This window comes from uncultured Rothia sp. (assembly GCF_963507905.1).
Taxonomy (GTDB): Bacteria; Actinomycetota; Actinomycetes; order Actinomycetales; family Micrococcaceae; genus Rothia.
Map to the genome: position 1 here is coordinate 288,358 of NZ_CAUOUU010000002.1, position 56,019 is coordinate 344,376.

Genomic DNA, 56,019 nt, shown 5'->3' on the forward strand with positions numbered 1-56,019 from the left:
CCTGGCGGTGGTAGGTTCACGCCTGCCACCGCCTCGCCGGGAGCACCGCCCCCAACCTCACCAACCCAGGCCGAGATCATCGACCGAGACCCCAACCGAAAGAGAGAACCTTCGTGGGAAAGTTCCTGACCGCCGTCATCTGCATCGCCCTGGTCGCCCTGTGCATCTACGGCATGTGGCACGGATGGCGCTCGCGCCTGGCACGCCAGGCGAACATGTTCGGCTCCCTCAAGGAAGTTCCCGAATGCTACGAGGGCATGACCGCTGACGCCGCTTTCGAGGGCGAGTACGTCAGCACCACGATCTTCGGTAACTGGCTGGACCGCGTGGGTTTCGATTCGCTCGGCTTCAAGAGCAAGTCCACCCTGCTGATTTACCCGGACAGCATCATCTTCACCCGTAACGGCGCGAAGGACCTGTGGATCCCGGCGAAGAAGCTCGCAATCATCACCACCGACCGTGGTATGGCGGGCAAGGTTGTGGAGAAGAACGGCCTGGTCGTGATTGGTTGGACCCTGGACGGTCACCGCGTGCAGACCGGCTTCCGCACCCGCTACGCCGAGGACAAGCAGGCGGTACTGCAGGAGCTGCGCCGCATCGCCCCGAACGCGGTGGATGCGCCCGAGAAGTGGGCGGCAGAACCGGAAGCCTAAATCCCGGCGCAATATCGCGGTGCAATATCACTGCGCACCCACACCCAAGATTTTGCCTGAGGTCAGGCGAACACCCGCCGAAGGCACCATAGACTACCCCGGAACCTGCACGGTAGAGGCCGTACAGGAAGCGGGGGAGAACACCAGAGAAAAGGAAGAAGAGCATGACTGACATGACACGATCCGGCGCCCTGCGTACGGACCGCGCGCTGCTCGTCCTGGAGGACGGCACCGTCTACCGCGGCTACGGCTACGGCGCAACCGGCGCGTCCCTGGGCGAGGCGGTTTTCTCGACCGGCATGACCGGCTACCAGGAAACCCTGACCGACCCCTCCTACGCGGGTCAGATTGTGGTTCAGACCGCTCCGCATATTGGCAACACCGGCGTGAATAAGACCGACGCTGAGTCTCGCAAGATTTGGGTTGCTGGCTACGTGGTTCGCGACGCTGCACGCGTGGCATCTAACTGGCGTTCCGAGCGCACCCTCGACGAAGAGCTCATCGAGCAGGGCATCATCGGTATTCAGGGTATTGACACTCGCGCCCTGACCCGCCGCCTGCGTTCGAGCGGTTCGATGCGTGCGGGCGTGTTCTCCGGTGAGCACGCAGAACGTCCCGAGGCTGAACTGCTGGAGGAGGTGCGCGCCTCCGAGCCGATGGCTGGCCGTAAGCTCGCTGACTCCGTTTCGGTTGACACCGCCTACACTGTTGAGCCGCACCAGTTCAACTGGTTCGCACCCCCGGTCGCGACCATTGTCGCCCTGGACCTGGGCATTAAGTCGATGACCCCGCAGCGTTTCGCTGAGCGTGGCGTGCGCGTGCACGTGCTGCCCGCAAGCGCAACCCTCGAGGACATCTACTCCCACAACCCCGACGGCGTGTTCTTCTCCAACGGTCCGGGTGACCCGGCAACCGCTGACGAGCAGGTTGAGCTGCTGCAGGGCGTGCTGCGTAAGGGCACCCCGTTCTTCGGCATCTGCTTCGGTAACCAGCTGCTTGGCCGCGCCCTGGGCTTCGGCACCTACAAGCTGCCCTTCGGTCACCGCGGCATCAACCAGCCGGTCATGGACAAGACCACCGGCAAGGTTGAGATCACCGCGCAGAACCACGGCTTCGCTGTGGACGCGCCGATTGGTGACTACGTGACCGCACCGAACGCCGAGTTCGGTCAGGTTATGGTCTCCCACGTGGGTCTGAACGACAACGTGGTTGAGGGCCTGACCTGTAAGGACATCCCCGCGTTCTCCGTGCAGTACCACCCCGAGGCTGCTGCGGGCCCGCACGATTCCGCCTACCTCTTTGACCGTTTCATCGACCTGATGGTCGCAACCAAGACTGCAAAGGAAGCATAAATGCCTCGTCGTACTGACCTTAATAGCGTCCTCGTCATCGGTTCCGGCCCCATCGTCATCGGTCAGGCTGCGGAATTCGACTACTCCGGTACTCAGGCGCTGCGCGTGCTGAAGGAGGAGGGCGTGCGCGTCATCCTCGTGAACTCGAACCCGGCAACCATCATGACCGACCCCGAGTTCGCGGACGCCACCTACATTGAACCCATCACCCCCGAGGTGATTGAGAAGATCATCGAGAAGGAAAAGCCGGACGCAATCCTGCCGACCCTGGGCGGTCAGACCGCACTGAACGCGGCTATCTCCCTGGATGAGCGCGGCGTGCTCGCCAAGTACAATGTTGAGCTCATCGGCGCGAACATTGAGGCGATTAACCTCGGTGAGGACCGTGAAGCATTCAAGGGCGTGGTGGAGCGCGCCGGCGGCGAGTCTGCACGCTCGGTGATTGTTCACTCCATGCCGGAGGCGCTGGAAGCCGCTAAGGAGCTGGGCTACCCGATGGTGGTCCGCCCCTCCTTCACCATGGGTGGTCTTGGCTCGGGTATGGCGTACAACGAGGAAGACCTCTACCGTATTGCCGGTGCCGGTATTCAGTACTCACCGACCAGCGAGGTCCTGCTGGAGGAGTCCATCCTCGGCTGGAAGGAATACGAGCTGGAGATGATGCGTGACACCAACGACAACGTCGTGGTCGTCTGCTCCATCGAAAACTTCGACCCCGTGGGCGTGCACACCGGTGACTCCATCACCGTGGCACCCGCACTGACCCTGACCGACCGTGAGTTCCAGAAGCTGCGCGACATCGCGATCAACGTGATTCGTGAGGTTGGCGTGGACACCGGTGGTTGTAACATCCAGTTCGCGATTGACCCGAAGACCGGCCGCATCATCGTCATTGAGATGAACCCGCGCGTGTCTCGTTCTTCGGCGCTCGCGTCGAAGGCTACCGGCTTCCCGATTGCGAAGATTGCGACCAAGCTGTCCCTGGGTTACACCCTGGATGAGATCCCGAACGATATCACCCAGAAGACCCCGGCGTCCTTCGAGCCGACCCTCGACTACGTGGTTGTGAAGGTTCCGCGCTTCGCGTTTGAGAAGTTCCCGGCTGCTGACCCGACCCTGACCACCACCATGAAGAGTGTTGGCGAGGCTATGGCTCTGGGCCGTAACTTCACTGAGGCTCTGCAGAAGGCGATGCGTTCGCTGGAGCAGAAGGGTGCGTCCTTCTCGTTCAAGCCGCTGTCGCTGTCTGAGGCTGAGCTGGCTGAGCTGATTGAGAAGACTAAGGTTCCGACCACTCAGCGTATTTACCAGGTTCAGCAGGCTCTGCTGGCTGGTGCTACCGTGGAGCAGCTGCACGAGGCGACCAAGATTGACCCGTGGTTCCTGGATCAGCTGGTGCTGCTGAATGAGGTTGCCGGCGTGGTTCACGCTAAGCGCGACCACCTGGACCCGGAGACCTTGAAGCTGGCTAAGCGTCACGGTTTCTCGGACGCTCAGATTGCTGAGATTATCGGCTCTTCTGAGGATGTTGTGCGCGGTGTTCGCCACGCTCTGGGTATCCGCCCGGTCTTCAAGACTGTTGACACCTGTGCAGCCGAGTTTGAGGCGTTCACTCCGTACCACTACTCCTCCTACGACCTGGAGGATGAGGTTGCGCACCACGAGAAGCCCTCAATCATGATTCTGGGTTCGGGCCCGAACCGCATTGGCCAGGGTATTGAATTTGACTACTCATGCGTGCACGCTTCGCTGGTGCTGCGTTCGCTCGGTTACGAGACCGTCATGGTCAACTGCAACCCTGAGACTGTTTCGACTGACTACGATATTTCGACTCGCCTGTACTTCGAGCCGCTCACCCTTGAGGATGTGCTTGAGATTGTTGAGTCGGAGCGTCGTACCGGCGGTCTGATGGGCGTGTTCGTTCAGCTGGGCGGTCAGACTCCGCTGAAGCTGGCTCGCGCTCTGAAGGATGCGGGCGTGCCGATTCTCGGCACCACCCCCGAGGCTATTGACCTGGCTGAGGACCGCGGCGAGTTCGCTCGCGTGCTGGAGGAGGGCGGCCTGATTTCGCCCAAGAACGGTACCGCGTTCACTTTCGAGGGTGCTAAGCGCATCGCTGACGAGATTGGTTACCCGGTTCTGGTTCGCCCCTCGTACGTGCTGGGCGGCCGCGGCATGGAAATCGTCTACGACGAGGCTAACCTGGCTCGCTACCTGGAGAACGCTACCGAGGTTTCGCCCTCGCAGCCGGCTCTGATTGACAAGTTCCTTGAGGACGCTATCGAGATTGACGTTGACGCCCTGTTCGACGGTGAGGAGCTGTACCTGGGCGGCGTCATGGAGCACATTGAGGAAGCCGGTATTCACTCGGGTGACTCTTCTTGTACTCTGCCTCCGATTACTCTCGGCCCGGACATCATCGCGAAGGTGAAGGACGCTACCGAGAAGATTGCTCGCGGCACCGGCGTGCGCGGCCTGATTAACATTCAGTTCGCGTACGTGTCTGAGAACCTGTACGTGATTGAGGCTAACCCGCGTGCGTCCCGTACCGTTCCGTTCGTGTCGAAGGCTACCGGCGTGCAGATGGCTAAGGCTGCTGTGCTGATTGGTCTGGGTAAGACCATTGCTGAGCTGAAGGCTGAGGGCTACCTGCCGTCGAAGATGGATGGTGCGTCCCTGCCGCAGGAGACCGCGATTGCTGTGAAGGCTGCGGTTCTGCCGTTCGCTCGTTTCCGCACTCCCGAGGGTGTTGTGGTGGATTCGCTGCTGAGCCCGGAGATGCGTTCGACCGGTGAGGTCATGGGTCTGGATAAGCACTATGACACCGCGTTCGCGAAGGCTCAGGCTGGTGCTGGTTCGCCGCTGCCGACTTCCGGTAAGGTGTTCATTTCGGTGGCTAACCACGATAAGCGTAACGTCATTATTTACGCGAAGATGCTGGAGTCGCTGGGCTTTGAGATCGTTTCGACCGGTGGTACCGCTGAGATTCTGCGCCGTAACGGCCTGAACTCGGTGATTGTGGCGTCGAAGTTCGCTGAGGCGAATGGCGACCACTCGATTGTGGATATGGTCCGCAACGGTGACATTGACCTGATTCTGAACACCCCTGCCGGTGGTGCTGCTCGTAGCGATGGTTACGAGATTCGTGCCGCTGCGGTTTCGGTGGGCTGCCCGGTCATGACCACCATTTCTGAGTTCGCTGCGGCTGTTCAGGCGATTAATGCTCTGCGTGAGCACAGCTGGGACATCATGAGCCTGCAGGAGCACGACGTTCAGCTGGCTGCCGCTGTGGATGCTCGTTCCGAGGGTGGCGAGGCGTAATGTCCGCTGCTTTTGGTGATCGTCTGGCGAAGGCGATGGCGGAGCGCGGCCCGCTGTGTGTGGGTATTGACCCGCATCCGAACCTGCTGGAGCAGTGGGGTCTTGAGGATTCCGCTGCCGGTCTGGCTGCTTTTACTGAGGCGGTCTATGAGGGTTGCGCCCCGTTTGCGGCGGCGTTGAAGCCTCAGGTGGCGCTGTTTGAGCGTCACGGTTCGGCTGGTCTTGCTGTGCTGGAGGCGCTGTTTGCCCGCGCTGCCGCTGATGGTGTGCTGATTGTTGCTGACGCTAAGCGCGGCGATATCGGTTCGACCATGAAGGCATACGCGGATGCGTGGCTCGGCTCTTCGTCGCCGCTGGGTACCGATTCGGTGACTTTGAGCCCGTACCTGGGTTTTGAGTCGCTGCGTCCGGCGCTGGATTTGGCGAATGAGAATGACCGCGGCACTTTCGTGCTGGCGTTGACTTCGAACCCCGAGGGTAAGAGCGTTCAGCACGTGGGCGCGTCGGAGTCCGGTCATTCCGGCGAGTCCGAGGGCGCTGTGGCTAAGCGTATTATCGCTGCGGCTACCGCTGAGAACGCTTCCCGCCAGTGGGAGCAGATGGGTCCGTGCGGCCTGGTGGTTGGCGCGACTGTTGGTCAGGCGCTGGTTGATTTGGGTATTGACCTGAGCGTGTTCAACGGCCCGATTCTGTCGCCGGGTTATGGTGCGCAGGGCGCTTCGGCGGCTGATCTGTACCGCGTGTTTGCTGGCGTTGAGTCGCAGGTGCTGGTGAATTCCAGCCGTGGCGTGCTGGCTGCTGGCCCGTCGGTTGAGGGTTTGGCGAAGGCTGCGCAGGCGGCTCGTGATGACCTGTTGGCGGCTCGCGGCGCATAGTTCGCGTGTTGCGTGAGGGGCGTGTGCTCCGGGTGGATTCTGTTGAGAGTCTGCTCGGGGTGCGCGCCCTTTTTGCGTGTATTGTGGGGGCTGAGGTGCTCAGCGTGATGCGAGTTTGCTCACCTCTGTAGTCGGGGAGTGCGCCTGCTCTATGAGATGCGTGCATGGCTCCACTTTTGATAGGGCGAATACTCCGCTATGCTATAGGGGTACTCCCTGATATTTACGTGCTGACGTGCGTAGACGCATTGTTGGTGTGAGGGTGAGTGCCGCGGGTAGAACGGGGGTTCTCGTGCTATCCGTGTTACATTAGTTGATAAGTAAAATTCTATAACTCGCAGAAATGGGGGACCCAACCATGCCGCTGACTCCGCTAACTGAGGATGCGCGCGCCTCCGCCCGCGAGAAGGCAGTACTTGCCCGAGCACACCGCCAGGAAATTAAGCGTGCACTGAGTGACCGTGAACTTTCCGTACGTCAGGTGCTCGACATGGTCGATTCCGACCCTGCACTGGCTAAAATGCCGGTGGGGCAGATGTTGCGCGCACTTCCGGGCATTGGTGCCGTTCGAGCTGAACGCATCATTGAAGAACTTCATATTGCACCGACTCGCCGCCTTGGCGGCCTGGGTGTACACCAGCGTCGCAAGATGGTGGAGTACTTCAACCGTAATTCGCGGTATTTGAACCGTGCACGTCGTAAGACTGCTGGTCAGTCTTCCGAGTCTTCTCAGTCCTAATACCTCGTGCCTTCAGCCGATGAAGGCGCAGTAAGGAAGCTATGTCTCAGCCGACTCTCACCGTACTGGCTGGCCCCACTGCTGTTGGCAAGGGTACGGTGTGCCAGTACATTCGTGAGAACTACCCGAACGTGTGGTTCTCTGTTTCCGCTACTACTCGTGATCCTCGCCCCGATGAGGTTGACGGTACTCACTACTATTTCGTTTCGATGGAAGAGTTTGACCAGATGATTGCTGACGGTCAGATGCTTGAGTACGCTGTGGTGCACGGTAAGAACAAGTACGGTACTCCGCGCGCTAAGGTCCAGGAGGCTCTGGACGCTGGCCGCCCGGTGATCCTTGAGATTGACCTGCAGGGCGCTCGCCAGATTCGTGAGACCATGCCTGATGCCCGCCTGATTTTCTTGGCTCCTCCGAGCTGGGATGAGCTGGTGTCGCGTCTGGTGGGTCGAGGCACCGAGAGTGAGCAGGAGCAGGCTCGTCGCCTTGAAACCGCGAAGGTTGAGCTGGCTGCTGAGAAGGAATTTGACGTCACGGTCGTCAACGACTCTGTTGAGCGTGCGGCGAAGGAAATTGCTGAGCTGATTGGCGCCGCCTAATCTGCATGCTTTGCGTTTGCGGTGGGGCTAGAGTTTCTTCCGACCTGTAGTTCTGCCGTGAGGCGTTGTGAAGGGTGGGGGTTTCGAAGAGTTTTCTTCGGAGCCCCCACCTTTTTGTCCGGGCTGACATCTTTTGTCCGGGCTGGTACGTGCGTTTTAGCCGTTGAGAGGGTAGAATAGTTCTTTAGTTTTGACCGTGCCCTCAGTGTGCCCGGTTTGCGCCATAGCGCGAACGGTGTGCGGGGGCGTTCGGTACGTACATTCCATCAAGCTATTTGGAGTTTTTAGTGGCAAACGAAAACAAGGAACACGAGGACTACAACTTCGTTGACGGTGTCGCTCCCGAGGGCATCGTGAGCCCCAGCGCTGACGCGCTGATTGAGAAGGCGGAGTCCAAGTACGGCCTGGTGATTTTCGGTGCCCGCCGTGCACGCCAGATTAACGCGTACTACGCTAACCTGCAGGACAATACTGCTGCGCACGTTGGCCCGCTGGTTGACGCTGAGTCGAACGAGAAGTCCCTGTCGGTGGCAATGCGTGAAATCATTGCTGACCGTGTTGTGGCGGAGCACCGCCCGGGCGCAAAGTTCGACGAGGACGGCTACCCGGTTCCCGAGGATCTGTCCGCTGTGATTGATTTCAGCGCGGCTGAGTTCCCCGGCGCTATCGAGGAGGAGTACATCCCCGCAGGTAGCGAAGAGGTTATCGCTATCGAAGAGGTTATCCTCGACGAGTCCGCTGAGTAATCTGCTTCTACAAGGATTCTTTGACGTACCATGCGCATTATCGTTGGTATTGGAGGGGGCATTGCTGCGTACAAGGCGGCGATGCTCCTTCGTCTTTTTGCGAAGAATGGCGACGAGGTAATCGCCATGCCCACCCCGAACGCGACGAAGTTCGTGGGTGTTCCCACCCTGGAGGCGCTGAGCGGCAACCCCGTCTCAACGGACGTGTTTGACCGCGTGCCGGAGGTGAACCACGTGCGTCAGGCTGAGCAGGCTGACGCTGTGGTGATTGCCCCGGCGACCGCTGATTTGCTGGCTCGTTTGGCGGCTGGTCGTGCGGATGATCTGCTGTCCTCCACGGTGTTGACGACGCACGCCCCGGTGATTTTGGCGCCCGCGATGCATACCCAGATGTGGGAGCATCCGGCGACTCAGGCGAACGTGCAGACTCTGCGTTCGTGGGGTTACCACGTGATTGAGCCCGCGATTGGGCGTTTGACGGGCCCGGATTCTGGTCCGGGTCGCATGCCTGAGCCGGAGGATATTTTCGCGGTGGCGCTGGATGTGATTGCGCGCTTCCCGAAGGGTCAGGTGCACCCGGTGTACACGCCCGGTTACGCGCCGACTGAGCCCCTGTACACGGGCACGGAGCAGGAGCGTCTGGCGGCGGCACGTGCGGCGACGCTGACCTCGGCGCTGCTGGGTCAGAATGAGCCTGGTCAGGTTGAACCCAGCCAGGCTGATTCGGGTCGGGCAACTGGCGCATCCGAATCGCTGCGTGGTCCTCTGGTCGGTCGCCTCGTGGTCATTACCGCCGGCGGCACCCGTGAGGCGCTGGACCCGGTACGCTTCCTCGGCAACCGTTCGACCGGCAAGCAGGGCGTGGCGCTCGCGGAGGCGGCACGCGACCTGGGCGCGACCGTACACCTGATTGGTGCGAACCTTGAGGTTCCCGCGCCGGAGGGCGTGCAGGTGACCCGCGTGGTCAGTGCCCTGGAGCTGCGTGAGGCGACCCTTGAGGCGAGCGCGGCGGCGGATGTGCTGATTATGTCTGCGGCGGTGGCTGATTTTAGGCCCGCCGAGTTTGCCGAGTTCAAGATTAAAAAGAGCGCCGATTCTGAGGAAGCGCCGGTGATTCAGCTGGTGCGCAACCCGGATATTCTGCGTGAGGTCGTTGTGCGCCGCCAGCAGGCTCATGAGGCGGGGGAGAGCACCCTTGGCCCGAAGCTCATTGTTGGTTTTGCGGCGGAGACCGGTTCGGCGGAGAAGACTCCGTTGGAGCTGGGTCGTGAGAAGCTGCAGCGTAAGGGTACGGACTTCTTGGCGGTCAATGCGGTGGGTGTGAATCGTGGTTTCGGCACGGACGATAACACGATTACGCTGCTGTCGACTCTGAACGATGAGGCGCCGGTGTTCTCCGGTTCGAAGAAGGAGCTGTCGGTGCGTCTGTTGGATCATGTGGCGGCTTTCCTGCCGGATTTTTCTGCCTGAGCTTTTGACCTAAGGCAACCTGGCGCATCCGCGTATAGTTGCGGAGCGTTCATAGTTCGAAACGTTCGTAGCGTGGAGCCCGTGCGGTACTTCCTGTGGGAGGTATCGTGCGGGCTTTGCTGTACTCCCGGCTCTGCTATACCTTCCGGCTCTGCTGTACCCTTACGACTCTGCTGTACCCTTACGACTCTGCCGCCTGCCCGCTCCTGTACCCCCCCCTTGGAGAGCATTATGTGCAAGCACTTGTGATGCGGGTTTCTTTCTTCTGGGGTTCGCTCGGGGGAGCATCTCATATTTCTGTCATACTGGTGAAATTTCTGACCGTACCCCTGAACCGTCAGATAAAGGTCTTGTATCATGGCATAGAGAGTATTTCGCGTTGAAGGGGAAGAAGCACCATGCCCGAGAATCAGAGCAAGCCCGCCACGGTAGAGTCCGCCCAGAGTGAGGAGCGCCCTCAGATTCTGGTGATCACCGGTATTTCCGGTGCAGGCCGCAGTACTGTCGCAAACGTACTGGAGGATGAGGGCTGGTACGTTATCGATAACATCCCGCCGCAGATGCTCGGTTCCCTGGCCGAACTGGTGACCCGCGACGGTGCGCGAGTTCCGAAGGTGGCGCTCGGTATTGACGTTCGTGCCCGCGCCCTGTTCTCCGATCTTCCCGCTGCGATTGAGACTCTGCGCAAGTCCGATATTGACTTCTCCATGCTCTTCCTTGACGCCAAGGATGAGACCATTATTGCCCGCTACGAGGCTCAGCGCCGCCCGCACCCGCTGCAGGGTGAGGGCCGCGTCCTCGACGGTATCCGCGCTGAACGCACTCTCTTCGAAGGTCTGCGCCTCGCTTCTGACCGCACCATTGACACCACCGGTATGAACGTTCACGAGCTGGCTCGTACCGTGCGTGAAATGTTCGCTGAGGGTGCGGATAAGAAGCTGAACCTGACCGTGATGAGCTTCGGCTTCAAGTACGGTGCGCCTTCGGACGCTAACTACATGGCTGATATGCGTTTCATCCCGAACCCGCACTGGGTTCCGGAGCTGCGCCCCCTAACCGGTCAGGACGCTCCGGTGCGCGACTACGTGCTGGAGCACGCGGGCACCGAGGAGTTCATCAGCAACTACCTTGCGGCTCTTCGCCCCGTGCTTGAGGGCTATCGCCGTGAGGGCAAGTACTACGCCACCATCGCTATTGGCTGCACCGGTGGTAAGCATCGTTCCGTGGCTGTGACGGAGGAACTGGCTCGTCGTCTTTCTGCTTTCGGTGAGCTGAACGTGAATGTTCAGCACCGTGACAAGGGCCGCGAGTAAGTTTTTCCCGGCGCGTCCCAACCACCGCGTCGTGATTCATTAGCCGCCGTCCGGCCCCGCACCGTGGGGCCGGCATACCGTTCCTTCCGGGTATGTGAGGTATTACTATGTCCACCCATTCGACCAGTTATGACACTCAGGGTATTCCGCGCCTGCCGGCTCTGCCGACTCAGGCGTTGCGCCTGTTGAAGACCACGCACCGTTCGCCGAAGGTCACGGCGATGGGCGGCGGCCACGGGCTGTACGGTTCCCTGTCTGCGCTTCGCCACGTCACGCCTGATTTGACGGCTGTTGTGACGGTTGCTGACGATGGCGGCTCGTCGGGTCGTTTGCGTGAGGAGATGGGTATTCTCCCTCCCGGGGACTTGCGTATGGCGCTTTCTGCGCTGTGTGATGACACCGATTGGGGTCGCACGTGGCGTGATGTGATGCAGCATCGTTTTAGCGCGCCCGAAGGTTACGAGGGTGAGTTCCCGCTGGATTACCATGCTCTCGGTAACCTGCTGATTGCTACTCTCTGGCAGCTGCTGGATGACCCGGTTGCCGGTCTGGACTGGGCGGGCGCCCTGCTGAATGCGCGCGGCCGCGTGCTGCCGATGGCGCTCGATCCGATGGTCATTTACGGCACCGTGCTGCGTGAGCACAACGGTGGCGGTATTGAGCGTGTGAAGGTGGTCGGCCAGGTGAACCTCTCGAAGGAGGAACGCGTTCACGATATTGGTCTGTCTCCCGCAAATGCTCGCCCCTGCCCGGAGGCGCTCTCCGCTATTGAAGAATCCGACTGGATTGTTTTGGGTCCGGGTTCGTGGCGTACGTCGGTTCTGCCGCATCTGCTGTTGGACGCTCAGCGTGAGGCGATTATCCGCACGGAGGCGCGCCGCTGCGTGGTCATGAACCTCTCCGACGATAAGGAGACGGTCGGCTTCACCCCGGCAACGCACCTGGATTTGTTGCGCCAGTACGCCCCGAAGCTTCACCTGGACGCGGTGATTGCTGACGCTGACATGCAGGCTGATCACCGTTCCGAGCTGGAGCGTGAGGCTTCTGCGATGGGTGCGAAGGTTGTGTGGGCGCATCTGCGTTCGAGCTCCCAGCCGAATGTGCACGACCCGCTGAAGCTTGCGGCTGCGTATAACGAAGCGTTTGAGCTGAGCTCTTAGATTGACTGGCTTGGATTTGCGGCTCAGGCGTGCTGCTTGAGCTGGCTGTTTTGTGCGCTCTTTTCCTGATTTTTAGACTTAGACACTACGCCCAGAAGGACCTTTCATGGCATTAACCACGCTCGTCAAGGACGAACTCGCCAACTACGAGGCAACGAAAGTCTCTGCTCGTAAGGCGGAAATCTCTACGATTCTGCGTTTTACCGGAGGCCTGCACATTGTCTCGGGGCGAATCGTGGTGGAGTCTGAGGTCGATCACGAGGCGACCGCCCACCGCATGCGCCGCACCATCGCGGAGATTTACGGCCACGACTCTGAGCTGACCAGCGTCAGCGGTGGTGGCCTGCGTCGAGGCGGTCGCTACATTGTGCGTGTGGATCATGGCGGTGAGGCGCTGGCTCGCCAGACCGGTCTGCTGGATTTGCGTGGCCGCCCGGTGCGTGGCCTGCCGCCGGCTGTGGTGAACGGCTCCCTGCAGGATGCCGAGGCGGTCATGCGCGGTGCGTTCTTGGCGCACGGTTCGCTGACCGAGCCGGGTCGTTCCTCCTCCCTGGAGATTACCTGCCCCGGTCCGGAGGCGGCGCTCGCGCTGGTGGGTGCGGCTCGTCGCCTGGAGATTATTGCGAAGGCACGCGAGGTGCGCGGCACCGACCGTGTGGTGGTGCGTGACGGTGAGACCATTTCGCAGCTGCTGGAGCGTATGGGTGCGACTAGCACCCTGACCACGTGGCGTGAGGCGCGCACCCGCAAGGAGGTTCGTGCGACCGCAAATCGTCTGGCGAATTTTGATGATGCGAACCTGCGCCGTAGCGCTCAGGCGGCTGTTGCGGCGAGCGCCCGCGTGGAGCGTGCCCTGCAGATTCTGGGGCATGAGGCGCCGGATCATCTGCGTTATGCCGGTGAGTTGCGTGTGCTGCATAAGCATGCGTCGTTGGATGAGCTGGGTCGTCTGGCTGATCCGCCGATGACGAAGGATGCGATTGCGGGCCGTATTCGTCGCCTGCTGGTGATGGCTGATAAGCGTGCTTCGGAGCTGGGCGTTCCGGGTACTGAGCTTCCGCGCGAGGACTAGGCGAAGGCTAGATTCCGGTCTTAAACGGTGCGGGAAGCTCGTGTGGCTGAGGTGTTTGTGACGGTTTTGTGACAAACCAAACCCCTCCGTTTTTGAACAAAAACCGCATATTTTTCAAAAATGAGCCTGTGGATGGCCCCTTTCGCACTATGCGAGGGGAGTTATCCACAGGTTCTTTGCGTGCGCTCGTGCGTTCGCGCGCGTGAGCCTAGGGTAGGGGTATGACGAGCATGACCCCCAACCCCGACCAGAATGCTGTACAGGGCACTGTGCAGGACAGCGCACCCCAGCAGGGTAGTACAGCCCAGCAGGGCGGTGCACAGCGTAGCGCCCGCTCCCTGATGAACAGCCTCTACCGCAGCCCGCGCGCCCGCAAGAACGGCACGCCGGACGCCGAGGACACCGTGCCGCTGGCTATTGCCGCTGAGGTAACGCCAGCGGAGGTGCCTGCCGAAGAAACACCTGCCGAGCCCGCGCCTGCCGCCCAGTCCGTACCTGCCAGCCAGCATGTATCTACCACTCAGCCAGCGGCATCCCGCCCGGAGTCGAACGGCTGGGCTGACTGGGATCAGCAGCCCGATTGGAACGAGGTGGACGACTGGGCGGAGTGGGAGCAAGCTGATCAGCCCGGCACCACCCGCAGCACCCGTTGGGGTTTGTCGCCGCGCGTGCTGCTTCTGGTGGCGGTGTTGGCGTTGGTTGCCGTGGTGTGGGGTGTGACCCAGTTTTCGGCGGCGCCGCGTGCCGAGCAGATTGCCTCCCCGAGTGCTACCGCCGAGTCGGTGCAGGCGGTGGGCGCCCAGCAGAGCACCCAGTCCACCGCCCAGCCGGGCGCGAGTGAATCCGCGCAGGGTGGCGCCTCCGGTGAGGCTACCGTGCGGGTGCATGTGGCGGGTGCCGTGAACAATCCCGGCGTGTACACGCTACCCGCGCAGGGTCGTACCGTGGATGCGATTGCCGCCGCCTCCGGTGCCGCCGCGGATGCTGACCTGGACCGCGTGAACCTTGCCGGTACGCTGAGTGACGGGGTGCAGATTTATGTGCCTCATCGTGGTGAGACGGCCGCCCCGGCGCAGATTCAGCCCAATGGCGGCACGGCGAATGCCGGTCAGGGTAACGCGGCGAATGGTGCAGCACAGAACGGTGCATCTCAGGGCGGCGCTCAGCCTCAGCCTGCACGCACGCTGACCGCTTCGGGCAGCGCCCAGAAGGGCTCATCCCCGGTGAACATTAACACCGCCACCGCCGAGGAGCTGCAGTCCCTGCCGCGTATTGGTCCGGCGATGGCTCAGCGCATTATTGCCTGGCGTGAGGCGCACGGCGGTTTCCGTAGCGTGGATGAGCTGGATGCGGTGCCCGGCATTGGTCCGTCGATGCTGGAGAATCTGCGCCCGCTGGTGACGGTCTAATGCGCCAGCAGAACCCCAAGCAGAACCGCCAGCACGCAGGGGAGCGGGAACTCTTTTCCGGTAGCTTGCGCCTCACTCGGCGCCTCACCGGGGCCGCGGCTACGGCGTATGACCGCGCCCGCTACCGCTGGAGCATCGGCGCTGAACGGTGGCGTACCCGCCGCGACGAGCAGGAGCTGCGCGCCCAGGGAAGCCTCATTCACCTGGACTTTCGCCTGAGTTTTACGGTGCTGGCGCTGTGGGCTTTTACCGCGGTGGCGCTGACCGTGGGCACGTGGCGGGTGGTGCATCCGCTGGCGTGCGTGCTCATTGCCCTGCTGGGGTGCCTGGCGATTCTGCTTTTCTTTCCGCCGCGTGCGGTGATGCCCTACAGCCTGCTCTTTCGCACGACGGGTCAGCTGGTTTTTCTGGGGTGTATTGTGACGGTTCAGGCGGTGCTTTTGTGCGCTACGGGGGTGGATGCATCCCGTGCCACGCTACAGCAGGCGCAGGGTGCCTCGCTTCGTCTGAATGGCACGGTTGAGCAGGTTCGCCGCGTGGATCCGCGCACTACTCTGGTGGTTATTAAACTGGAGGAAATTCAGGGGCGGAGCGTGCGTGCGCTGGTGAATGAGCGGGTGCGCGTGTACCGTCGTGACGGTTCGGCAAAGAGCGCCGCGCGCAGTTCGGAGGCGAGCGCGGAAGTAAGCTCGGCGGCTAAGCAGCGGGGGAGCGGTACCGCCCGCCCGCAGGCAATCTATCCGGGCATGAAGGTGACCGCCCTCGGTACAGTGGAGTTCAACGGTTCCACGGCGAAGCTGAGCGGCGCAACTATTTTCCCCGCCCCCGCCTCCGGCACCGGGTCGAACACTGCCACTCGCGCTGCGGAGGAGCCGTACCTGTCCACGCTCAAGGAACAGCTGCGCACCCGCGCCCTGGACACCCTCGACACGGAGTCGGCGGCACTGGTTTTGGGCACCGCCTACGGGGATGATTCGCTGATGAGTTCCACCACGCGGGAGGAGTATAAGCTCAGCGGGCTCAGCCATATTACGGCGGTGTCCGGGGCGAATATTGCCATTGTGTTTTTGGGTGCGTACCGGCTGGTGCTGGCGATTCGCCCGTACCGTTTCGCTAGCGCATACCTGCTGCTTCGTTCCTGGAGGCAGCGGTTGCGGGGCAGAGGCGCGGCTCATTCTCACCGCCCCGCGCACCCCCGGCGCACCGCACAACCTCAAAAACTAGCCCGGTCTCAACATCCTGCCCAGCTTCAGCAACCTACTCCGCCAAATACCCACGCCCTGCCGCCGCTCGTGCATCGGCTGAGTACCCTCGCCATTCCGCACCGCGTCATGGTGCTGTGCGGGGTTGCGGCGGTGCTCGCCTACGCCATGCTGCTGGACTCTGAGGGTTCCGTGATTCGTTCCCTCGCGATGGGTCTGCTCGGTGCTTACACGATGCTGTGCGGTTCGGGTCGCCAGTCCTTGGCGGCGCTGCAAACGACGGTGCTGATGTGTCTGCTTGCCGCCCCGCACCTCGCCGTGGATATGGGGTTTGCCCTGTCGGTGACGGCAACTTCCGCGCTGATTCTGCTGGGCCCGCCGCTGATTCGCCTGCTCATGCGCGTCATGCCGGTGTTCTGCGCGGAAATGCTCGCCGCGCCGATTGTGGCGTCCCTGTGGTGTACCCCGCTGATTTTGGCGATGAGCGGCAAGGTGCCGCTCTACTCGGTTCCGGCGAATCTGATTGCCGCTCCTTTGGCGCCGCTGAGTATGCTCGCCGGGCTGGTGGCGCTTGGATTCATACTGCTGGGTCTGCCCGCTCTGGCGGATGTGTGCCTTCGAGCTGGTGGTCTTGCCGCGCAGGGTATCGAGTGGGCGGCGCACACTGCCGCGCACGCGCCGGGTAACCCGTGGGAGCCCGGTTCGAGCGTCCCGGCGGTGGTGTGTAGCGCCTTCTGCGTGCTGGCGTTGAGCGTTGCCCTCTGGTGGGTGGATGCACGCCGCTACCGTGCGGTCACGCACCGGCGGTATGTGCGGGTGGTACCGCACACCGCGCCCGCCTATCAGCCCGCCCGTCCCTGACCGACTAACCCTGCCCGACTAACCCCGACCAACGCGAGGAGGCACCCGAGAAGAAAACGCTATGATGGATACTCGAGACTCTACCCGCGCCACACCCCCGTGCGCAGCGGGGTTCGAGTTCAGCCCGTACCCTGCAGATAAAGGCGAGTGATAAGCGTGTCCGAGCGTAAGCGTACAACCCAGCGTGGTGGTTCCCGAGGCTACGCCCGCCGAGGCGGCCCCGCCCTCGACACCGCGTGGCGTACCGTCACCCCGGCACCCGCCGTCATGCTCTACGGCCCGGAGGAGTACTTCGCCTCCCGCGCCGCGGCACGCCTGCGTGAGCTGTTCCGCAGCATCCACCCGGAGGTGGACCGCGTTCAGATTAACGCCGCTACCTACACGGCGGGGGAGCTGATTCTGCATGCTTCGCCCTCCCTGTTCGGTTCGGCGAAGATCATTGAGGTTGAGAACGTCGCCTCCATGAGTGACGAGTTTTTGACCGATACGCTCGCCTACCTGAACGCCCCCGAGCCGGACATCATGCTCATTCTGAACCACTCGGGCGGTAACCGCGGCAAGAAGCTTATCGACCTGGTGCGCTCCCAGTTCGTACTCATCAACTGCAAGGCGCTCAAGACCGACCGCGAGAAGAGCGAGTTCTTGGCGGGGGAGTTTGCCGCCGCCCAGCGCCCGATTACCGGCGGCGCCCTGGCGTTGCTGACTGCCGCCTCCTCCGACACTGCGGAGCTTGCCGCCGCATGCCAGCAGCTGCTCTCAGACGTACCCGGCGAAATCACCGAGGAGGCGGTGAACCGCTACTACGGCGGCCGCACCGAAGTCACCGCATTCCGTGTGAGTGACGCCGCGATTTCCGGTAACGCCCCGGAGGCTCTGCGGCTGCTCCGCCACTCCCTTGCCACCGGCACGGAGCCGATTCCGATGCTGGGTGCGCTCGCCATGCGTATCCGCAATATTGCGCGCGTGCACCATGTGCGTATGAGCGCTAATGAGCTGGCGCGTGAGGTGGGTATGTCACCGTGGCAGGTTGAGCAGGCTCAGCGTGACGGCCGCCGTTTTACCGGCGCCCAGTTGGCGCATATTGTGCAGCTTCTGGCTGATGCGGACGCGCAGCTGAAGGGCGAGTCGCAGGATGCGGTGTATGCGGTGGAGCAGGCTGTTTTGGCGATTGCTCTACCTCCGCGCCTGTAGTGCATAATAGAGCCCATGCTCGAAATTCTGAAGAAAATTTTCTTTGCCCTGCTGCCCTTCCTGCAGAAGGCGGCAGAGGATGCTCTCAACGACGCTACTGCGTCTAAGGGCGGCGCCGAGTCCTCCCAGAAGAGTGAGTCCCGCGGGGATGAATCTCGTCAGCGCGAATCTCGTCAGGGTGAGGCTCGTACCTCCGGCTCTTCGGCGCCCAAGCCGAGCGCCCCGAAGTCTTCCACGGCAAACTCCACAGCACCTAAGCCTTCCGCCCCGGCTTCGACCGGCGCATCCGACGGTTCGGATTACCCGGGCGATTACCGCGACATGATTAACTTTGAGTACTCGCCCTCCCTGGATGGCGACGCTGACCCGGGTGAAATCGTGTGGACGTGGGTTCCCTTCGAGGAGGACCACTCGCAGGGTAAGGACCGCCCGGTGCTTCTGGTGGGTCGTGACGGTGAGTACCTGCTGGCGCTGATGATGACCAGCAAGGACCACAATAACCGTGAGCACGCTGATCCGAACTACCTTGATATTGGTTCGGGCCCGTGGGATCCGCAGGGCCGCGCCTCTGAGGTGAAGCTGAACCGCGTGATTCGTGTTCGCCCGGATGCGATGCGCCGCGAGGGTGCCATTATGCCGGAGGATACGTTCCGCCTGATTGAGCGTGCGTGGACTCGCCATAACGGCTAACCCCTGTGCTTGATGCCGGGATGCTTTATGCCGGGAACCTGTGGGGGACCGGCGTTAGATGTGGAGGCTGCGTGTAGCGGTTTTCACAGTATTTTTCTCTCCGCGAGGGTCTGTCGTGGAGGCTGTTCATCTGGTATTATGTGTGGTTGAGTGTCCGATGGTCATCGGGCACTGCTGGCCGGTTGCCATAGGCATCCCCACGCCGCTCAGTCGATGATCGGCCAGCGTCGCCCTCACCGACCAATAAGACAAAACAGAAAGTTTAATTGTGGCTAACATTAAGTCTCAGAAGAAGCGTATCCTCACCAACGAGAAGGCTCGTCTGCGCAACAACATTGTGAAGTCCGAGCTGAAGACCGCGACCCGCAAGGTCAAGGCTGCTGTTGAGGCACAGAACAAGGAAGCAGCTGTTGAGGCTCTGCGTTTTGTGAACCGTAAGCTGGACAAGGCTGTTTCTAAGGGTGTTCTGCACAAGAAGACCGCTGCAAACAAGAAGTCCGGTCTTGCTACGCTGGTAAACAAGGCTTTCTAAAACTTGCGGGGTACGTGAGTACCTCTCTGGTTTAAGGGCAGAGACCCCCTGTGTTCCCCCTCCTCTAAGGGGGAACGCAGGGGGTCTCTTTATGCCCAGATTCCTTCCAGATTCTTCGGAGGCGCCGCCCGGTGACGAAACTGCTTGCGGGTTGCGCGGGAGCCCGTATAGTGGGAACTATCGGCGGTACCGCACACTGCCCGCGCCCATCACGCGCGCCCTAAACGGCGTTGTGCATAGCGCCGGGGAAAACGCGAACGTGCCGCCGATACACATCACACAACCACCGACCACGAGCTAAGGACAACGATGAGCCAGCCGAACTTCCCTCCCGCCCGACTCTTTGACGCTTTCGCCAAGCCCGCCTCCACAGAACAGCCCGCGAAGAAAGGCCTGCTCGGCAAGCTGCGCCTGAACGAATCCTCCGAGGAGGACAACTACACGACCGTCATGCTGGTCGGTTTCAACTCCGCGAAGGAACCCCCGGGCAACGGTGAGGACGCCCTCGACGTGATTCACCGCGCGTTCGACCCGTGCGATGAGAGCCCCGGCTTCGACATGGACGACTTCTACGACTATGCTTCCGTCGCCCCGCAGTTGCTGAACAATGACGACTCCGAATCCACGGTTCTGGTGTGGCCCAAAGTTTTCTACAACATGGTCACCATCCCGGAGCGTCGCCTGCGCCTGCTCGTGGTGACCGGACCCGCTCCGAGCCTGTGCCTGCAGCGGTTCATGACCCGCTTCTTCAAGTACGTGAAGAAGCTCCACGTGGACCACGCGATCTTCGTTGAGACCTTTGAGGATCAGGTGGCGCACACCCGCCCGTACCCGTACACGCTGACCACTCACGACGAGAAGCTGGCGGCGATCCCCGGTATTCTGCACGAGGACTACACCGGCCCCACCTCGGTGACGATGGCAATGTCTGCGCTCGCCGCTGAGCACGGCCTGTCCTCCTCGGTCATGCTGCGTATGAGCATCCCTGGGTACCTGAGCTTTGACCAGCAGAACCCGCGTGCGGTCGTGAGCCTGATCGAGGCGCTGGAGGTCATCCTCGGCATTAAAGTCGAGTCTGAGGAGTATGACCGCCTGCGTGCCCACGCTGATGAGTGGGAGGCGGAGCTCGCCGAAGAAATGGCGAAGGACTACGAGAAGGTTGAGCTGGTGCGTGAGATTGAGCAGAAGATGGATTCGACTCTGCGCGCTGTCTCCGGTGAGGTGATCGCCGAGGATATTGAGGGCTACCTGGATTCCCTCAGCGGCGCCTCCGAGGGCGTAAATCCTGCCGATGATGGTGCAGGATCTGCGGAGGATTCTTCGGAACGTTAGGTCCGTTCGCACATATGGCGCGGGTATGGGAAAATGATAGGTAACTATGCCCATACCCGCAGCCAGCATCTCGAAAGGATGATGTGATTGGCACCGATGTCGAAGAACCCGCCCGTTCCGGCGGCGACCGACCCCGCGATTATTCGCAATTTCTGCATTATCGCCCATATTGACCACGGTAAGTCTACCCTCGCAGACCGTATGCTGCAGGCCACCGGCGTGGTTGCCCCGCGCGATATGAAGGCGCAGTACCTGGACCGCATGGACATTGAACGTGAACGCGGTATCACCATTAAGTCTCAGGCTGTGCGCATGCCCTGGGATGTTGACGGCACCTCCTACGCGCTGAATATGATTGACACCCCCGGCCACGTGGACTTCACCTATGAGGTGTCCCGTTCCCTGGCCGCGTGTGAGGGTGCGCTTCTGCTCGTGGACGCCGCCCAGGGTATTGAGGCTCAGACCCTGGCGAACCTGTACCTGGCGATGGAGAACGACCTGACCATCATCCCGGTGCTGAACAAGATTGACCTTCCCGCGGCTCAGCCCGATAAGTACGCTGAGGAGCTGGCGAACCTGATTGGTTGCGAGCCGGACGAGGTTCTGCGCGTATCGGGTAAGACTGGTGAGGGTGTTGAGGCTCTGCTGGACCGTATTGTGGAGGCAATTCCCGCCCCGCAGGGTGACGCATCCGCCCCGGCGCGTGCCATGATTTTTGACTCGGTGTACGACTCGTACCGCGGCGTGGTCACCTATGTGCGTGTTGTGGACGGTAGCCTGCAGCCGCGTCAGAAGATTAAGATGATGTCCACCGGCGCTGAGCATGACCTGCTCGAAATCGGCGTGATTTCCCCTGAGCCTGTCCCCTCGAAGGGCCTGGGCGTGGGCGAGGTGGGTTACCTCATTACCGGTGTGAAGGACGTCCGTCAGTCCCGTGTGGGTGATACCGTCACCTCCGCCGCGAAGCCTGCGCAGGAGTCCCTGGGCGGTTATGAGGACCCCAAGCCGATGGTGTTCTCGGGCCTGTTCCCGATTGATGGTTCGGACTACCCGGCGCTGCGTGACGCACTGGATAAGCTGAAGCTCAACGACGCCGCGCTGATTTACGAGCCGGAAACTTCTGCCGCTCTGGGCTTCGGTTTCCGCTGTGGCTTCCTGGGTCTGCTGCACCTGGAGATTGTGCGTGAGCGCCTGGAACGCGAGTTCAACCTGGATCTGATTTCGACCGCGCCGAACGTTATTTACGACGTGGTGGATGAGGCCGGTAACGCTAAGCGCGTGACCAACCCGAGCGAATTCCCCGAGGGTAAGGTCGCGACGATTCGCGAGCCTATGGTGGCGTGTACGATTATTGCCCCGAGCGAGTACATTGGCGCGATTATGGAGCTGTGCCAGGCTCGCCGCGGCCAGATCGGCGGCATGGATTACCTGTCCGAGGATCGTGTGGAGATGCGTTACCGCCTGCCCCTGGCAGAGATTGTGTTCGACTTCTTCGATCAGTTGAAGTCCCGTACCCGCGGTTACGCGTCGCTGGACTGGAAGTTCGACGGTGAGGAAGAGGCCGACCTGGTGAAGGTCGACATCCTGCTGCAGGGTGAGAAGGTGGATGCGTTCAGCGCCATTACTCACCGCGATAAGGCGTACTCGTACGGCCTGATGATGACTTCTAAGCTGCGTGAGCTGATTCCTCGTCAGCAGTTTGAGGTGCCGATTCAGGCGGCTATCGGTTCGCGTATTATTGCCCGCGAGAATATCCGCGCGATGCGTAAGGACGTTTTGTCGAAGTGTTACGGTGGCGATATTTCGCGTAAGCGTAAGCTGCTGGAAAAGCAGAAGGAAGGCAAGAAGCGCATGAAGATGGTCGGTCGTGTGGAGGTTCCTCAGGAAGCCTTCATTGCGGCACTGTCTTCGAGCGAGGAGAAGGAAAAGAAGAAGTAGCCTTTCGTCGCTGTAGCTTTTCCGGCTGTGTGCTGACCTGTTTGAGTGGAGAACCCGGCTGGTGCCTCGTGTACCGCCGGGTTCTCTGCACGCTGTCTGTTGATACTACCCGTCCGTTGATGCCATCCGCCTGCTGATACTACCCGCGTAGCCGCATGCGCGGTGCCCATATTTGATCCCCCCGACCTCTACACCTAGTTCCAGGAGGCAGAATGCCCGCCCAGCCCACCGGCGCCCCCGCACCCCGCGACGGGCGCATCCCCGCCAGCAGCGCGGCAGGATGCGAAACCCGCGACTTCAGCCTCTACGTACACATCCCCTTCTGCTCCGTACGCTGCGGCTACTGCGACTTCAACACCTACGCCACCGAAGACTTCGGCAACGGCATCGGCCTCGGCACCTACGCCGACGACGCCATCGCAGAAATCCTCTTCGCCGCCCGCACCCTCGAAACCTCCGGCGTCGCAAAACGCCCCATGCACACCGTCTTCTTCGGAGGCGGCACCCCCACCAAACTACCCGCCCGCGACCTCGTACGCATCCTGCAGGCAGCCATCGACGTATTCGGCCTCGTCGAAGGCGCAGAAGTCACCACCGAAGCGAACCCCGACTCCGTCACCCGCGAAGACCTGCAAACCCTCAAGGACGGCGGCTTCACCCGCGTATCCTTCGGCATGCAGTCCGTCGTACCAGAAGTGCTACAGGTGCTCGACCGCACCCACACGCCGTCGAACGTACCGAAGGTCGTCGCCTGGGCTAAGGAGGTCGGCCTGCAGGTGTCCGTGGACCTGATTTACGGTTCGCCGGGGGAGAGCCTGCAACAGTGGGAGCGCAGCGTACGCGCCGCAATCTCTTACGAACCGGACCATATTTCCGCCTACTCGCTGATCGTGGAGGACGGCACGAAACTTGCCGCACAGATTCGCCGCGGCGAATACACCATGCCCGATGAGGACCTCATGGCGGACATGTACCTGCTCGCCGAGGAGCTACTCACCGAAGCCGGCTACAACTGGTACGAGGTCTCCAACTACTCGCGCAGCGAGGACACCCGCAGCGACCACAACCTCGCCTACTGGCGCAACCAGGACTGGTGGGGCATCGGCCCCGGCGCGCACTCGCACGTGAACGGTACCCGCTGGTGGAACGTGAAGCACCCGGTGCCCTACGCGCAGAAGGTGCGTGCGGGGGAGTCCCCGGCAGCGGCACGCGAGGTGCTGGACGCCTCGACCCGCGCCTTCGAGACCATCATGCTCATGATTCGTGTGCGCGAGGGCCTGGCGATGCGCGAGCTACTCGCCGTGCACGACGAGGCGCAGTTGGGCGCGTCTCTGCGTTGGCTGGTTTCTCAAGCTCTGATTGAGCCTGACGCTTTAACCTCTCAGGCTGAACCTGACCCTGAAGCTCACGTGCGCCTGACCCTCAAGGGGCGCCTGCTGGGGGATGCGGTCACCCGTGAGCTACTTCCAGAAGTTCCTGGGGAGCACGAGGAGCACTAAGAAATACCTGCGTGATAAGGGGCTTTTCAGCTGGAGCTGCGTCTTGGCTCAGATCTGTCGTAGCTCCGCTTGAGCCTTGTCTCTACTGTCGCCTGTGTACGGCGTACACCCCGGAATCGCCGTAATATTTCGGTGATTTCGGGGCGTTTTTGTGGGTTCAGAAAAATTTTTAAAAAAATTTTCGGGGCTTTTTGGAGGAGTGTCAGGGGAGTACTAAACCTTACACGGGCGTGCTAATTGTTCGCATTTGTGCTGGACTAGCCGAAAGAATTTTCCACTCTCTCATACCACTTTTAGGGTGCGTATTTTTCGAATACTTTCCTGAGAAAAATTTTCCCAAAACACCCAATTTCAAGTTGTGGTTGAAGGTTACGCTGTGCCATAATAGGTCATGGCAGGACGGTATATGTCTAACAGCGTGTTCTCGTCTTTGCTGAAGTTGAGTGAATACGGTTGTGGGCTCCTGGTAACAGGGGCCCACGATCGTTTAACAACGATTATCTACAGCACCATTCGGTAGAGTTTGCGGCAATTCATGCACACTGGGCAAAGAAGCCCTGAGAGTAGCGCCTCCGCCAGTAGCCTCTAGAGCAGTAGTACTTAAACACTGAACGCCCCGCACACAACGTGCGGGGCGTTCATCGTCAAAGCTGCGCGGTTTAGGACCGGCAATTCTTAGGACTCTGCGGATTCTGCGTTCTCGGTGGAGTAGAAGCGGTCCAGCAGGCGCGGGTTAAAGCGGTAGCTGTACGGCTCACCGCGGTTTACCTCAATACCGGCACGCAGCGACGCAATAGCCATGAACAGCCACACGAGCGCGCCCAGAACCATAGCAATGTTGCCCATGCCGGGCAGGAAGGACAGCACCCACAGCACCACCAGAGCAATGGAGGGCAGGAGGGTGAAGTTCATCGCCTCGCGAGCTTCCTGCTCAGCGAAGGGCGCGTTATTGCGGCTGACGTAGAAAACCGCAGCGGAAGGGATGATGCCGAGAATACCGCCGAAGTGAGCGAGAGTCGCACGGTTGCGGTCCTGAATCACGCTAATCTTACGGGTTTTCTGAGGCCCGGTTGCCGGGCGAACATCGTTAGTCACGAAAATCCTGGTTCGATAGAAGTTTCTTGTGGCGATCACCTCAGCCGGTGGAAATACCCTCCGAAGAGGCAAATCGTTTAAGCGGCGGTGACCTAAGAGTGTAGTGATGTTGCGGCAAACCCCACAGGGGCAATGCCACACGCTCAACCATTGTACCGCTTTAGCGGGCAAAACCCACAGGATAATGCCCTCGCGGGAGAGGTTCTGAGCAAACTCACACTTGCGCCCGCAGACGGGGGCAGAATAACGGGTTGCGGGTGCGGTTAGGGTGGGGTTAGGCGTCCGGCTCGGTCAGAAAATCGATGAGCGATTCCACCGGGCCGAGCAACGTCGGATCCAGGTCGGAGTAGGAGTCAACGCGGGAGAGGATGTGCTTCCACGCCTGCGCCACATCCGCCTGCGTTTCGTGCGGCTGACCCAGACGACGCAGCGTACCCTTCTTGAAGTCTTCACCGTGCGGCACCTGCGGCCACGCCTTCAAACCCAACACTGAGGGCTTGACTGCCTGCCAAATATCGATGAACGGGTGACCCACGATCTTCACGTGCCCGGAGGCACCCGGTACAGCCAGCGCCTCCGCAACAATGCGCTGCTCCTTCGTGCCCTTAATCAGGTGGTCGACCAGAATACCCAGGCGGCGGCCCGGGCCCGGCGCGAACTCACGAATCGCACCGGCAAGATCATCCACGCCGTGCAGCGGCTCCACAACAATGCCCTCAACGCGCAGATCGTGGCCCCAGACCTTCTCCACGAGCTCGGCGTCGTGCAGACCCTCAACCCAGATGCGGGAGGCGCGCGCCACCCTAGCCGGGGCGTTCTTCACCGCGATAGAACCGGAGCGAGAAATCGTGCGCTTCGGCTCCTTCGCAGCCACCGGGGCGACAATCTCAACGGGCTCACCCTCAATGAGGTAGCCAGGTCCCAGCGGGAAGTTTTTCACGCGGCCCTTCGCGTCCTCGAGTCCGAAGAAGAGGGCACCGCCGATGCGTTCAGCCTTCACGACCTCACCCACCCAGCCGTTAATATCCTCAATGAGCAGGCCGCGGCGTAGCGGCACCTTACGCGGGGGCGGCGCCTGGCGGCTCATGCGGGCGGCGTTTAGGTCCTGGGCACCCCAGCCATAGGGGGAGTGGTGGGTACTCAACGTATTCTCCTTTGGGGCGGTAGGGGCAGCAGAGTCGGTAGGGCGGTGGCAGCGCCGGAACAGTTTAGAGAGAACCGGCAGGGGAACTAAAACAGGGTTCGAGCGCGCCGCAGATTAAGCGGATAGCGGGAGCGACCCCCATTCAGCCTAGCCATTGTATCGGGTCGGGGGTAGTATCCCCTAGAATTGATACGACCATTGTTGGCGGTGCACTCATCGAGCACCGCCATCGTCTCGAGAGGAAGGAAACGCATGAGCCACTACGATACTCTCGGCGTATCGAACGACGCCAGCCCCGAAGAGATCAAGAAGGCGTACCGAAAGAAGGCACGCCAGCTGCACCCCGACGTGAACCCCTCCGAGGACGCAGCCGAAGAGTTCAAGCGCGTCACCCTCGCCTACGAGGTGCTCTCCGACCCCGAAAAGCGTCGCAACTATGACACCACCGGCGACGAACAGGGCCGCGCAGGCTACCCCGGAGGCGGCGGCTACCCGGGCGGCGGATTCAGCGGCTTCGGCGGTTTTGAGGACCTGCTGAACATGTTCACCGGCGGCGCGGCAGGTGCCCGCGGCCCCGCATCCCGTATGCGTCAGGGCCAGGACGACCTGATTACCGTCTCCATCAGCCTGCAGGACGCCGTGTTCGGTGTTGAGAAGACCATTGAGCGTCGCTCCGCCGTGACCTGTAAGTCCTGTAACGGCGAAGGCACCGCAGAGGGCACCCAGCCCGAAACCTGCACCACCTGCTCCGGTCACGGTTTCATGCAGCGCCGTGTGCAGTCCATCCTCGGTACCGTCATGCAGCAGGTCGAATGCCCCGACTGCCACGGCTACGGCACCGTCATCAAGACCCCCTGCCCTGAATGCCACGGTCAGGGTCGCGTACGTGAAGACGTGCCGCTGACCTTCAACGTTCCCGCAGGCGTGCACGATCAGGCGCGTATCCGCCTGCGCGGCAAGGGCGAGGCAGGCCTGTACGGTGGCCCCAACGGCGACCTGTACATTGACCTGAACGTCAAGCGCGACAAGTACTTTAGCCGCGAGGGCGACAACCTGGTCACCACCGTGAACATCCCCATGGTTGCGGCGGCACTGGGCACCACCATTCCGCTGAAGACCTTTGATGGCGACCAGGAAGTTGCTATCCCCGCAGGCACTCAGAGCGGTGACGTGATCACCCTCAACGGCCTGGGCGCAACCGTGCTCGGCACCGAGCGTCGCGGCGACCTGCTGGTGCGTATCCAGGTGATCACCCCCACCGACATGACCGAAGAACAGCGTGAACTGCTGCGCCAGTTCGCCGCCCTGCGCGGTGAATCCCTCACCGAGGGTTCGCAGGTCAAGCACCGCGGTGGTCTCTTCTCCCGCCTGAAGGACCAGTTCAAGTAGGATTCCTACACCAATCTGAGGATGCGGCGGGTGCGGTACTCAACCCGCACCCGCCGCATTCCTGTTAGTACCGCGCTGCGCGCGCCCGCGCTAAGCTGCACACCTATTTCACACTTCACCCACACTACCCACGCTTTCAGCCCGCACCTCAAGGAGAACCATGAGCGCCCCCATCTTCTACATCAGCACGGAAGAATACGACGCACTCACCCTCGGCGCCACCTGTGCGCTCGGCGGCTCCGAAGGCAAGCACGCCCTCGTCAAGCGCCTTGAGCTCGGCGAACGCATCGACCTGGGTGACGGCACCGGCCGCCGCGCACTCGGTACGGTCGCCTCCATCAACGCGGACGGCGTGAGCGTGCAGGTGCAGGAGCTGCGCGAAGAACGCAGCGTGCCCTCCATCTACCTGGTGCAGGCGCTCGCGAAGGACGGCCGCGACCTGCTCGCCATCGAGACCGCTACCGAGCTGGGCGTGTACGGTGTGCTTCCGTGGAGTGCAGACCGCTCCATCGTGCGCTGGAAGGGGGAGCGCGCCTCCAAGGCACACACCAAGTGGCAGAACACCGTCACCGCCGCCGCGAAGCAGTCGCGCCGCGCGCTCATTCCCGAAGTGTACGACCTGTACAGCACCGCCGACCTGGTGGAGCTCATTGAAGAAGTAGCAGGCTCGGATCAGTCCGCCGCCGTGTTCATCCTGCACGAGCAGGCGACCGAACGCCTCAGCGCCCTGGCACGCAAGCTTGTCGAGGCGGAGAACCTGCCCGAAGAAATCTACCTGCTCGTCGGACCCGAGGGCGGCATCAGCGACCGCGAAGTGCAGCTCTTCACCGACGCCGGCGCGCAGCTGGCACTGCTCGGTGACGAGGTGCTGCGTTCCTCCACCGCCGGTTCTGCCGCCATGTGCACCCTGAACGTGGTGCTCGGCCGCTGGTAGAGCACCTCCGGTAGAGCGCCGCCGCTCAAGTCCAGCCGGTAAAACCGCCTGCTAGAACCCAGCTGATAGAGCCCACCCCGAGCGTGACACATCACGCACATCTATACTTGTAAATACATCACTAGCCAAGGAGCCCATATGACTACCTCCCGACCTCTATCAACCGCGCGCACCGTATCCTTCAAGAGCGCCGCAGAAATGATTGCCGTGCTCGGCCCGCAGGACGCGCACCTGGCAATTATCGAGGACTACTTCGAGCAGATTAGCCTGCGCCCCAAGGACCTGGACGTGCTCATCACCGGCCCCTCCGAGGCCGTGAACACCGCCGCTAAGCTGCTGAACGAACTGCGCGTGCTCTCCAGCCACGACACGCAGATTACCGTGCAGGTCATTCACCGCCTCATGGGCATGCTCGGCGACGAACTGAGCAACCCGGCGCACTCGCTGTCCACCAGCATCCTCTCCACCCGCGGAACCACGATTCGCCCCAAGACCATTAACCAGAAGAAGTACGTGGACGCTATCGACGCGAACACCGTCATCTTCGGCATCGGCCCGGCGGGTACCGGTAAGACCTACCTCGCCATGGCGAAGGCTGTGCAGGCGCTGCAGACCCACGAAGTGAACCGCATTATCCTCACCCGCCCCGCCGTGGAAGCCGGTGAGCGTCTGGGCTTCCTGCCCGGCACCCTCAACGAGAAGATCGACCCGTACCTGCGCCCGCTCTACGACGCACTGCACGACATGCTCGAACCCGAAACCATCCCCAAGCTCATGGAGGCGGGCACCATTGAGGTCGCACCGCTGGCGTACATGCGCGGCCGCACTCTCAACGACGCATTCATCATCCTCGACGAGGCGCAGAACACCACCGCCGAGCAGATGAAGATGTTCCTGACCCGCCTGGGCTTCGGCTCGAAGATGGTCATTACCGGTGACATCACCCAGATTGACCTGCCCGGTGGCGCCGCATCCGGCCTGAAGCAGGTGCGCAACATTCTGCAGGGCGTGGAGGATATTCACTTCAGCATCCTAGAATCCTCTGACGTGGTGCGACACACCCTGGTGTCGAACATTGTGTCCGCCTACGACCAGTGGGGCGAAGACCAGAAGGCAATGGAACGCAAGCGCAACCGCAAGGTCAAGCGCGCCACCATCGAGGCCGCAGCCGAGAAGCTGCTGGACCGCGCCGGCATCAACGGCGGCTCCGAAAAGAACGCCGAGCAGAACCCCGACAACGCACAGACCACCCCGGAAGGACGCTAAACGGTGGCAGAGATCGAATTCGACTGTGAAGAACCCGCAACCGGTGCCGACCCGGCAACCGACGCCTTCATCCGCGAATCTTTCGAAGCGGTAGACACCGAGGTGCTCACCCGCCTCGTCGAGCACGCCTTCAAGCGCATGCACCTTGCCGATGACACCTACCTGTCCATCGCCATCGTGAACGAAGACGAAATGGAACGCGTGCACATCGAGTGGATGGACCTGCCCGGCGCAACCGACGTGATGAGCTTCCCCATGGACGAGCTGGAACCGGGAACCCCCGAAAACCCCTCCAGCGGCATGCTCGGCGACATCATCCTCTGCCCGCCCGTCGCCGCACGTCAGGGCGCAGATGCAGGTCACAGCACCCTCGATGAGCTGTGCCTGCTCACCACCCACGGCATTCTGCACTGCCTCGGCTACGACCACGGCACCGCCGAAGAGGAAGCTGAAATGTTCGGCATTCAGCGCTCCATCCTCGAAGAGTTCCTGGGCCGCCCGGCACCGGTCGAAACCCGACACTAGGGGAGCGGCGTGGACATTCTACTCACAGCCCTCCTCGCCGTTCTCGCGCTCTGCCTGACCGTGGTCGCAGCAATCGCCGAAACCGCATTCACCTACCTGCCGCACAACGAGGCTGAGGAAGCGGTGGAGGCACACCCGGGCACCCTCGGCGCGCGCGTCCTGCAGCGCACCCTCGACGGCGACTCCGAGGCGTACACGCACCCGCTGCGCCTGACCCGCCTCATTGCCGCCGCCGCCGCGGTGCTCGCCACCATGACCTGCCTGCTGAACCTGGTTGAGGTGCACGCGCTCGCCGTCGTGCTGACCCTCGTAATCGTTGCGCTGGTGGGCTACCCGGTTCTGCACGTGCTGGCGCGTGCTCTGGGCCGTAACCGCCCGGTCGCGTCGATTCGTGTGCTGGCTCGCCCGGTGCACTACCTGTCGGTCCTGCTGAGCCCGGCGACCGGTCTGCTCGATAAGCTCAGTGTGCGCCTGGCACCGGAACGTTCCGCTGAAGCCCCGGTGGGCGTGTTCGACGAGGAGGAGCTGCGCGAGTTCCTGGACCGCGCCTCCGACGCTGAAACCATTGAGGACGACGAGGCGCAGATGGTGCAGTCCGTCTTTGAGATGGACGATACCCGCATCCGTTCGCTCATGGTTCCGCGTACCGACATGCTCACCGCCAGCCGTGACACCCCTCTGCGTGAGGCGCTGAGCCTGTTCCTGCGTTCGGGTTATTCGCGTATGCCGGTGATTGGTGATTCGAGCGATGAGATTCTGGGCGTGCTCTACCTGAAGGACGCGATGCGCGCCTTCATCCTGCATTCGGAGTCTCCGGAGGGTACCGCCCTGCCGACCGTGGTTGAGCTGATGCGTCCGGCTCGTTTTGAGCCCGAGTCGAAGCGCGCTATGGACCTGCTGCGTGAGATGCAGCGCGAGTCCACGCACGTGGCGATCATTGTTGACGAGTACGGCGGCACCGCCGGTCTGATTACCCTTGAGGATCTAATCGAGGAACTGGTCGGCGACATTTCTGATGAGTACGACCATGAGCGTCCCGAGTACACGCTGAACGATGACGGCACGTTCCGTCTCTCTGCCCGTCTGGGTATTGATGAGCTGGGCGAGATTTTCGGTCGTGAACTCGACGATGAAGATGTTGATACGGTGGGCGGTCTGCTCGCTAAGCATCTGGGTATGGTGCCGATTGTTGGTTCTGAGATTGAGATTGACGGCATTCATATTCGTGCGATTGGTTCGTCGGGCCGCCGCCACCAGGTGGATATGCTGCAGGCGTGGTATGAGCCGCCTCGTGATGAGCAGCAGAACGCTGAAGGTTCCCCGGCGTCCTTCCCGGAGCCTCATTCCCTGAACTCTGAGGCTGCTGACATTCTCACCGTGGATACTGACCCGCCCGCTGTGGCTGAGCCGCACGCGCATCCGGATCTTCCGGGAGATATTGCAGAGGCTGAACCTGCCACCGATACGCACGGCAACCGCTAGATACCGAACATAGATGCACAGCATCTTCCCTAACACGCTTTGAGTCGCCCCGCCCCGCCCAGAAAAGGCGCAGGCAGATGAGGCTGGCACCCCATACCCCGCCCGGGGTTTGACCCCGGGATTTAATAAGGAGAAACACATGGACCAGGAGTACGCCCCGCTCGATTTGAGCATGCTGGACTTGAGCACCCCGCTGCCGACCTACCCCGAGAATTTCCGCTCGGGCTTCGCGTCGCTGGTGGGCCGCCCGAATGCGGGTAAGTCTACTTTGACGAACGCTATGGTCGGTCAGAAGGTGGCTATCACCTCGAACCGTCCGCAGACGACCCGCCACACGATCCGCGGTATTGTGCACAAGGACGAGTACCAGCTGATTCTGGTGGACACCCCGGGTATTCACCGCCCCCGCACTCTGCTGGGTGAGCGTTTGAACGACCTGGTGGCAAGCACCCTTTCGCAGGTGGATGTGCTGGGCTTCTGCATTCCGGCGAATGAGAAGATCGGTCCGGGTGACCGTTACATTGCCTCGCAGCTGGTGGCGTCGAGCAATAAGCCGGTGGTTGCTATTGTGACGAAGGCTGACACTGTGAGCTCTGAGGAGCTGCGTGAGCAGCTGCTGGCTGTTGAGGCGCTCGGCGAGGAGGTCATGAGCGCTGAGCGTGCGGCTCGTGCTAAGCGTGCTGAGCATCGTGCGAAGAAGGGTAAGGGCCCCAAGGGTAAGGGCGGCAAGAATGATGCTGTGCCTTTCGCGAAGGGTTCGGGCCCTGCGGCTAAGCGCCGTGCCGGTGAGGTCGCTGAGCCGATGCCGGTTGACGGTAAGGGCGGCTGGGCTGCGATTATTCCGGTGTCTGCTGTGAAGCATTTCCAGGTGGATGCGGTTGCTGACCTGCTGGCGCAGTACACTCCGCTGTCGCCGCCGCTGTACCCGGAGGGTGAGTTGACCGATGAGCCGGAGGCAACCCTCATCGCGGAGCTGGTGCGTGAAGCCGCGCTGGAGGGTGCGCGCGAGGAGCTGCCCCACTCGATTGCTGTGACGGTTGAGGAGATGGAGTTCCGTGAGGGCCGCCCGGCGGATAACCCGCTGCTGGATGTGCACGTGAACCTGTTTGTCGAGCGTGAGTCGCAGAAGTACATCATTATCGGTAAGGGCGGCTCGAATCTGCGCAAGATTGGTACGAAGGCTCGTGAGCAGATTGAGGCGCTGCTCGGTACCCGCGTTTATTTGAATATTCATGTGAAGGTTGCGAAGGAATGGCAGTCTGACGCGCGTGCGTTGAACCGCCTGGGATTCTAGTAGCTTTCCTGAGCGCATCGCCCTGAGCGCATCGCCCCGGGAGGTTGCCCAGAGTGGTGGCCCCGAGAGGTTGCTCTGAGCGGCTACCCCGAGCGGTTACCCTTGGGGGCGGTCGCGCCTCCTTGTTTTCACCCGGTGGCTTGCAGAAATATGTGCATGCCTCCGGGTGAAACTTTTCACTCTCATTCGGCGCTCATAGGGAAGAGTGTTACTCTGAGAAAGCACTTGCTCACCGGCAGAAAGAGAAAAGGTATGCCCCAGGCACCTCGTTTACGAAGCACCGGTCGTCATATGCGCACGACGGTGATGACTTCAAACCGCAATAAGTGGATTGCTCTGCTTATTGCTTGCATGCTCGTCATTGTTGTTGGCTTTGGTGGCGTGGTGGCTCTGCGTATGCGCAATAATCTGCATACCCAGGAGCTGAACATCAGCAATTACAAGGACGGCCTGGAGAACGGCGCCTTGGACATTCTCGTGATTGGCTCCGATACCCGTAAGGGTAATAACGGGGCGTACGGTGATGAGGATGACCGCAATTCTGAGGCTCGCGCGGACGTGATGATGCTGCTGCAGATCAGTAAGGACCGTAAGAACGTGAGCGTGCTGTCGTTCCCGCGTGACTTGATGGTTGATGTTCCGCAGTGTACTGATCCTGAGACCGGCACCGTGTACCCGGCTGAAGAGAACGTTCAGATTAACGAGTCTCTGTCTCGCGGTGGTGCCGGTTGTACTGTGGCGACCATTAGTAAGCTGACCGGTGTGAATATTGACCACTTCATGTTGGTGGACTTTAACGCTGTGAAGGAGCTGTCGAAGGTTGTTGGCGGCGTTCAGGTGTGTGTGGACGCTCCGATTGATGACGAGTACAGTGGCCTGAAGCTTCCTGCGGGTACTTCCACTGTTGAGGGTGAGCAGGCTCTTGCGTTCTTGCGTAGCCGCCACGGCTTCTCGGATGGTTCCGATATTGGTCGTATTCAGGCTCAGCAGGGCTTCTTGTCTTCGCTGCTGCGTAAGGTGAAGAGCGAGGGTACTCTGTCGAACCCGGGCCGTCTGATTAACATTGCTGAGGCGATTACTCAGAACGTGACGGTGGATAAGGACCTGGGTAATATCAGCACTCTGGTGGGTGTTGGTGCGGCTCTTGGTGGCGTGGACCTGTCGAATGTTGTGTTTGCGACGGTGCCGACTGAGCCGTGGAGCCAGGACGCGAACCGTCTGCAGGTTTCTGCGGATGCTGCGAATGTGTTCCAGCGTCTGCGTGATGATAAGTCGCTGAAGGAGAAGGCTCCGGAGGCGCCGGCTACTGCAGCTGCTCCGGTTCAGCTCGATCGTACGGTTCCGGTGAACGTGTACAACGCGACCGGTCTGGATGGTCGCTCGGCTACGATTGCTCCGGTGATTGAGGGCCTGGGCTACTCGAATGTTACTCCGGGTACCTCCGCTAACCCGACGAACTTCACCACGGTCTTCTACTCGACCGGTTACGAGGCGGAGGCGAAGGAAATCGCCGCGAAGCTGAACGTGACCCGCGTGGTGGCGACTGAAGAGGTTCAGGGCGTGTCGGTGACGATCGGTACTGACTTCCCGTCCGGTGAGGCGATGGAGAAGCAGGAGGCTGCGATTGCGGGTAACGCGACCGGTCAGACTGCTGATCAGAACAAGTGCCAGACTGCTTTCGCCTACTAGGTTGTAGCTAGTAGAACCTAGTAGGGCACAGCGTAGATGCGTGAATATTGAGTGAAGGGGCGTAGCGCCAGAAATGGTGGCTGCGCCCCTTTGCCGTTAATTCTTTCCAGATGATGGACGGCGTCCCGTGTGCCCTGCCACCGCCTCCGGCGCCTGTGATAGCGTGGAGGCATGACTATTGACGGTGAGAGCATGCGCGGGGTTACCCGCCAGGCAGTGAACCTGCTGCTTATTCGCCGGAACGGGGCACGCTAGAATCTGCCGCAACCGTTCCGGCTTTTTGACGCGGCATCTCACCTTTGCATCCTTTCTGATGCACCGCCTTGACCACGGCTGCCGGGGACCGATACCCGGCACGGTACGAGCCCCACACTTGGGGTAGAGCGAGACGGACCAACCAACAGGAATTCATCATGAAAAACCACCAGAAGCCCAGCCCCATGCCGGTACACAAGTACCGCCCTTTCCACGAGCAGATTGTTGTTGACCTGCCGGACCGCACCTGGCCCGATAAGGTCATTGAGAAGGCTCCGCGCTGGTGCGCCGTGGATTTGCGTGACGGCAACCAGGCGCTGATTGACCCCATGGACACCGACCGTAAGCTTGCCATGTTCAAGCTGCTGGTGAAGATGGGTTACAAGGAAATTGAGGTTGGTTTCCCCTCGGCGTCGCAGACTGACTTTGATTTTGTGCGTACTCTCGTTGAGGACGGCCACATCCCTTCGGACGTGACCATTCAGGTTCTGGTGCAGGCGCGTGAGCACCTGATTGCCCGCACTTTTGAGGCGATTGAGGGCGCACCGCAGGCGATTGTGCACTTCTACAACTCGACCTCCGTTCTGCAGCGTCGCGTGGTGTTCAACCAGGATCAGGAGGGCGTGCTGGATATCGCCCTGCAGGGTGCGCGTCTGTGCCGCAAGTACGAAGAGCAGATGGTTTCTGATACTAAGGTCATTTACGAGTACTCGCCCGAGTCCTTCACCGGCACTGAGCTGGAGTACGCGGCTCGCGTGGTGAACGCTGTGGCTGAGGAGCTGGAGATTGGTCAGAACGGCCGCGAGCTGATTGTGAACCTGCCCGCTACCGTTGAGATGGCTACCCCGAACGTGTACGCCGACTCGGTCGAGTGGATGCACCGCAACCTGAACCACCGCGAGCACATTGTGCTGTCGCTGCACCCGCATAATGACCGCGGTACCGGCGTGGCTGCTGCTGAGCTGGGTTACCTGGCGGGCGCTGACCGTATTGAGGGTTGCCTCTTCGGTAATGGCGAGCGCACCGGTAACGTTGACCTGGTGACTTTGGGTCTGAACATGTACACCCAGGGTATTGATCCGCAGATTGATTTCTCTGATATTGACGGTATCCGTAAGACTGTTGAGTACTGCAACCAGTTGAAGGTGCACGAGCGTTCGCCGTACGGTGGCGACCTGGTGTTCACCGCGTTCTCTGGTTCTCACCAGGATGCTATTAAGAAGGGCTTTGAGGCTCTGGAGCGTACCGCTGCTGAGGCAGGTAAGACCGTGGATGAGGTGTACTGGGAGGTTCCGTACCTGCCGATTGATCCTCGCGATTTGGGTCGGACCTATGAGGCGATTATTCGTGTGAACTCGCAGTCCGGTAAGGGCGGTATGGCGTACCTGCTGAAGCAGGATCACGGTCTGGATCTGCCGCGTCGTGCGCAGGTTGAGTTCTCGAAGATTGTTCAGGCTCGTACTGACGCTGAGGGTGGCGAGATGACCAGCGAGAAGCTGTGGAACATCTTCGCGGATGAGTATCTGCCCGCTGCGGATCCGCAGAACCGTTGGGGTAAGTACCGTATTGAGTCGATTAATATTGATTCGGCTGATACCGGTGCGACGACTCTGCGTGTTGGTCTGAACATTGATGGTCACACGTACACTCGTTCTGCTTCGGGTACCGGCCCGGTGGATGCTCTGCAGAACATCCTGTCGGGCGAGGGCGTGGATATTCGCGTGATGGATTATTCGGAGCACACCATGTCGGCTTCGTCGACTGCTAACGCTGCTTGCTATGTTGAGGCTGCTGTTGGTTCTCGCGTGCTGTGGGGTATTGGCGTGGATAGCTCGACTACTCGTGCGGCGTTGAAGGCAATGATTTCGGCTGTGAACCGTGCGCTGCGTGATGAGCGCCAGGCGTAGGCGATAGCCGTACCTGCTTTGTGCGGGGTTTGCGGGTGACCGTTAACCGTGCATGATGTAGGGGGTGGGATGCATACTGGGAGTATGTATCCCGCCCTTTAGCTGTTTAATGTGCGCAGGTGTTGTGTGCATTGGCGGGCTGTGGGGCGAATAATCTGCAGGGAGGAACTCTCATGAAAAGCTACGCGATGGTGTTTAGCCCCGTTGATGAGGCGGGCACCGATTCTTCTGCTCGTGCCTGGAATTATGAGCTGCGCGGTGGTAATGATACTGCTCTGCCTGCCGATTCTGCTCGGGTGTGGGAGGCCGGCTGGGTAGGTTCGACTGGTCCCGGTATTGAGCAGGATCAGTGGCCGCGCAGCACGTTTACCGGTTTGCCGATGCAGCATATTTTTACGGTGAGGTTGCCGGAGGAGTACCTGCCGGATGCGCAGAAGTATCCGGGTGTGGTGGCGTTCTCGTTCTTCGCTGGTGATGGCCAGTTCGCTGAGGATGAGGCGACTGAGGGTGTTGCTAATGTTGCAAGTGATGACCCGTTTGAGGTGCAGTATGCGCAGGCTCGGGTGCATCCGTATCAGCTTCTGTTGCGCGATATTTTAGATGCCGAGTTTGCGGTGTTGTACCTGAATGAGGAGGAGTTCTCCTCCCGCACACAGCCGCCTGAGGATGTGCGCCGTCCCGGTGAGCATCGTGGTGAAGAGGAGAGCTTCAGTGCCTGGGCTTTGGCGGATCAGCAGCAGCCGTTGGCTCGTAAGCCTGCTCTGGTGGGGTGGGTTCCGACGGATGACCCGAACGCCGGTAAGGTCCCCAGTGATGTGTTTGAGAATGTTGACCCGGATACCGGTTATCTGAGTCCGTTCGATTGGGACGCGGAGGATTCGGCGTGGTTTGAGTGGGCTAAGCCGCTGATTGCGGTGGGCACTCACCTGGGCGGCACCCACTTTTATGCGCAGAGCCTGCCTGAGGGTATGACGGCTCGTTATATTGAGTTCGATGAGTTTGATGTGCTGAATTTTGGGTGCGGTAGCGCTGTTTTTGATTTTGAGACCGGTGTTTTTGACTGGTCATGCGGCTAGTACGCTTGCGCCGTTGACGTACCTTTGATGCGCCGGAGAGCGCGCATTTGAGGCATTCGCGCAGTGTCCTTGAGCCGCGGATGAACGGTGAATGCACCGCGGTGTACCGCCGGAACCGGAACCCTGAGCGTTTCACAGTGTGGACGGGGCGGTTTGCGGAGGTTCCACATCACCTTCGGCGAACCGCTCCGGGCGGGCGCGCCTCCTGTATCCTTGAAACCGTGGAATGGATTCAAGCAATTATTTTGGGCTTCGTTCAGGGCCTGACCGAATTTCTGCCGATTTCATCATCGGCGCATCTGAACATTGTTGGCCAAATCCTGCCGGAGAGGGCTGACCCGGGCGCCGCGTTTACCGCAATCACCCAGCTGGGTACTGAGACTGCGGTTCTGATTTTCTTCTGGCGCGATATTGTTCGCATCCTGAAGTCCTGGTTCGGATCCTTGACCGGCCGCGTACCGCGTAACGACCCGGATGCCCGCATGGGTTGGCTGATTATTATTGGCTCCCTGCCCATCGGCATTCTGGGCCTGCTGCTGGAAGACTACATTGACACCCAGTTCCGCAGCCTGTGGGTTGTGGCGACCATGCTGATTGTCTTTGCGGTGTTCCTGGGTCTTGCGGATCGTTTCGGTCGTGAGCAGCGTGAGCTAAAGGACCTGACGTTCCGTCACGGTATTCTGTACGGTTTCGCGCAGGCGCTGGCACTGATCCCGGGTGTTTCCCGTTCGGGCGGCACCATTACTGCGGGTCTGTTCATGGGTTACACCCGTGAGGCTGCGGCTCGTTACTCGTTCCTTCTGGCTCTGCCGGCAGTGTTCATGTCTGGTCTGTACAAGACGTTCAAGGTGTTCACTGGTGCTGAGGCGACCGGCTACTACGGTATCCCGTCGACGATTGTTGCGACTCTGGTCGCGTTCGTGGTGGGTTACCTGATGATTGGCTGGTTCCTGAAGTACGTGTCTTCGAAGTCCTACGGCATTTTCATTTGGTACCGCATTGCGCTCGGTATCCTGATTTTCGTTGGTCTGGGCACTGGCGTTCTGAACGCTACTTCTTCGGCGTTCTAAGGCTTTAGCCCTCAGCGTGATATGACATACCCGTCCGTGAGTTTCTCACGGGCGGGTATTCTTATTGGAGTAGATTTTTTGGCACCCGCATGCCTTGAGGTTGGGCGGCGGGTGTGGCGCGTCCACCGGTGTGGGCGTTTTTACGGAAAGGAAACCCATGCGAGCTTGGGATGCCCCCGCCTCTGTGACTTTGCCCGGTAAGGCTGCGCTGCCGCGTATTTTTGATACTGCGGCTGGTGAGATTGTTCAGGTTCAGGAGGATAAGGCGGCGAGCCTGTACGTTTGCGGTATCACCCCGTACGACGCGACGCATATGGGTCACGCTTCCACCTATGTTGCTTTTGACCTGTTGCACCGTGCCTGGCTGGATGCGGGCGTTCCGGTGACGTACGTGCAGAACGTGACCGATGTGGACGACCCGCTGCTTGAGCGTGCGACCGCCACGAATGTGGATTGGCGTGAGCTGGCTGAGGATCAGACGGAGCTGTTCCGCACCGACATGAAGGCGCTGAACGTGATTCCGCCGGCGCACTATGTGGGTGTGGTGGAGTCCATTGAGTGGCTGTTCCCGCTGATTGAGGACCTGTTCCGCCGCGGCCTGGCGTACCGCGTGCCCGGTTTCACGGACGAGCAGGGTGTGGTGCATCCTGATGGTGACGTGTACCTGGACTTGAAGGCTGTGCGTGAGCTGCCCGCGAACGCTGAGGGCTACTCGTGGGAGCCGGGCGAGGTCTGCCACCTGACCCGTGACGAGATGCTGGAGATTTTCGCTGAGCGCGGCGGCGACCCGAACCGTGCCGGTAAGCGTGATGCGTTGGATCCGCTGCTGTGGCGTGTTGAGCGTGAGGGCGAGCCGAGCTGGGATGCCGGCGAGCTGGGCGCGGGCCGCCCCGGCTGGCATATTGAGTGCACGATGATTGCCCGCCGTTTTGTGGATGGTTCGCTGACCGTTCAGGCGGGCGGTAACGACCTGACGTTCCCGCACCACGACCTGGGTGCGGGCCATTCGTGGGCTGTGTCTGCGCGCCCGCACGCTAAGCATTACGCGCACACCGGCATGGTCGGTTTGGACGGCCACAAGATGAGCAAGTCCCGCGGCAACCTGGTGCTGGTTTCGCGTCTGCGCGCAGCCGGTGAGGATGCGAACGCGGTGCGTCTGGCGATTATGGGTCAGCATTACCGTTCGGATTGGTTCTGGACTGATGAGCTGCTGGAGCACGCGAAGGCTCGCCTGGATACCTACCGTCATGCGGTGTCGGTGGCTGAGGGCCGTGAGGGTTCTGAAGGTGTCACCGATGAGGCGGCGGTTGAGCTGCTGGCCGCTGTGCGTGAGGCGCTCGGTGAGGACCTGAACGCTCCGGCGGCGTTGGCGGCTGTGGATGCGTGGGCTGTGAAGGCTCTGGCGGACACCACCGTCGGCGGTGGCGCGCTGGTGCGTGACATCCTGGCGGCACGCCTGGGCGTGGTCCTCTAAGATGGCTTCGTCGGTTATGGAGGAGCTGTACGCTCTTCGCCCGTACGACCGTGAGACGGTCGATGCGCTCGCCTCAGAGATGTTAGCTGAGGCTCGCGCATACGAGGCGCAGGAGGAAGCGTAGGGCTTCTGAGAGCAATAAGGGGTGGGTGACTCTGGAATAGTCCAGAGTCACCCACCCCTTTGTATTTAACCGGTTGTAGAACCTGATAACTGATGCTGCTCTTCAGTGACTAGTCGTGAGCGGCTAGTCTTCGGTGTCTACAAATTCCTCGCGGAAAATCTGTTCACCGGCGAGAACCTCATCAAGGAGTTTCTCCTGAGCGGGTTCCAGATGCACCAGGTGCGTAAGAGTGTAGAGCAACCGCTCATACTCTTCGCTCCAAGCTTCCGGCCATTCTCGCTGAACAATATCGTTGAGCGAGGAGCTACGGCGTACTACCGGCTTCTTAAGACGGTACTTAGCCCACAGACCCAGCACCTGGTTACCGCCGACTGTGTAGTCGAAGACTCGTTTCTCTACGTTCTCACAGCGCGCCTGGCCGAAGGAGACGGTGCCCATTACGGGGCTGTTCTGTTCCTCAGAGAGGCTATTGACCGGATCGGGGGAGAAGCTGGGCTTCTTCTCCGGCATCGTCCTACCCATGTCTACCGTCGGGGTCGGCAGGGCGTAGTCTGCACCCTTGGGCACCTGGCGCAGGTTCTCCATGTCCGGTAGCGGCTCACCGCGCTCACCGTAGGTGTGCAACCACACAACCTGCTTGCCGAGCTGAACAGCGCGTTCCCAGAGCTCCGGGTCAGCGGTGAGAGGCACACGAATACCCGCCTGCTGGAGCGGCTCGTCAAAGGTGCGCACGTAGCCGGGGTGTCCGGTGAGCGCCGCCAGGTAGTAGACGAGGTCACCCGGGGCATTGTCACCGAAGCGTTCACGTAGCATTTGCGAGGCAGATTTGGTGAGGTTCGGGGTGCCGCCAGTCGTTAGTGTTGGATGAGCACGACCACCACGATTATTGAAGGCATTCATATCCGGGATGAGGGCATCGAAGTACAGCCCAGGTCCTGCTTGTGGGTGGCGTGCGTGCTGTTCCACAATAAAAATCTGCCCGGGAACGCGATGCTCCCATAGTTTGGGGCGGGGCATATCGGCAAGACGTGCATCAGCCAGAATATACTGTCGGTCAAAGGAGCGATACCCCACCTGCACAATATTCGGCGTATCAGGAATGAGCTCGCGTGCAATCTGGTCATTCAGACTTTCGAGACTTCCCTGGAATGTGTCTTTCCCAGGAAGCGGCTTCTTGCCCTCCGTAATTTTGGTATCACGCGTTTCTTTGAACCGTTCAGCACGTACTTCTAGATCATTACCTTCGATGAGTTCCGCCCAGCGTTCCTGTAGTACGCTCTCCGAGGGAGCATAAACCCAGGTCTTATTAGGTTTCACACCGGGGAAGCAGCTGGCATAGAAATCAGGCAATTCAGGGTAGCTATCCCAGTCACCACCCGCTTCGGGAGCGAATTTATCGCCCCAGCCAGAACGCGCCGGTTCAAACTCTGCACCGTCCAGGTCGAGAGTAGCAAGAGCCTGCATTTTCTCCGCAAAGGTACCGTGCAGGGCAACGTAGCGAATATCTGCGGGGGTTTCCTCATCGGTATTTTCTTCACGCAAAAACAGGGCAATAGACACCGGAGTCTCAATAGCAAAGACAGCGTTCTTTGCTGGCGGGCGCTTGCCCTCGGGGGTCACGTTAATAATCCATCCGCGGCTGGAGGAACGGCGAATGTACTCACGCATACCCGCAAAACCGGGCCCGTGCAGATAACCGTCTGCGGTAATAAAGCAGACCACACCCGCACGCTGAGCACTATCGGGCTGACCCTCCAGAGCACGGAAAGAATCTTCAAAAACCTTCCAGAAAGCCCAGCGCCAGAAGTAGACGTAAAGGTTCTTCAACACGTACTCATACTTACCCATACCCGGTGCACGGAAGTCATCCAGAATGGGGGAGGCAACATCGGGAGAGCGGAAGCCCGACTCCACCCAGCCGCCCATTCCCTCCGCCTTATCCTTATACGGCGGGTTACCAATGCACACCTGAATGGGTACCTCACGCTTCACCCTAGTTGCTTTATTCGACAACTGAGAAAGCAGACGCAGAGTATTACCGTTCACCGGCTTCTGCTTAGCGTAGGGGTCGCTCAGAGTATCCGCCACATAGAGATTCAGGCCGTCCTCAGGAACGTCACCACCCATCTCCCTAAGAGTCTGGTTCAGGCGAAGCTCAGCCACAGAGAAAGGACCCGACTGCAACTCAAAACCGTACAGGTTATTAGCCAGACGATTCAGAGCACGAGTACGCGCGGCGGGAGCCAGGCTTTCTGTCTTCGCTACCTGATGCATCACCGATAGAGGATAGGTGCCGGTACCCATCGCCGGGTCAATCACGGACACACCCTCACTCGCCAGACCGTGCTCCTTGCCCAGATAGGTGCGCAGAGCGTCATCCACCAGGCGTACCATCTGGTCCACCACCTCAACGGGGGTGTAGTAGCTACCGGTCTTCTTACGCTGTTCCGGGTTATAGACCTTCAGGAAGTGTTCGTAGAGGTGCAGATACACATCTGACTTGCCGCCAGAAATATCAGACCAGGAGGCGGCACCCATGACACGCACAATCACGGCTAGAGCGTTATACAGGGAGCTCTTCTCATCCAGATGCTCGGTCAGCAGACCCAGCGCATTACCCAGCAGACCGTGCTGAGAACGCAGACGACCCGCCATAGTCGAGAACGTCTCAAGGCTCAGGTCGTGACCCTCCGAGAGAGCAACCACCAGTGAGAACACCACCGTCTGCGCAAAGCTATCGGCAAACTCTTCATTACTGGTACTCGGGGCGAGAGTATCACGCCAATCCTTACGCAAACCCACCAGCGGGGGAGGAATCACAAAATCTTCCTCGCCCTTCTTCTTAGCTTTCGCCTGCTCCGCTTTATAGGTCTTCTCCTGCGCGGAAAGACCCAAAAGCATCTCTTCACGCAACAAAGCCGCAAGGGGAGCGAGAGTTTCCACCAACTGGTCGGCACTCGTAATCGGGGCGGGAACCCAACGCAAAAAGTTGAGGAAGAACGTCGCCAGAGCATCCGGTGCGCTCAGCGTGCCATGGCCGCTAAAAGAACCATGCATATGCACCGCGTCGTACCCGGTGCTCGTCAGCACCGGTTCGCCATAACGATACAGGCGCCATTCCGTGCCGTTAGTGTACAAAAGGTTAGGAAGGTTGCGCAGGCGCTGCCACTGCTTATACTCGTGGCTCTTCTTAGCGAAAGAAGCGGGGTCAATGTTCTTACCCGGAGCCTTAAGCTCCACATAGCCAGTCAAAACACCATCGACCATGATGGCGTAATCAGGGCGAACTAGACCCTCAGAAACTAGACCCCCCCCCCGCGGTTTTCAGCGAGGTTTCACGGACGGTCACAACCTTCATCGAATGCAAAGCGCCAAAGTCCTGCAACAGGGTAGCGACCGGGTTCGTCAGCTGAGCCTCCGGTTCACCATCCCCAACGCGCAGATTCTCCCGCACCTGCCTGCCGAACTCGGCAATTAGTGAGTTGAAATCAGTCACAATACTCTTTCCTTTGCCCCATATTCTTGGGCACTAAGGTGTTTCTGCCCGCCAAGGATTCTGGCGAACTCTCCTCAAGTCTAACCAAAAATGAGTACCGCTCATTGCTCAGTGGTCATCGCTCCATCCATGCCGTCGCCCTATCACGCTTGCGGGGGAACACGCCACAGCCGATTTGCAGACTCCGCTAAAATAGAAAAGGACTTTTTCCGTCCCGCGGTTCGCCGCAAAGCGCGAACAGCACAGACTGACCCAAACCCGAGGAGAATCACCCCGTGAGCAGCGGCACCCACACCCCCACCGGCGCAATCAACCGCCGCGGCCCCTTCCGCCCCGGCGAGCGCGTCCAGATCACTGACGAACGCGGCCGCATCACCACCATCACCCTCGCCGAAGGCGGCGAATACCACTCCCACAAGGGCTTCCTCAAGCATGACGACCTCATCGGCGCACCCGAAGGCACCGTCATCGCCAACACTCACGGCATCCTCTACCAGGCGCTGCGCCCCCTCTACAAGGACTTCGTGCTCTCCATGCCGCGCGGCGCAGCCGTCGTCTACCCCAAGGACGCCGCCCAGATCATCGTCAAGGCAGACATCTTCCCCGGCGCACGCGTCGTCGAGGCAGGCGTCGGTTCCGGTGCACTGTCCATCGCGCTGCTGCGTGCGGTCGGCGACTACGGTTGCGTGCACTCCTTCGAACGTCGTGAAGAGTTCGCAGACGTCGCCCGCGGCAACATCGAGACCATGTTCGGTGGACCCCACCCGGCGTGGAAGCTGAGCATCGGCGACCTGCAGGACACCCTGCCGCAGGTTGAAGAGCCCGGCAGCGTCGACCGCGTCGTACTCGACATGCTCGCACCCTGGGAGTGCCTGGACGCCGTAGCGGAGGCGCTCGCACCCGGCGGCGTGCTCATCTGCTACGTTGCGACCGTGACCCAGATGTCCCGCCTGGTTGAGGGCATGCGCCTGGACGGCCGCTTCACCGAACCCGAATGTGACGAAACCATTGTTCGCGGCTGGCACGTGGAGGGCCTGGCGGTCCGCCCCGACCACCGCATGGTGGCGCACACCGCGTTCCTGGTTGTGGCTCGTCGCCTGGCTGACGGTGCGGTACGCCTGGCACCGAAGCGTCGCGCGTCCAAGACTGACTTCTCTGAAGAGGATATGAACGCGTGGATTCCCATGAACGTGGGTGAGCGTGAGGTGACCGATAAGAAGATTCGCCGCGCCGCACGCGATGCGAAGAACCTCGCCGCTCACGCCGCACGCGCGAACGAGATTGCGCTGGAACAAAACGGTACCGCGCAGAACGCCATGGAGTCTGAGCAGAACAACGGCGCAGCAGCTGAGGCGACTGAATCTGCCGAATAATTTGAACCACTGACCTGCGGGGGCACGGGCGTTGCCTGGAGCCCCCGCAGTGCACTCACCGGGCTACCCGCACCGCCCATTACGCGCCGGGGAGCCTACCACACAGGACGAACAGCTAAAGGAGCTACCGTGTCCACCCACGAATCTGCAGATCAGGCAGGAACCCCCCAGTACGGCACCGCCCATAGTGCAGCCAGCGCGGCACCGCACTACTCGGCTGCTTTCGGGGCGACCTCCCTGCCCGGCAGTCAGCCCGTCAGCGCGCAGGAGTATGACGCCGTGCTGCGTCGACTCTCCGCGGCGGAGGCAACCCGCGACAATATGAGCCGACAGATTCGTGGTGCGGGGGAGAAGAACCGCAAGCTCGTTGAGGCAATCACCAGCATGCGCTACCAGGTGGAGCGTCTGCGCGCCTCCCTGTCGCAGAACGTCATGCCGCCGCTGAATTCGGCGATTGTGCTGGCGGTGCATGAGGGGCAGACCATGACCTACGAGCAGGTCGCAGACGATAAGACCCCCGCCGAGATTGACACCTACCTGGACGTTCAGGTGAGCGGCCGTATGATGCGTATTCCCGTATCCCCGCTCATCGACCTGTCCACGCTGACCCCCGGCATGACCGTGCTGCTCAACGACAAGACGGAGGCGGTGCTCGCCCTGGACACCGAACCCTTCGGTGACGTGGTGACCGTGCGCGAGGTGCTGGATGAGCAGCGCGTGCTGGTTGATACGTCCTCGGGTGCTCAGCAGGTGGCGCGTGTGGCTGGTTCCCTCGACATTGAGCAGCTGCGCACCGGCGACGCGGTCACCCTCGACACGCGCACCCGCATGATTACCTCGCAGGTGCCCGCCTCCCGCTCGCAGGAGCTGGTTCTGGAAGAGATCCCGGACGTCACCTACGAGCAGATTGGTGGCCTGGGCGCGCAGATTGAGCAGATCCGCGACGCGGTGGAGCTGCCGTACCTGCACCCCGAGATTTTTGAGCGCTACCACCTGGCGCCGCCCAAGGGCATTCTGCTGTACGGTCCTCCCGGTAACGGTAAGACCATGATTGCTAAGGCTGTGGCGAACTCCCTGGCGGCTCGTGCGGCTGCGCTGAACCCGGGTTCGGCTACTCGCGGCTACTTCTTGAACATTAAGGGCCCCGAGCTGCTGGATAAGTTCGTCGGTGAGACGGAGCGCCAGATCCGCGATATTTTCGTTGCCGCCCGTGAGAAGGCGGAGGCGGGTCACCCGGTCGTCGTGTTCTTTGACGAGATGGAGTCGCTGTTCCGTATGCGCGGTTCGGGTCGTTCCTCCGATATTGAGACGACCATCGTGCCGCAGCTGCTCGCCGAAATTGACGGTGTGGAGTCGCTGCAGAACGTCATCGTCATTGGTGCGACCAACCGTGAAGACCTCATTGATGCCGCGGTGATGCGCCCGGGCCGACTCGACCTAAAGATTCGCATTAACCGCCCGGATGCCGCCGGTGCGGCAGAGATTTTCGGCCTGTACCTGACCGAGGACCTACCCCTGGACGCTGCGGAGGTGGCAGCCGCCGGCTCGACCCGCGCCGCCCTGACCGCGATGATTGCGGCGGCGACAGGTCAGCTGTACGCGCGCACCCCCTCCACGGCATACGCTGTGGCGACCGTGGATTCTTCCATGGTCGTTGGTTCTGGCGCGAGCGCGAACCTGTCCACTCACACGCTATACCGCGGCGATTTCGCTTCGGGTGCGGTGATTCGCAATATTGTGGACCGCGCGAAGAAGGCGGCGATTAAGGAGCAGCTGCAGGCGCTGACCACCGGCGCGGACGCTTCGAGCGTGGGTATTGGTACCCGCCACCTGCTGGAGGCGGTACGCGCCGAGTTTGAGGATCAGGTGGACTTGCCGCCGCTGCCCGATATTGAGGATGCGCTCACCGTCGCCGGCGTGCGTGGCCGTCTGGTGTCGGTGGAGCCGCCGCGCTAAACCGCGCTACAAGCATGAGCCGGGCGGCGCTCACCGCGCACTCAGCCCACACCGCGCGCTTATCCCGCACTAACCTCAGTATTACCGCAGGTCCAGAGCCTTTAGATGGTATAGAACTTTTCAGGAGAACCCCATGAACTCCACCCCCAGCTACGGCGTGCATCGCATTATGGGTGCCGAAACCGAGTACGGCGTCATCGCCCCCTCCGCGCCGGGCACCAACCCGACCGTGCTGTCCGCACTGGTGGTCAACACCTACGCCAAGCTTGCGTTCCGCCGCGGCGCCGCTTTCCGTGAGCAGCTACAGCGCCGCGCCCTGGCGGATGAGCTGACCGCCGAGCAGGTACGCCAGGCAGAGAACTACTCGACTGCCACCCCGGAAGGTCAGTGGCTGGGTGAGTCCGAGTCGCCGCTGCGTGATGCCTTCGGGCAGGTTCAGGACGCCTCCACCGCCCACTCGAGCCAGATGACGCACACCCGCACCGAGCTGACCAGCGAAGATATCGCCCTGGAGATTATGCGTGAGGCGGGTGTTCAGGCACCGGGTGAGCCCGCCGAGCCGCGTAGCGCACTGGATGCGCTCGCCGGTGTGCACGGTCGCGGTGGTTTCCCGGAGCGCCTGGATTGGGATCGCGTGACCATGAACGCGATTCTGCCCAATGGTGCGCGCCTGTATGTGGATCACGCGCATCCGGAGTATTCGTCGCCGGAGGTTCTGACCCCCGCCGATGCGGTGCTCTATGACGCTGCCGGTGACGCGCTGGCGTACGAGTCGCTGGTGGAGCTGGGCAACCACGCGCAGGATTTGCCGCAGGTGAAGCTGTACAAGAACAACACCGACTCGAAGGGCCAGTCGTACGGCGCCCACGAAAACTACCTGATCAGCCGTGATGTTCCGTTCGAGCAGGTTGCGGATGCGCTCCTGCCGTTCTTTGCAACCCGCGCGATTTTTACGGGTGCAGGCCGTGTGGGTATTGGTACGCACGGTGAGGTTCCGGGTTTTCAGATTAGTTCGCGTGCTGATTTCTTTGAGCGCACGATTGGTCTGGAGACCACGATTCGCCGCCCGATTGTGAATACGCGCGATGAGCCGCATGCGGATGAGTCGAAGTACCGCCGCCTGCACGTGATTCCGGCGGATGCGAACATGTCGCACTATTCGAACCTGTTGAAGTTTGGTACGGCGGCGCTGGTGATGAACCTGATTGAGTCTCATAGCAAGCAGCATCCGGTGTTGCCGGGTGTGCGCCTGTCCGATCCGGTGGCGGCGATGCACGCGGTCAGCCACGATTTGTCGCTGTCGGTTCAGCTGCCGTTGGCGCCGTCTTCGGCAACCCTGCCGAACCCGGTGTCCACGAGCGGTTCGGCGAGCGCCCTGCAGATTCAGCGCGCCTACTATGAGGCATCCCGTGCGCATGAGGAGTCGAACCCGGCGGGTGTGGATGCTGCGACCGCGCAGATTCTTGATTTGTGGGGTGAGGTTCTGGATGCTCTGGAAACCAACCCGCTCTCGCTGACGGATCGTCTGGATTGGGTGGCGAAGTATGCGCTGGTGCGCGGCTATGTCGCTCAGGGCGTAGATTATGCGAATCCGAAGTTGAAGGCGTTGGATTTGCAGTACGCTGATATTGACCCGTCGAAGAGCCTGTATCACCGTCTGGTGGCGCGTGGCCGTATGCGCACGCTGTTCTCTGCCGAGCAGGTGGAGCGTGCGACGACTGAGCCGCCGCGTGAGACGCGTGCGTTTTTGCGTGGCACGTTGATGGCGCGTTGGCCGGAGGAGATTCTCGGTATTAACTGGGATACGGTGTCGTGCCGTGGCCGCTATTCGAAGGATCTGACTCGTTTTACGATGATGGAGCCGACCCGGTACGGTGCCGCCGAGGTGGAGCCGCTGCTGGATGAGGTGAACCATTCGGATGAGCTGCTGAACCGCCTGCGCTAGTACGCTAGTGGCACCTCACCATCCCTAAACCCACATCAACTCACATTCTTCCCCGGGGTGAATACCCCCATTTGGAAGAGTGAAAACCACATAGCCCACAGGTAGGGTGCAGTAAGACCGGGGTACCAAAACCCTTACACCCCGCACCCGAACCCACTCAAAACTTATTTGTCCACAACCGAAAACCCCTTGAGGAGAGAACCATGAGCCGCGAACGCATCAGCGCACAGCAGACCGAAATCACCGCAGCCGAGCAGGAGCAGGAACTGACTCTCGCCGCCTCGCACGTGGTGTCTGACGTGAGCGAGGTTGACGACCTGCTCGACGAAATTGACGGCCTGCTCGCTGAGAACGCTGAAGACTTCGTCACCGGCTTCGTCCAGAAGGGCGGCGAGTAACCGGCACGCCCCGCGCCGGGTCAGCATCATGGAACACCGTATTTTCGGCATTGAAAGCGAATTCGGGCTCAGCTACGTCCCGCACGGGCTCGGTCGGCTGAGCATCGAAGAGTCCGCCGCCGCCCTTTTCAAGCCCGTCCTGGATCAGTGGCGTTCAACGAACGTCTTCCTGCCCAACGGCGGTAGGCTCTACCTTGACGTGGGTTCGCACCCCGAGTACGCCTCCGCCGAATGCGGCAGCATTGACGAACTGCTCGCGCAGGAACGCGCCGGTGAGCTGCTTTTCGCTGATCTGGCGCGTACCGCCCGCAAGCGCCTGCTCGCAGGATCGGAGGGCCGCCCCCTCGACGGTGAACTGTACCTGTTCAAGAACAACGTGGATTCGGCGGGCAACTCCTACGGCAGCCACGAGAACTACCTGATCAGCCGCAAACTGCAGTTCAACGACCTGATTGCCCAGCTCGTGCCGTTCCTGGTGACCCGCCAGATTCTGGTGGGTGCCGGTAAGACCCACCCGAACGGTGGCCCGGTGCCCGGTTCGACCGACCCGGCGTCCAGCACGGGTGTGCCCTCGTATTCGTTCTCGCAGCGTGCCGACCATATTTGGGAGGCGGCGTCCACCTCGACCTCGCGCGCTCGCCCACTCATTAACACGCGCGATGAGCCGCATGCGGACGCTTCGAAGTTCCGCCGCATGCACGTCATTAATGGCGATTCGAATATGGCGGAGCCGACGACCCTGCTGAAGATTGCCAGCACCGACCTGGTGTTGCGCATGTTGGAGGACCGCTTCCCGGTCACGAGCCTGGATATTGTGTCTGTTCCGGCGGCTCTGCGCGCTATCAGCCACGATCTGACCGGCACCGCGACCTTCGAAACCACGGACGGTAAGCATTACACGGCGTTGAGCGTTCAGCGTCACTACCTGGATGCGGCACGCCAGTACGTGCAGCAGTACGGCGCGCACCACCGCCACGTGGAATACGCCCTGGACCTGTGGCAGCGCACCCTGGACGCTATCGAGTCCGGCGACTACAGCAGCATTGATACTGAGATTGACTGGGCGATTAAGAAGAAGCTTCTGGATGCGTACATTGCCCGCGCCCGCGCGGCTGGTCAGCCTGCCGATTATGCGAGCGCCCGCATCCGTCAGCTGGATTTGGCGTACCACGACATCGACCCGGAGCGTAGTGTCTTCCACGCGCTGGTTCGTCGCGGTGCGGTCAAGCGCATCCTGCCTGAGGGTGCCGCGGAGGCGGCGAAGACTCAGCCGCCGAACACTCGCGCCCTGCAGCGTTCGCGTTTCATTAACGCGGCGGTTGCGGCGGGGGAGCAGTTCACCGTGGATTGGGTGCACTTGAAGCTCAATGCCTACCCGCAGCACACGCTGGTGTGCAAGGACCCGTTCGCTACCGGCAGTGAGGAGCTGGAGGAGGTGCTGAGCCTGCTGGCGTCTAAGGCGCGTCAGCATCAGGAGGCGGCATTCCCGCCACCCTGCTAATCAACAGCACTGCTAAACAGCTCCGCTAGAAATGCTCTGACGAGGGGAAACCCGCCGGCGGTCGGGGTTGTAGACCTTCGGGAACACCCCGGCCGCAACACAGCTTGAACACAGCTACGTGCCGTAGCATAAAACAGCTAAACCTATACCTGTAAACTGTTCTGTGGCACACGGGCACTCACACGCCCCACTCTCACAGAAAACCCCAGAGGATAACACTATGACCAAACGCTCTAAGCTCACTATTTTCGGTGCCAGCGCGGCAGCTCTCGCGCTCGCACTGTCTGCATGTGGCGCACAGTCCTCCAATAACGGCGACCTGTCCAAGGTGCAGTACACCCTGAAGAATGCGACCGCTGAGCCTGAGGCGTCCTTCGCGACTCCTTTCGCCGCTTCTAGCCCTTCCGCGTACGTGATTGAGGAAGGTAACGGCGACTCCATCAACGATGGTGACTACGTGCTCGTTGAGGCTGCCGTGTTCAAGGGCACCGACGGCAAGCTTAACGGTTCCACTTACTCCAGCGAGCCGATTCTGCTGCCGATTAACGATCAGCTGAAGCAGGCTGCACCGCAGGTGTACGAAACCCTCAAGAAGATTAAGGTTGGCGGTTCTTTCTCGTACACCACCAACGTTCTGCAGCAGCGTAGCACCGCGGGCGTGACCACTACGACCGCTTCGCCCGGTACCGCAACTAACGTTGAGGTGTACACCGTGAAGACGAAGTTGCCCAAGTACGCAACCGGTAAGGCTGTTGAGGCTGACCCGTCGCTGCCGTCCTTCACTCTGGATGAGTCCACCGGCAAGGCTGAGATTAAGCTGCCCGATAATAAGCCTGAAGTCACCGAGCTGGTTTCGAAGAACCTCATTGAGGGCGAGGGCGCTGAGGTCAAGGAAACCGACACCGTGTACGTGCGTTACATTGGCGTGCAGTACTCCGACGGTAAGGTCGTTGACGGCAACTACGACGCCGCCACCCCGATGGGCATCTCCCTGCAGGGCGTTATCAAGGGCTGGACTCAGGGCTTGAAGGGTAAGAAGGTCGGCTCCCGTGTTGAGCTGGTCATCCCGGCTGATTTGGCGTACGGTAACGACACCGGCGGTTCCAAGCCTTCGGGCACCTTGGTGTTCGTGGTTGATATTCTGGGGGCGGAGGAGAACCCGCAGACCCTGCAGCGTGCTCAGGCAGCTTCTAGCGCGGCCGCTGCGGAGGCGAGCGCCTCGGCAACCGCTTCTGCGACCGCAACCCCGGCGGCTACCGCTTCGGCTACCGCGCAGTAGCCCGGTACCCATATTTTCGGTACCCACATTTTTATTTCGCGCTCGCCGCTTATATGACGTAGGCGGCGGGCGCACCCACTATTTCGATTCATTTCGAACCAATCAAAGGAGACACCCATGTCTTTCGGTCAGCGTAACCTCGACCGCGAAAAGCCCGAAATCGATTTCCCCGAGGGCGACGCCCCCACCGAGCTGGTCATCACCGACCTGATCGAGGGTGCTGGCGCTGAGGTTGTTCCCGGCTCCCGCGTGCTCACCCACTACGTTGGTGTGGCATTCTCCACCGGTGAAGAGTTCGACGCGTCCTGGAACCGCGGCGAGCCGCTGCCGTTCCAGGTGGGCGTTGGCCAGGTTATCCGCGGTTGGGATGAGGGTCTGCTCGGTATGAAGGTCGGCGGCCGTCGTCGCCTGGAGATTCCCGCCGACATGGCGTACGGTGACCGCGGCGCTGGTTCGGTCATTAAGCCCGGTGAGTCCCTGATTTTCGTGGTGGACCTGCTGGACGTCCGCTAAGGACTAGCCAGGTTCTCGCATTTCTCGCGTAAGAGACACGTGGCCCGGTGCTTTCTCCCGCTGGTGGGAGGGGGCACCGGGCTTTTGCGTACCGGACTATAGGTGCGCCCGCGTATTCCTCCCGCAGCCACCCCATGCGCTGAACCGCCCCATACGCTAAGTAAGTGCCGCGGAACACACACGGTATGATGGAATCATGTCCACCGCAGCTCAGCTTTTCATGACTCTTCACCGCCTCGCCACCGCCGCCGAGGCACGCGACACCGCAACCCGAACCCAGGGCATCAGCCGCAACGAGCTACTGACCTTGCTCGGCATTAGCACGCGCGCTAACGGCTCCCTCAGCGAGTCCCAGGAACGCGCCTTTGAACGAGCCAAGCAGACCCTGCGTGATGCCGGCGCGCGCATCACCCACGTGACCACGGATCTGGGGGAGCGCTACCGCCTCGAACCCAGCAACGCCGCAAAGCTGCCCGCCTGGAACCCCACCGCCGAGGAGTTCCGCCTCATCAACACGATTCTGCGCGGCTGGGAAGGCACCGAACTGCAGGATGACGCCTACCGCATCCTGCGTAAGATTGCGCTCACGAGCGAGAACCTCACCGACGAGGCGCTCGCCGCCGCGAAGATTCAGGACCCGAAGACCTGCAAGCGTCAGCGCGCGAAGAACCTGTACACCTACCGCGAGCCCCTTCAGCGCATTTACTTTAGCGATAACCCGCACCTGAATGAGCTGTTCACCGCCTATGCGGAGCGTAAGACGGTCACGTTTACCTATCAGACGGCTGCCGGTGCGACCCGCGTGCAGGAGAAGGTCAGTGTTGCCGGTATTGGTTACCGTTACGGCACCTGGTATTTTGTCGGCTACTACACTGAGAGCTCGGAGCGTAAGGAGTACACGTTCCGTGCCAGCCGTATTCAGAAGCTCACGATGCTTTCGCGTATCGATTCGACCCCCATCAACGCGACGTTTAACGCCAAGAACTGGCTTGAAGACATTAAGGGCTACGAAGAGAGCCTGATTGTTGCCGAGGTCAGCGCCGATTCCACGCGTTCGGAGCCCTTCACCGTGCCTTCGTACGGCACGATTGATAGTGCTGTGGCGGCGACCAGCTACAGCTGCGTGATTGAGCCGCCCGAGGAATCGGAGGCTGCCTCTACCCGCCAGCGTGACAGCTATGCCGCCCAGCAGCAGCTGTTGCGCACCCTCACCGACCTGCACAGCGGCGCGGTCGAGGATCCCGGCACCTGGAGCAAAATCGACCAGCGTAACCGCAATAATGTCCTTGATGCCCTCGTCGACCTGCTCCTGGGTCTGCACCGTGCCGACCGCTGGGCGAGCACCCACGGTGAAGAGCCCATGCCGTTGAACCAGCTCAACGCCCTCTACAGCGTGGACACCGACAAAAACCGCGACCTCGGTAAGACCATTATTCCCGAGATTTTCGCGCAGGTAGATACCGTTCCCTTCGATTCTGATCCCAAGGACCCGGACGCGCTCAAGCCCAGCTACATTAACCTGCTGCCGGACTTTGGCGGCGCCACCCCGCACACGCTGCTGAACTACGCGCGCCTTACTGACACTGAGCTCGCCATTCTCGTCTTTACCCTCTCTGCCGCAGATATTCTGCACCCGGCGGATGCGCGTCTGGGCAGTATCCGTGCGGCGCTCGCCGTCGCCTACCCGAACGCGCCCGTCTATGCGCAGCACCTGTGCTTCGCCCCGGAGGAGCCTCTGCTGCAGGAGGCGACTGCCGCCCTGAGCAGCGGCAACGCCGTGACCATTGGTTACGGTACCTCTGAGCGTGCCGCGGATCGTCTGGTGGATCCGTATGCGCTGGTGTTGCACCGCGACCACATGTACCTGCATGCGTGGTGCCGTACCGCTGAGGAACGCTACTATGCGGCGCGCGGTGAAGAGGTACCCGCGCAGGTACCTGAGGCTTTTGCTCACGCAGCCACCGGCGAGGCAGCGAACAGTGCCGACAGTGAGGCGGGGGAGAAGGAACCCACCTTCTGGCGTAACTTCCGCCTCACCCGCATCAACCACATTCAGGAGGCGGGCGCGGGTCGTACCCACCCGGTCACCGGTGACACCGTGCCAAACTGGCACGCTCAGCAGCACAGCACTCAGACCAACCCGTTCGCTGAGTTGCGGATTCACCCGACCGAGCACATTCCCAGCGGTGAGCCGCTCGATACTCTCACTGCAACGTACATGCGTCGAAGCACCCACCACGTGAAGAAGGCTTCACGCACCCAGTACGTGCGCATCCACTACTACAACAACGCCCACGGCGCTGGCGATAAGAACATCCTCGACACCGTCATCGCACACCGAGGTGCCCTCGAACTGGTCGGCCCTGCGCACCTGCGCGCGGCGCTGCTTGACCAGTTGCAAACCCTCAACGCGAGTAGCCGCAGGGGTGCGCCCGCAGGTGTGCCCGCAGAAAAATAGAACTTCACCCACAAGCAAAAACGCCCTAAAAACCCATCTAAGGCGCCAAAACATTAACCTAAAACTTGTATAATGGTGCTCATGTCTTGGTGGTTCTGGATTTTGCTATGGGGCGCGCTCATCATCTGCTCGCTCCTCTATTTGGCATGGTTCACCTACAAAGCACTCACTCGCGGTTTCACACTCCTTGACGAAACCGTAACCTGGGTCGAGTCAATCGAGGGACAATTCGACGCAGCGCAAGCGAACGCAAGCCGAAAACTCCCGCGAGACACCACCCTCGGGGTATTCACACCCATCACTGAGGCATACAATAACTACGAACAAGGTAAGCAGACACGCAGGTCTGAGCGGATCAAGCGACGGGTCTCCCGACGAGATCGACTCGGCCAACCTCAAAACATCGGAGACCTGCTCTAACA

43 protein-coding genes are annotated in these 56,019 nt (G+C 60.9%); 39 read left to right on the forward strand and 4 right to left on the reverse strand.

Features of this window, described 5'->3' with window-relative positions; translation table 11 throughout:
• Positions 1–113 precede the first annotated feature (113 nt).
• The 19 genes from RQ593_RS02590 (at position 114) to hemW (ending at position 23,954) form a co-directional block, all read left to right on the forward strand.
• The gene (locus RQ593_RS02590) at positions 114–653 is read left to right on the forward strand and encodes a hypothetical protein (protein ID WP_311449739.1); all 540 of its coding nucleotides are present in this window, start codon (positions 114–116) and stop codon (positions 651–653) included.
• Between the two features lie 164 nt (positions 654–817).
• Positions 818–2,005 carry a glutamine-hydrolyzing carbamoyl-phosphate synthase small subunit gene (gene carA, locus RQ593_RS02595; protein WP_049358368.1) on the forward strand — a complete coding sequence of 396 codons (1,188 nt, stop codon included), beginning with the start codon at positions 818–820 and terminating at the stop codon, positions 2,003–2,005.
• Entirely contained in the window at positions 2,006–5,326 is a 3,321-nt protein-coding gene (gene carB, locus RQ593_RS02600; RefSeq protein WP_311449740.1) for a carbamoyl-phosphate synthase large subunit, read from the forward strand.
• On the forward strand, positions 5,326–6,201 hold the full coding sequence (gene pyrF / locus RQ593_RS02605) for an orotidine-5'-phosphate decarboxylase (protein ID WP_311446503.1): 876 nt from the start codon (positions 5,326–5,328) through the stop codon (positions 6,199–6,201). The genes carB and pyrF overlap by 1 nt, the downstream gene beginning before the upstream one ends.
• A gap of 358 nt (positions 6,202–6,559) precedes the next feature.
• Positions 6,560–6,940 carry an integration host factor, actinobacterial type gene (gene mihF, locus RQ593_RS02610; protein ID WP_070847723.1) on the forward strand — a complete coding sequence of 127 codons (381 nt, stop codon included), beginning with the start codon at positions 6,560–6,562 and terminating at the stop codon, positions 6,938–6,940.
• A gap of 41 nt (positions 6,941–6,981) precedes the next feature.
• Complete coding sequence (gene gmk / locus RQ593_RS02615; RefSeq protein WP_311449741.1) at positions 6,982–7,539, forward strand: guanylate kinase; 558 nt, start codon at positions 6,982–6,984, stop codon at positions 7,537–7,539.
• Between the two features lie 287 nt (positions 7,540–7,826).
• Positions 7,827–8,285 (forward strand): DNA-directed RNA polymerase subunit omega, encoded by a 459-nt coding sequence (rpoZ, locus tag RQ593_RS02620; RefSeq protein WP_294630976.1) that lies wholly within the window; start codon positions 7,827–7,829, stop codon positions 8,283–8,285.
• 30 nt (positions 8,286–8,315) lie between these two features.
• Positions 8,316–9,755: a bifunctional phosphopantothenoylcysteine decarboxylase/phosphopantothenate synthase gene (locus RQ593_RS02625; RefSeq protein WP_311449742.1), complete on the forward strand. Its 1,440-nt coding sequence runs from the start codon at positions 8,316–8,318 to the stop codon at positions 9,753–9,755.
• Positions 9,756–10,153: 398 nt separating this feature from the next.
• Entirely contained in the window at positions 10,154–11,068 is a 915-nt protein-coding gene (gene rapZ / locus RQ593_RS02630) for an RNase adapter RapZ (RefSeq protein ID WP_219101385.1), read from the forward strand.
• 107 nt (positions 11,069–11,175) lie between these two features.
• A complete protein-coding gene (gene yvcK / locus RQ593_RS02635) occupies positions 11,176–12,228 on the forward strand; it encodes a uridine diphosphate-N-acetylglucosamine-binding protein YvcK (protein WP_049345462.1) in 1,053 nt (350 codons plus the stop codon).
• A 106-nt stretch (positions 12,229–12,334) separates the two neighbouring features.
• Positions 12,335–13,300: a DNA-binding protein WhiA gene (gene whiA / locus RQ593_RS02640; RefSeq protein WP_219101387.1), complete on the forward strand. Its 966-nt coding sequence runs from the start codon at positions 12,335–12,337 to the stop codon at positions 13,298–13,300.
• A gap of 221 nt (positions 13,301–13,521) precedes the next feature.
• Positions 13,522–14,709 (forward strand): ComEA family DNA-binding protein, encoded by a 1,188-nt coding sequence (locus RQ593_RS02645; protein WP_311449743.1) that lies wholly within the window; start codon positions 13,522–13,524, stop codon positions 14,707–14,709.
• Positions 14,709–16,772, forward strand: a complete 2,064-nt coding sequence (locus RQ593_RS02650) for a ComEC/Rec2 family competence protein (RefSeq protein ID WP_311449744.1) — start codon at positions 14,709–14,711, stop codon at positions 16,770–16,772. Before RQ593_RS02645 ends, RQ593_RS02650 begins: the two co-directional genes overlap by 1 nt.
• Positions 16,773–16,928: 156 nt before the next feature.
• The gene (gene holA, locus RQ593_RS02655; RefSeq protein WP_311449745.1) at positions 16,929–17,963 is read left to right on the forward strand and encodes a DNA polymerase III subunit delta; all 1,035 of its coding nucleotides are present in this window, start codon (positions 16,929–16,931) and stop codon (positions 17,961–17,963) included.
• A 15-nt stretch (positions 17,964–17,978) separates the two neighbouring features.
• A complete protein-coding gene (locus RQ593_RS02660) occupies positions 17,979–18,653 on the forward strand; it encodes a type II toxin-antitoxin system PemK/MazF family toxin (protein WP_311449746.1) in 675 nt (224 codons plus the stop codon).
• A gap of 268 nt (positions 18,654–18,921) precedes the next feature.
• Entirely contained in the window at positions 18,922–19,185 is a 264-nt protein-coding gene (gene rpsT, locus RQ593_RS02665; protein WP_049360830.1) for a 30S ribosomal protein S20, read from the forward strand.
• Between the two features lie 309 nt (positions 19,186–19,494).
• On the forward strand, positions 19,495–20,517 hold the full coding sequence (locus tag RQ593_RS02670; RefSeq protein ID WP_311449747.1) for a PAC2 family protein: 1,023 nt from the start codon (positions 19,495–19,497) through the stop codon (positions 20,515–20,517).
• A 96-nt stretch (positions 20,518–20,613) separates the two neighbouring features.
• Complete coding sequence (gene lepA / locus RQ593_RS02675) at positions 20,614–22,455, forward strand: translation elongation factor 4 (RefSeq protein WP_371260001.1); 1,842 nt, start codon at positions 20,614–20,616, stop codon at positions 22,453–22,455.
• 212 nt (positions 22,456–22,667) lie between these two features.
• Complete coding sequence (hemW, locus tag RQ593_RS02680; protein ID WP_311449748.1) at positions 22,668–23,954, forward strand: radical SAM family heme chaperone HemW; 1,287 nt, start codon at positions 22,668–22,670, stop codon at positions 23,952–23,954.
• 675 nt (positions 23,955–24,629) lie between these two features.
• On the opposite strand, the gene RQ593_RS02685 is transcribed toward hemW, so the two are convergent.
• A complete protein-coding gene (locus RQ593_RS02685) occupies positions 24,630–25,049 on the reverse strand; it encodes a DUF4870 domain-containing protein (RefSeq protein ID WP_311449749.1) in 420 nt (139 codons plus the stop codon).
• 274 nt (positions 25,050–25,323) lie between these two features.
• Positions 25,324–26,193, reverse strand: a complete 870-nt coding sequence (locus RQ593_RS02690; RefSeq protein WP_311449750.1) for a DUF3097 domain-containing protein — start codon at positions 26,191–26,193, stop codon at positions 25,324–25,326.
• A gap of 252 nt (positions 26,194–26,445) precedes the next feature.
• Here RQ593_RS02690 and dnaJ point away from each other — a divergent pair, with 252 nt between their 5' ends.
• The 12 genes from dnaJ (at position 26,446) to RQ593_RS02750 (ending at position 40,678) form a co-directional block, all read left to right on the forward strand.
• Positions 26,446–27,582, forward strand: coding sequence for a molecular chaperone DnaJ (gene dnaJ / locus RQ593_RS02695; RefSeq protein WP_311449751.1), 1,137 nt, complete (start codon positions 26,446–26,448; stop codon positions 27,580–27,582).
• Positions 27,583–27,742: 160 nt separating this feature from the next.
• Complete coding sequence (locus RQ593_RS02700; protein WP_311449752.1) at positions 27,743–28,516, forward strand: 16S rRNA (uracil(1498)-N(3))-methyltransferase; 774 nt, start codon at positions 27,743–27,745, stop codon at positions 28,514–28,516.
• A 138-nt stretch (positions 28,517–28,654) separates the two neighbouring features.
• Positions 28,655–29,782 carry a PhoH family protein gene (locus RQ593_RS02705; RefSeq protein WP_070600110.1) on the forward strand — a complete coding sequence of 376 codons (1,128 nt, stop codon included), beginning with the start codon at positions 28,655–28,657 and terminating at the stop codon, positions 29,780–29,782.
• Positions 29,783–29,785: 3 nt separating this feature from the next.
• Positions 29,786–30,307, forward strand: coding sequence for an rRNA maturation RNase YbeY (gene ybeY, locus RQ593_RS02710; protein ID WP_005505992.1), 522 nt, complete (start codon positions 29,786–29,788; stop codon positions 30,305–30,307).
• A gap of 9 nt (positions 30,308–30,316) precedes the next feature.
• Positions 30,317–31,789 carry a hemolysin family protein gene (locus tag RQ593_RS02715; RefSeq protein ID WP_311449753.1) on the forward strand — a complete coding sequence of 491 codons (1,473 nt, stop codon included), beginning with the start codon at positions 30,317–30,319 and terminating at the stop codon, positions 31,787–31,789.
• 139 nt (positions 31,790–31,928) lie between these two features.
• Entirely contained in the window at positions 31,929–33,083 is a 1,155-nt protein-coding gene (locus RQ593_RS02720; RefSeq protein WP_311449754.1) for a GTPase Era, read from the forward strand.
• 252 nt (positions 33,084–33,335) lie between these two features.
• Complete coding sequence (locus RQ593_RS02725) at positions 33,336–34,772, forward strand: LCP family protein (protein WP_311449755.1); 1,437 nt, start codon at positions 33,336–33,338, stop codon at positions 34,770–34,772.
• Between the two features lie 413 nt (positions 34,773–35,185).
• The gene (gene leuA, locus RQ593_RS02730; RefSeq protein WP_311449756.1) at positions 35,186–36,934 is read left to right on the forward strand and encodes a 2-isopropylmalate synthase; all 1,749 of its coding nucleotides are present in this window, start codon (positions 35,186–35,188) and stop codon (positions 36,932–36,934) included.
• Positions 36,935–37,107: 173 nt separating this feature from the next.
• The gene (locus tag RQ593_RS02735) at positions 37,108–38,010 is read left to right on the forward strand and encodes a hypothetical protein (protein ID WP_311449757.1); all 903 of its coding nucleotides are present in this window, start codon (positions 37,108–37,110) and stop codon (positions 38,008–38,010) included.
• Positions 38,011–38,231: 221 nt separating this feature from the next.
• Positions 38,232–39,080 carry an undecaprenyl-diphosphate phosphatase gene (locus RQ593_RS02740; RefSeq protein WP_311449758.1) on the forward strand — a complete coding sequence of 283 codons (849 nt, stop codon included), beginning with the start codon at positions 38,232–38,234 and terminating at the stop codon, positions 39,078–39,080.
• Positions 39,081–39,237: 157 nt separating this feature from the next.
• A complete protein-coding gene (gene mshC, locus RQ593_RS02745) occupies positions 39,238–40,554 on the forward strand; it encodes a cysteine--1-D-myo-inosityl 2-amino-2-deoxy-alpha-D-glucopyranoside ligase (RefSeq protein WP_311449759.1) in 1,317 nt (438 codons plus the stop codon).
• Between the two features lies 1 nt (position 40,555).
• Positions 40,556–40,678, forward strand: a complete 123-nt coding sequence (locus RQ593_RS02750) for a hypothetical protein (protein WP_311449760.1) — start codon at positions 40,556–40,558, stop codon at positions 40,676–40,678.
• A gap of 123 nt (positions 40,679–40,801) precedes the next feature.
• Here RQ593_RS02750 and RQ593_RS02755 read toward each other — a convergent pair whose 3' ends face one another.
• Together RQ593_RS02755 and RQ593_RS02760 are read right to left on the reverse strand one after the other, a co-directional pair.
• Positions 40,802–43,930 (reverse strand): type ISP restriction/modification enzyme, encoded by a 3,129-nt coding sequence (locus tag RQ593_RS02755; RefSeq protein ID WP_311449761.1) that lies wholly within the window; start codon positions 43,928–43,930, stop codon positions 40,802–40,804.
• Between the two features lie 43 nt (positions 43,931–43,973).
• On the reverse strand, positions 43,974–44,174 hold the full coding sequence (locus RQ593_RS02760) for a hypothetical protein (protein WP_060824782.1): 201 nt from the start codon (positions 44,172–44,174) through the stop codon (positions 43,974–43,976).
• Positions 44,175–44,449: 275 nt separating this feature from the next.
• Here RQ593_RS02760 and RQ593_RS02765 point away from each other — a divergent pair, with 275 nt between their 5' ends.
• The 8 genes from RQ593_RS02765 to RQ593_RS02800 all read left to right on the forward strand — a co-directional run bounded on the left by RQ593_RS02765 (position 44,450) and on the right by RQ593_RS02800 (position 55,597).
• Positions 44,450–45,547 carry a tRNA (adenine-N1)-methyltransferase gene (locus tag RQ593_RS02765; protein ID WP_070635206.1) on the forward strand — a complete coding sequence of 366 codons (1,098 nt, stop codon included), beginning with the start codon at positions 44,450–44,452 and terminating at the stop codon, positions 45,545–45,547.
• A gap of 129 nt (positions 45,548–45,676) precedes the next feature.
• Entirely contained in the window at positions 45,677–47,503 is a 1,827-nt protein-coding gene (gene arc, locus RQ593_RS02770; RefSeq protein WP_311449762.1) for a proteasome ATPase, read from the forward strand.
• 133 nt (positions 47,504–47,636) lie between these two features.
• Complete coding sequence (gene dop / locus RQ593_RS02775) at positions 47,637–49,448, forward strand: depupylase/deamidase Dop (protein WP_311449763.1); 1,812 nt, start codon at positions 47,637–47,639, stop codon at positions 49,446–49,448.
• Between the two features lie 203 nt (positions 49,449–49,651).
• On the forward strand, positions 49,652–49,846 hold the full coding sequence (locus RQ593_RS02780; protein ID WP_311449764.1) for a ubiquitin-like protein Pup: 195 nt from the start codon (positions 49,652–49,654) through the stop codon (positions 49,844–49,846).
• 28 nt (positions 49,847–49,874) lie between these two features.
• Positions 49,875–51,347 carry a Pup--protein ligase gene (gene pafA, locus RQ593_RS02785; RefSeq protein WP_311449765.1) on the forward strand — a complete coding sequence of 491 codons (1,473 nt, stop codon included), beginning with the start codon at positions 49,875–49,877 and terminating at the stop codon, positions 51,345–51,347.
• Positions 51,348–51,567: 220 nt separating this feature from the next.
• Complete coding sequence (locus RQ593_RS02790) at positions 51,568–52,626, forward strand: FKBP-type peptidyl-prolyl cis-trans isomerase (RefSeq protein ID WP_311449766.1); 1,059 nt, start codon at positions 51,568–51,570, stop codon at positions 52,624–52,626.
• Positions 52,627–52,743: 117 nt separating this feature from the next.
• On the forward strand, positions 52,744–53,139 hold the full coding sequence (locus RQ593_RS02795; RefSeq protein WP_005508667.1) for an FKBP-type peptidyl-prolyl cis-trans isomerase: 396 nt from the start codon (positions 52,744–52,746) through the stop codon (positions 53,137–53,139).
• A 196-nt stretch (positions 53,140–53,335) separates the two neighbouring features.
• Positions 53,336–55,597: a WYL domain-containing protein gene (locus tag RQ593_RS02800; RefSeq protein WP_311449767.1), complete on the forward strand. Its 2,262-nt coding sequence runs from the start codon at positions 53,336–53,338 to the stop codon at positions 55,595–55,597.
• Positions 55,598–56,019: the final 422 nt, after the last annotated feature.

Coding starts and splice junctions, on each gene's coding strand:
- RQ593_RS02650 (WP_311449744.1), top strand. CDS start 14,709: ATGCGCCAGCAGAACCCCAAGCAGAACCGCCAGCACGCAGGGGAGCGG.
- yvcK (WP_049345462.1), top strand. CDS start 11,176: ATGTCCACCCATTCGACCAGTTATGACACTCAGGGTATTCCGCGCCTG.
- RQ593_RS02670 (WP_311449747.1), top strand. CDS start 19,495: ATGAGCCAGCCGAACTTCCCTCCCGCCCGACTCTTTGACGCTTTCGCC.
- carA (WP_049358368.1), top strand. CDS start 818: ATGACTGACATGACACGATCCGGCGCCCTGCGTACGGACCGCGCGCTG.
- RQ593_RS02645 (WP_311449743.1), top strand. CDS start 13,522: ATGACGAGCATGACCCCCAACCCCGACCAGAATGCTGTACAGGGCACT.
- hemW (WP_311449748.1), top strand. CDS start 22,668: ATGCCCGCCCAGCCCACCGGCGCCCCCGCACCCCGCGACGGGCGCATC.
- rapZ (WP_219101385.1), top strand. CDS start 10,154: ATGCCCGAGAATCAGAGCAAGCCCGCCACGGTAGAGTCCGCCCAGAGT.
- RQ593_RS02750 (WP_311449760.1), top strand. CDS start 40,556: ATGGCTTCGTCGGTTATGGAGGAGCTGTACGCTCTTCGCCCGTACGAC.
- carB (WP_311449740.1), top strand. CDS start 2,006: ATGCCTCGTCGTACTGACCTTAATAGCGTCCTCGTCATCGGTTCCGGC.
- gmk (WP_311449741.1), top strand. CDS start 6,982: ATGTCTCAGCCGACTCTCACCGTACTGGCTGGCCCCACTGCTGTTGGC.
- mihF (WP_070847723.1), top strand. CDS start 6,560: ATGCCGCTGACTCCGCTAACTGAGGATGCGCGCGCCTCCGCCCGCGAG.
- RQ593_RS02735 (WP_311449757.1), top strand. CDS start 37,108: ATGAAAAGCTACGCGATGGTGTTTAGCCCCGTTGATGAGGCGGGCACC.
- whiA (WP_219101387.1), top strand. CDS start 12,335: ATGGCATTAACCACGCTCGTCAAGGACGAACTCGCCAACTACGAGGCA.
- RQ593_RS02705 (WP_070600110.1), top strand. CDS start 28,655: ATGACTACCTCCCGACCTCTATCAACCGCGCGCACCGTATCCTTCAAG.
- mshC (WP_311449759.1), top strand. CDS start 39,238: ATGCGAGCTTGGGATGCCCCCGCCTCTGTGACTTTGCCCGGTAAGGCT.
- RQ593_RS02720 (WP_311449754.1), top strand. CDS start 31,929: ATGGACCAGGAGTACGCCCCGCTCGATTTGAGCATGCTGGACTTGAGC.
- RQ593_RS02800 (WP_311449767.1), top strand. CDS start 53,336: ATGTCCACCGCAGCTCAGCTTTTCATGACTCTTCACCGCCTCGCCACC.
- leuA (WP_311449756.1), top strand. CDS start 35,186: ATGAAAAACCACCAGAAGCCCAGCCCCATGCCGGTACACAAGTACCGC.
- lepA (WP_371260001.1), top strand. CDS start 20,614: ATGTCGAAGAACCCGCCCGTTCCGGCGGCGACCGACCCCGCGATTATT.
- pyrF (WP_311446503.1), top strand. CDS start 5,326: ATGTCCGCTGCTTTTGGTGATCGTCTGGCGAAGGCGATGGCGGAGCGC.
- RQ593_RS02780 (WP_311449764.1), top strand. CDS start 49,652: ATGAGCCGCGAACGCATCAGCGCACAGCAGACCGAAATCACCGCAGCC.
- RQ593_RS02660 (WP_311449746.1), top strand. CDS start 17,979: ATGCTCGAAATTCTGAAGAAAATTTTCTTTGCCCTGCTGCCCTTCCTG.
- dop (WP_311449763.1), top strand. CDS start 47,637: ATGAACTCCACCCCCAGCTACGGCGTGCATCGCATTATGGGTGCCGAA.
- RQ593_RS02795 (WP_005508667.1), top strand. CDS start 52,744: ATGTCTTTCGGTCAGCGTAACCTCGACCGCGAAAAGCCCGAAATCGAT.
- RQ593_RS02790 (WP_311449766.1), top strand. CDS start 51,568: ATGACCAAACGCTCTAAGCTCACTATTTTCGGTGCCAGCGCGGCAGCT.
- pafA (WP_311449765.1), top strand. CDS start 49,875: ATGGAACACCGTATTTTCGGCATTGAAAGCGAATTCGGGCTCAGCTAC.
- dnaJ (WP_311449751.1), top strand. CDS start 26,446: ATGAGCCACTACGATACTCTCGGCGTATCGAACGACGCCAGCCCCGAA.
- RQ593_RS02700 (WP_311449752.1), top strand. CDS start 27,743: ATGAGCGCCCCCATCTTCTACATCAGCACGGAAGAATACGACGCACTC.
- RQ593_RS02625 (WP_311449742.1), top strand. CDS start 8,316: ATGCGCATTATCGTTGGTATTGGAGGGGGCATTGCTGCGTACAAGGCG.
- RQ593_RS02725 (WP_311449755.1), top strand. CDS start 33,336: ATGCCCCAGGCACCTCGTTTACGAAGCACCGGTCGTCATATGCGCACG.